The organism is Pseudoalteromonas sp. 2CM28B (genome assembly GCF_023161935.1).
This window is the reverse complement of sequence record NZ_JALNTH010000001.1, coordinates 59,655-117,325: the sequence shown is the minus strand read 5'-3', so window position 1 is coordinate 117,325 and position 57,671 is coordinate 59,655. Positions and strand designations below refer to the sequence as shown.

At 41.2% G+C, this 57,671-nt stretch carries 50 protein-coding genes and 1 tRNA gene (1 of these 51 only partly in view); 23 read left to right on the top strand and 28 right to left on the bottom strand.

Features of this window, described 5'->3' with window-relative positions; all coding sequences use genetic code 11:
• Window positions 1–115: 115 nt before the first annotated feature.
• On the bottom strand, window positions 116–2,140 hold the full coding sequence (gene ftsY, locus MTN96_RS00525) for a signal recognition particle-docking protein FtsY (RefSeq protein ID WP_248530491.1): 2,025 nt from the start codon (window positions 2,138–2,140) through the stop codon (window positions 116–118).
• 207 nt (window positions 2,141–2,347) lie between these two features.
• Between ftsY and rsmD the strand changes: the two genes are divergently transcribed.
• The 14 genes from rsmD to MTN96_RS00455 all read left to right on the top strand — a co-directional run bounded on the left by rsmD (window position 2,348) and on the right by MTN96_RS00455 (window position 18,558).
• On the top strand, window positions 2,348–2,953 hold the full coding sequence (rsmD, locus tag MTN96_RS00520; RefSeq protein ID WP_248530490.1) for a 16S rRNA (guanine(966)-N(2))-methyltransferase RsmD: 606 nt from the start codon (window positions 2,348–2,350) through the stop codon (window positions 2,951–2,953).
• A 145-nt stretch (window positions 2,954–3,098) separates the two neighbouring features.
• Window positions 3,099–3,314, top strand: coding sequence for a 30S ribosomal protein S21 (gene rpsU, locus MTN96_RS00515; RefSeq protein WP_002957797.1), 216 nt, complete (start codon window positions 3,099–3,101; stop codon window positions 3,312–3,314).
• Between the two features lie 20 nt (window positions 3,315–3,334).
• Window positions 3,335–3,781 carry a GatB/YqeY domain-containing protein gene (locus tag MTN96_RS00510; RefSeq protein WP_004588626.1) on the top strand — a complete coding sequence of 149 codons (447 nt, stop codon included), beginning with the start codon at window positions 3,335–3,337 and terminating at the stop codon, window positions 3,779–3,781.
• A 360-nt stretch (window positions 3,782–4,141) separates the two neighbouring features.
• Window positions 4,142–5,893 (top strand): DNA primase, encoded by a 1,752-nt coding sequence (gene dnaG / locus MTN96_RS00505; protein WP_024031414.1) that lies wholly within the window; start codon window positions 4,142–4,144, stop codon window positions 5,891–5,893.
• Window positions 5,894–6,017: 124 nt separating this feature from the next.
• Complete coding sequence (gene rpoD, locus MTN96_RS00500) at window positions 6,018–7,865, top strand: RNA polymerase sigma factor RpoD (protein WP_054983281.1); 1,848 nt, start codon at window positions 6,018–6,020, stop codon at window positions 7,863–7,865.
• Window positions 7,866–7,932: 67 nt separating this feature from the next.
• A complete protein-coding gene (gene prmA, locus MTN96_RS00495) occupies window positions 7,933–8,814 on the top strand; it encodes a 50S ribosomal protein L11 methyltransferase (protein WP_248530489.1) in 882 nt (293 codons plus the stop codon).
• Between the two features lie 282 nt (window positions 8,815–9,096).
• Window positions 9,097–10,068 carry a tRNA dihydrouridine synthase DusB gene (gene dusB, locus MTN96_RS00490; RefSeq protein ID WP_004588630.1) on the top strand — a complete coding sequence of 324 codons (972 nt, stop codon included), beginning with the start codon at window positions 9,097–9,099 and terminating at the stop codon, window positions 10,066–10,068.
• Between the two features lie 19 nt (window positions 10,069–10,087).
• Window positions 10,088–10,378: a DNA-binding transcriptional regulator Fis gene (gene fis, locus MTN96_RS00485; RefSeq protein WP_002957804.1), complete on the top strand. Its 291-nt coding sequence runs from the start codon at window positions 10,088–10,090 to the stop codon at window positions 10,376–10,378.
• Between the two features lie 325 nt (window positions 10,379–10,703).
• Window positions 10,704–12,290: a bifunctional phosphoribosylaminoimidazolecarboxamide formyltransferase/IMP cyclohydrolase gene (gene purH, locus MTN96_RS00480; RefSeq protein ID WP_004588631.1), complete on the top strand. Its 1,587-nt coding sequence runs from the start codon at window positions 10,704–10,706 to the stop codon at window positions 12,288–12,290.
• A 97-nt stretch (window positions 12,291–12,387) separates the two neighbouring features.
• Window positions 12,388–13,209 (top strand): class I SAM-dependent methyltransferase, encoded by an 822-nt coding sequence (locus MTN96_RS00475; RefSeq protein ID WP_024031417.1) that lies wholly within the window; start codon window positions 12,388–12,390, stop codon window positions 13,207–13,209.
• A 16-nt stretch (window positions 13,210–13,225) separates the two neighbouring features.
• Complete coding sequence (gene purD, locus MTN96_RS00470; RefSeq protein ID WP_138579962.1) at window positions 13,226–14,509, top strand: phosphoribosylamine--glycine ligase; 1,284 nt, start codon at window positions 13,226–13,228, stop codon at window positions 14,507–14,509.
• Window positions 14,510–14,883: 374 nt separating this feature from the next.
• Window positions 14,884–17,424 (top strand): EAL domain-containing protein, encoded by a 2,541-nt coding sequence (locus MTN96_RS00465; protein ID WP_248530488.1) that lies wholly within the window; start codon window positions 14,884–14,886, stop codon window positions 17,422–17,424.
• A 28-nt stretch (window positions 17,425–17,452) separates the two neighbouring features.
• Complete coding sequence (locus MTN96_RS00460; RefSeq protein WP_055252638.1) at window positions 17,453–18,262, top strand: DUF2797 domain-containing protein; 810 nt, start codon at window positions 17,453–17,455, stop codon at window positions 18,260–18,262.
• A gap of 2 nt (window positions 18,263–18,264) precedes the next feature.
• A complete protein-coding gene (locus MTN96_RS00455) occupies window positions 18,265–18,558 on the top strand; it encodes a hypothetical protein (RefSeq protein ID WP_096740211.1) in 294 nt (97 codons plus the stop codon).
• Window positions 18,559–18,606: 48 nt separating this feature from the next.
• On the opposite strand, the gene MTN96_RS00450 is transcribed toward MTN96_RS00455, so the two are convergent.
• From MTN96_RS00450 to MTN96_RS00425, 6 genes are all read right to left on the bottom strand, one after another.
• Window positions 18,607–19,524: a histone deacetylase family protein gene (locus MTN96_RS00450; RefSeq protein WP_054983278.1), complete on the bottom strand. Its 918-nt coding sequence runs from the start codon at window positions 19,522–19,524 to the stop codon at window positions 18,607–18,609.
• A gap of 77 nt (window positions 19,525–19,601) precedes the next feature.
• Entirely contained in the window at window positions 19,602–21,143 is a 1,542-nt protein-coding gene (locus MTN96_RS00445; protein ID WP_248530487.1) for a serine hydrolase, read from the bottom strand.
• A gap of 11 nt (window positions 21,144–21,154) precedes the next feature.
• Complete coding sequence (locus tag MTN96_RS00440) at window positions 21,155–21,649, bottom strand: gamma-glutamylcyclotransferase family protein (protein ID WP_029772759.1); 495 nt, start codon at window positions 21,647–21,649, stop codon at window positions 21,155–21,157.
• Window positions 21,650–21,664: 15 nt separating this feature from the next.
• Complete coding sequence (locus tag MTN96_RS00435; RefSeq protein WP_054983275.1) at window positions 21,665–22,291, bottom strand: LysE family translocator; 627 nt, start codon at window positions 22,289–22,291, stop codon at window positions 21,665–21,667.
• Window positions 22,292–22,302: 11 nt separating this feature from the next.
• Window positions 22,303–23,076, bottom strand: coding sequence for a hypothetical protein (locus MTN96_RS00430; RefSeq protein ID WP_055252632.1), 774 nt, complete (start codon window positions 23,074–23,076; stop codon window positions 22,303–22,305).
• Between the two features lie 9 nt (window positions 23,077–23,085).
• Window positions 23,086–23,568 carry a CreA family protein gene (locus MTN96_RS00425; RefSeq protein ID WP_004588642.1) on the bottom strand — a complete coding sequence of 161 codons (483 nt, stop codon included), beginning with the start codon at window positions 23,566–23,568 and terminating at the stop codon, window positions 23,086–23,088.
• 168 nt (window positions 23,569–23,736) lie between these two features.
• Here MTN96_RS00425 and MTN96_RS00420 point away from each other — a divergent pair, with 168 nt between their 5' ends.
• Window positions 23,737–24,066 carry a 5-carboxymethyl-2-hydroxymuconate Delta-isomerase gene (locus tag MTN96_RS00420; RefSeq protein ID WP_004588643.1) on the top strand — a complete coding sequence of 110 codons (330 nt, stop codon included), beginning with the start codon at window positions 23,737–23,739 and terminating at the stop codon, window positions 24,064–24,066.
• 113 nt (window positions 24,067–24,179) lie between these two features.
• Here the strand turns inward: MTN96_RS00420 and MTN96_RS00415 are convergent, their stop codons facing one another.
• A complete protein-coding gene (locus MTN96_RS00415; RefSeq protein ID WP_055252630.1) occupies window positions 24,180–26,060 on the bottom strand; it encodes a methyl-accepting chemotaxis protein in 1,881 nt (626 codons plus the stop codon).
• Between the two features lie 196 nt (window positions 26,061–26,256).
• Window positions 26,257–27,210: a LysR family transcriptional regulator gene (locus tag MTN96_RS00410; RefSeq protein WP_064387367.1), complete on the bottom strand. Its 954-nt coding sequence runs from the start codon at window positions 27,208–27,210 to the stop codon at window positions 26,257–26,259.
• Between the two features lie 144 nt (window positions 27,211–27,354).
• Here MTN96_RS00410 and MTN96_RS00405 point away from each other — a divergent pair, with 144 nt between their 5' ends.
• Window positions 27,355–28,176: a DUF4437 domain-containing protein gene (locus MTN96_RS00405; protein ID WP_248530486.1), complete on the top strand. Its 822-nt coding sequence runs from the start codon at window positions 27,355–27,357 to the stop codon at window positions 28,174–28,176.
• Window positions 28,177–28,249: 73 nt separating this feature from the next.
• Here MTN96_RS00405 and MTN96_RS00400 read toward each other — a convergent pair whose 3' ends face one another.
• The 4 genes from MTN96_RS00400 to MTN96_RS00385 form a co-directional block, all read right to left on the bottom strand.
• Window positions 28,250–28,831: an outer membrane beta-barrel protein gene (locus MTN96_RS00400; RefSeq protein WP_064387369.1), complete on the bottom strand. Its 582-nt coding sequence runs from the start codon at window positions 28,829–28,831 to the stop codon at window positions 28,250–28,252.
• A 266-nt stretch (window positions 28,832–29,097) separates the two neighbouring features.
• A tRNA-Ile gene (locus tag MTN96_RS00395) sits at window positions 29,098–29,174 on the bottom strand.
• A gap of 269 nt (window positions 29,175–29,443) precedes the next feature.
• Window positions 29,444–29,602, bottom strand: coding sequence for a YqaE/Pmp3 family membrane protein (locus tag MTN96_RS00390; protein ID WP_004587604.1), 159 nt, complete (start codon window positions 29,600–29,602; stop codon window positions 29,444–29,446).
• Between the two features lie 65 nt (window positions 29,603–29,667).
• A complete protein-coding gene (locus MTN96_RS00385) occupies window positions 29,668–30,234 on the bottom strand; it encodes a BON domain-containing protein (protein ID WP_004587605.1) in 567 nt (188 codons plus the stop codon).
• A 317-nt stretch (window positions 30,235–30,551) separates the two neighbouring features.
• Between MTN96_RS00385 and MTN96_RS00380 the strand changes: the two genes are divergently transcribed.
• Window positions 30,552–31,208: a LiaF domain-containing protein gene (locus tag MTN96_RS00380; RefSeq protein ID WP_024031434.1), complete on the top strand. Its 657-nt coding sequence runs from the start codon at window positions 30,552–30,554 to the stop codon at window positions 31,206–31,208.
• A gap of 69 nt (window positions 31,209–31,277) precedes the next feature.
• On the opposite strand, the gene MTN96_RS00375 is transcribed toward MTN96_RS00380, so the two are convergent.
• Window positions 31,278–31,694 carry a VOC family protein gene (locus MTN96_RS00375; protein WP_004587607.1) on the bottom strand — a complete coding sequence of 139 codons (417 nt, stop codon included), beginning with the start codon at window positions 31,692–31,694 and terminating at the stop codon, window positions 31,278–31,280.
• Between the two features lie 403 nt (window positions 31,695–32,097).
• Here MTN96_RS00375 and suhB point away from each other — a divergent pair, with 403 nt between their 5' ends.
• Window positions 32,098–32,901, top strand: a complete 804-nt coding sequence (gene suhB / locus MTN96_RS00370; RefSeq protein WP_004587608.1) for an inositol-1-monophosphatase — start codon at window positions 32,098–32,100, stop codon at window positions 32,899–32,901.
• Between the two features lie 53 nt (window positions 32,902–32,954).
• On the opposite strand, the gene MTN96_RS00365 is transcribed toward suhB, so the two are convergent.
• From MTN96_RS00365 to queA, 7 genes are all read right to left on the bottom strand, one after another.
• Window positions 32,955–33,764: an ABC transporter substrate-binding protein gene (locus MTN96_RS00365; RefSeq protein ID WP_004587609.1), complete on the bottom strand. Its 810-nt coding sequence runs from the start codon at window positions 33,762–33,764 to the stop codon at window positions 32,955–32,957.
• A gap of 17 nt (window positions 33,765–33,781) precedes the next feature.
• The gene (locus tag MTN96_RS00360; RefSeq protein WP_248530485.1) at window positions 33,782–35,572 is read right to left on the bottom strand and encodes a bifunctional diguanylate cyclase/phosphodiesterase; all 1,791 of its coding nucleotides are present in this window, start codon (window positions 35,570–35,572) and stop codon (window positions 33,782–33,784) included.
• 318 nt (window positions 35,573–35,890) lie between these two features.
• Window positions 35,891–36,838: a protein translocase subunit SecF gene (gene secF, locus MTN96_RS00355; protein WP_004587611.1), complete on the bottom strand. Its 948-nt coding sequence runs from the start codon at window positions 36,836–36,838 to the stop codon at window positions 35,891–35,893.
• Window positions 36,839–36,847: 9 nt separating this feature from the next.
• Window positions 36,848–38,707 carry a protein translocase subunit SecD gene (secD, locus tag MTN96_RS00350; RefSeq protein WP_004587612.1) on the bottom strand — a complete coding sequence of 620 codons (1,860 nt, stop codon included), beginning with the start codon at window positions 38,705–38,707 and terminating at the stop codon, window positions 36,848–36,850.
• Between the two features lie 19 nt (window positions 38,708–38,726).
• Window positions 38,727–39,062: a preprotein translocase subunit YajC gene (gene yajC, locus MTN96_RS00345; RefSeq protein ID WP_004587613.1), complete on the bottom strand. Its 336-nt coding sequence runs from the start codon at window positions 39,060–39,062 to the stop codon at window positions 38,727–38,729.
• A 25-nt stretch (window positions 39,063–39,087) separates the two neighbouring features.
• The gene (tgt, locus tag MTN96_RS00340; RefSeq protein ID WP_004587614.1) at window positions 39,088–40,212 is read right to left on the bottom strand and encodes a tRNA guanosine(34) transglycosylase Tgt; all 1,125 of its coding nucleotides are present in this window, start codon (window positions 40,210–40,212) and stop codon (window positions 39,088–39,090) included.
• A 175-nt stretch (window positions 40,213–40,387) separates the two neighbouring features.
• Window positions 40,388–41,419: a tRNA preQ1(34) S-adenosylmethionine ribosyltransferase-isomerase QueA gene (queA, locus tag MTN96_RS00335; RefSeq protein ID WP_004587615.1), complete on the bottom strand. Its 1,032-nt coding sequence runs from the start codon at window positions 41,417–41,419 to the stop codon at window positions 40,388–40,390.
• Window positions 41,420–41,620: 201 nt separating this feature from the next.
• On the opposite strand from queA, the gene MTN96_RS00330 reads away from it, so the two are divergent.
• Window positions 41,621–44,152 (top strand): EAL domain-containing protein, encoded by a 2,532-nt coding sequence (locus MTN96_RS00330; RefSeq protein WP_096740223.1) that lies wholly within the window; start codon window positions 41,621–41,623, stop codon window positions 44,150–44,152.
• A gap of 187 nt (window positions 44,153–44,339) precedes the next feature.
• Complete coding sequence (locus tag MTN96_RS00325) at window positions 44,340–44,552, top strand: hypothetical protein (protein WP_024031438.1); 213 nt, start codon at window positions 44,340–44,342, stop codon at window positions 44,550–44,552.
• Between the two features lie 120 nt (window positions 44,553–44,672).
• Here the strand turns inward: MTN96_RS00325 and MTN96_RS00320 are convergent, their stop codons facing one another.
• The 7 genes from MTN96_RS00320 to MTN96_RS00290 form a co-directional block, all read right to left on the bottom strand.
• On the bottom strand, window positions 44,673–45,593 hold the full coding sequence (locus tag MTN96_RS00320; RefSeq protein WP_004587618.1) for a hydrogen peroxide-inducible genes activator: 921 nt from the start codon (window positions 45,591–45,593) through the stop codon (window positions 44,673–44,675).
• Between the two features lie 82 nt (window positions 45,594–45,675).
• Window positions 45,676–46,944: an inorganic phosphate transporter gene (locus MTN96_RS00315; RefSeq protein ID WP_024031439.1), complete on the bottom strand. Its 1,269-nt coding sequence runs from the start codon at window positions 46,942–46,944 to the stop codon at window positions 45,676–45,678.
• A gap of 40 nt (window positions 46,945–46,984) precedes the next feature.
• Window positions 46,985–47,662 (bottom strand): TIGR00153 family protein, encoded by a 678-nt coding sequence (locus MTN96_RS00310; RefSeq protein WP_004587620.1) that lies wholly within the window; start codon window positions 47,660–47,662, stop codon window positions 46,985–46,987.
• A 150-nt stretch (window positions 47,663–47,812) separates the two neighbouring features.
• Window positions 47,813–48,514: a phosphate signaling complex protein PhoU gene (gene phoU / locus MTN96_RS00305; RefSeq protein ID WP_004587621.1), complete on the bottom strand. Its 702-nt coding sequence runs from the start codon at window positions 48,512–48,514 to the stop codon at window positions 47,813–47,815.
• A gap of 45 nt (window positions 48,515–48,559) precedes the next feature.
• Window positions 48,560–49,387: a phosphate ABC transporter ATP-binding protein PstB gene (pstB, locus tag MTN96_RS00300; RefSeq protein ID WP_004587622.1), complete on the bottom strand. Its 828-nt coding sequence runs from the start codon at window positions 49,385–49,387 to the stop codon at window positions 48,560–48,562.
• Between the two features lie 26 nt (window positions 49,388–49,413).
• A complete protein-coding gene (gene pstA / locus MTN96_RS00295) occupies window positions 49,414–51,063 on the bottom strand; it encodes a phosphate ABC transporter permease PstA (RefSeq protein ID WP_138579517.1) in 1,650 nt (549 codons plus the stop codon).
• A gap of 15 nt (window positions 51,064–51,078) precedes the next feature.
• On the bottom strand, window positions 51,079–53,313 hold the full coding sequence (locus tag MTN96_RS00290) for an ABC transporter permease subunit (protein WP_064386998.1): 2,235 nt from the start codon (window positions 53,311–53,313) through the stop codon (window positions 51,079–51,081).
• Window positions 53,314–53,970: 657 nt separating this feature from the next.
• Between MTN96_RS00290 and MTN96_RS00285 the strand changes: the two genes are divergently transcribed.
• From MTN96_RS00285 to ppx, 3 genes are all read left to right on the top strand, one after another.
• Window positions 53,971–54,477: a glycine cleavage system protein R gene (locus MTN96_RS00285; RefSeq protein ID WP_024031441.1), complete on the top strand. Its 507-nt coding sequence runs from the start codon at window positions 53,971–53,973 to the stop codon at window positions 54,475–54,477.
• 178 nt (window positions 54,478–54,655) lie between these two features.
• On the top strand, window positions 54,656–56,743 hold the full coding sequence (ppk1, locus tag MTN96_RS00280; protein ID WP_248530484.1) for a polyphosphate kinase 1: 2,088 nt from the start codon (window positions 54,656–54,658) through the stop codon (window positions 56,741–56,743).
• On the top strand, window positions 56,736–57,671 hold the 5' portion of the coding sequence (gene ppx / locus MTN96_RS00275; RefSeq protein ID WP_096740225.1) for an exopolyphosphatase. Its footprint extends 552 nt past the window's final position; the window shows 936 of its 1,488 coding nt (coding positions 1–936); its start codon is at window positions 56,736–56,738; its stop codon lies beyond the right edge, outside the window. The genes ppk1 and ppx overlap by 8 nt, the downstream gene beginning before the upstream one ends.

Below are 57,671 nucleotides of genomic sequence, written 5' to 3'. Positions count from 1 at the left end.
AGCCAAGAAGGCTAAGTAAAACCGAGCAATAAAAAGTAAATAGCCCAAAGGGCAGCGCATGTTTAATCTCAAAAGATAAACAGACCAAAAAAGGGAGCAAGCTCCCTTTTATGTATTAAGCGTCATCCTCATCTTGGCTAAATAAAGCGTCAATAAAGTCATCGCTTTTAAATGCGCGTAAATCATCAATACCTTCGCCAACACCAATGTAACGAATAGGAATATTAAACTTATCTGCAACCGCAAATATAACCCCACCTTTAGCAGTACCATCAAGTTTTGAAAGGGTAATACCGGTTAACCCAACGCATTGATTAAATAAGTTTACTTGGCTAATTGCATTTTGACCTGTACCCGCATCAATGGTTAGCATAACTTCATGCGGTGCATCAGGGTCAATTTTCTTCATTACGCGGGCTATTTTTTCAAGCTCTTGCATTAAGTTATCTTTATTTTGCAAGCGCCCTGCTGTATCAGCAATTAATACATCTACATTACGCGCTTTAGCGGCTTGAAATGCATCAAACACCACCGAGGCACTATCTGCACCAGTGTGCTGGGCAATAACAGGAATGCTGTTACGCTCTCCCCACACTTGCAGCTGCTCTACGGCTGCTGCACGAAAGGTATCACCTGCGGCCAACATAACCGACTTACCTTCATTTTGAAATTGCTTAGCTAACTTACCAATGGTTGTCGTTTTACCTACGCCGTTTACACCGACCATTAATATAACAAATGGTTTTTTATCAGCACGTATCTCAAGCGGTTGCTCAGCTGTTTTAAGCATTGCGGCCATTTCTTGCTTCATTAAGTCATAGAGCGCATCGCCATCTTTAAGCTGCTTGCGATCAGCTGCATCAGTAAGGCTATCAATCAGCTTCATGGTGGTATCAACACCTAAATCGGCGGTAAGAAGCTGTGTTTCTAAATCTTCAAATAAATCATCGTCTATTTTTTTACCACTAAAAATAGATGCAAAGCCAGAGCCTATATTTACACGGGTTTTTAATAACCCTTTTTTAAGACGTGAAAAAAAGCCTTCTTTTTTAGGCTTTTCGGCAAGTTTAGCTTCTTCTTTTGCAAGCTCTGCCGTAATGCGCTCTTGCTCTAAACGATCAGCTTCGGCCTCTGCTGCAATGCGTTCTTGCTCTGCACGTTCAGCTTCTGCCTGTTCTTGTGCAATACGCTCTTGTTCTAAGCGTTCAGCTTCTGCTTGCTCTGCGGCAATTCGCTGTTGCTCTAAACGCTCAGCTTCTGCTTGTTCTGCTGCAATACGCTGCTGCTCTAAACGCTCGGCCTCTGCTTGTTCTGCTGCAATACGTTCTTGCTCTAAACGTTCAGCTTCTGCTTGTTCCTGTGCAATTCGCTGTTGCTCTAAACGCTCAGCTTCCGCTTCTGCAGCAATACGCTCTTGCTCTGCACGTTCAACTTCTGCTTGCTCTGCGGCAATACGCTCTTGCTCTACACGTTCAGCTTCTGCTTGCTCTGCGGCAATACGCTCTTGCTCTACACGTTCAGCTTCTGCTTTTTCTGCTGCAATACGTTCTTGCTCTACACGTTCAACTTCTGCTTGTTCTGCTGCAATACGCTCTTGCTCTGCACGTTCAGCTTCTGCTTTTTCTGCTGCAACACGCTCTTGCTCTAAACGCATTTGCGCTTCTTGCTCTGCTAAACGAGCGGCTTGTGCTTGTTGTTGCGCCTGTGCTTCAGCTTGCTCTTTCGCAAGCAACTCTGCGTTGGCTTTTTCAATTGCTAATTTTTCATCTTGCTCAGCTTGCTCACGCTCTGTGTCTAAACGTTGTTGCTCAGCTCGCTGTGCAGCCATGCGCTCTTGCTCTAAACGCATTTGCGCTTCTTGCTCAGCTAAACGTGCAGCTTGTGCTTGTTGTTGCGCCTGTGCTTCGGCTTGCTCTTTTGCAAGCAACTCTGCATTAGCCTTTTCAATTGCTAAACGCTCTGCTTGTGCTTTTTCAGCAGCAATACGCGCTTGTTCTTCACGCTCTGCTTCGGCCTTTTCTGCCGCTAAGCGCTCAGCCTCTTGTTGCTGAGCTAATGCCTGTTGTTTATCAGCTTCTGCTTGTTTTTTATCTGACTTACCAAAACCGAGCCAAGACATGAATTTACTTTTTTTTGCCATACTTGCTAATAACCACTTATAAAAATCTGATAAACTAAAATTTGAAATAGCTTGGTGTGGCTCAGCAAAGCGTGCCGGCCAAACAACCGTTCAAAACGTAAGTGCTAAATAGTAACACTTTTAATGCGGTTGAAAAATGAAGCTAAACGTAAACTACGCACAATATTATCTGAGCTAGATCCCTTATACCATTTTTTAGTGACCTAAATGAGAAAAAAAACAACGAAAAATAAAGCAATTAGCAAATCTACTGACGGCTTTATTAGAGTAATCAGCGGGCAATTTCGTGGCCGTAAACTGCCGGTAAAAAATGTAGAAGGGCTACGCCCAACAACAGACCGCGTTAAAGAAACCGTGTTTAATTGGTTAATGCAAGATACGCGCGATGCAACAGTACTCGATTGCTTTGCAGGCTCTGGCGGGCTTGGCTTTGAAGCGCTTTCTCGGTTTGCTAAAAGCACCACGTTTATCGAACTAGATGCCTCGGCTGCTAAGCAAATTGAGCAAAATATTAGTACCTTAAAGCTTGAAAATGCACAGGTAAAACACACTAATTCACTCTCATATTTAGAGCAAAAGAATACAAATTCACCATTTAATTTAGTTTTTGTTGACCCACCATTTCGTAAAAACTTAGCGCAAAGTAGCTGTGATTTATTAGAAAATAACCAATGGCTTAGCGAAGACGCGCTCATTTATGTTGAGGTAGAAACCGAACTAAGCAGCTTTTCACAACCAGATAACTGGCTGTTAATTAAAGAAAAAAAAGCAGGGCAAGTATTCTGTAGGCTATACCAACGCCAGCCAAATTAACACTATTTAAGCCGCTGCATTTCTGTTAATATTATCCTTTACATGTGGTGTTGCTTCGGATTACAATACCGCACCATTTTTGAACCACTTGATCAATGTTTGATCAACTTGAGCAACGCTCATAATTTAGGTAGGTGAATTTTTAATGCCAGTAATTAAAGTAAGAGAGAACGAACCGTTTGACGTAGCACTTCGTCGCTTCAAGCGTTCATGTGAAAAAGCAGGTATCCTTTCAGAAGTTCGTCGTCGCGAGCACTATGAAAAGCCAACAGCTGAGCGTAAGCGTAAAAAAGCTGCAGCGGTTAAGCGTCACATGAAGAAGCTTTCTCGCGATAACGCACGTCGCGTTAAATTATACTAATAGTATTAGGTCTTGTATAAATGAGCCTTTTAATAACGCTAAAAGATGCGCAAAAAGATGCGATGAGAGCGAAAGACAAACAACGTCTTAACCCTATTCGCATGGTGCTTGCCGCAATCAAGCAACGTGAGATTGACGAGCAAATAACACTAGACGACGCAGGTATTACCTCCGTTATAGTGAAGCTTGTTAAACAACGTCGTGATTCTTACACTCAGTACAAAGATGCTGGGCGTGAAGATTTAGCCGAAATTGAAGCCAATGAGATCGCAGCACTAGAAACTTTTTTACCTCAACAATTGAGTGAAGAAGAAATAGTTGCCCTTATTGATGCGGCTATTGCTGATACTAATGCAGCAGGTATGCAAGACATGGGTAAAGTAATGGGCATAATCAAAAGCAAAGCCGAAGGACGTGCCGATATGGGCAAGCTTTCTGGTTTAATTAAGCAACGATTAACAGCCTAATACTCCCACATACACAAAGTATGATTAAAGCAAACCGAGCCTAGTGCTCGGTTTCTTCGTTTAAGTAGACAAACAAAAAGCTTTTAAGTAATGCTCGTGCATATAATTAAGTGATTTATTGTGTAGCTACAAAAGCACATCGAAGGCTAGGTAAAATGGGTTATTTAGGGCTATCACTTACTGCGCCTGCACTGCTCTACCTTCAATATCCTAGCTTTGTACGCTGTTAGCGCCAGGTTTAGCACCTAAGAATGATTAAATGGATATAATGTAGCTTTTTAGCTTACCAATACCCCTTTTATAAATGCGCGCATTGTGTTGAAATTACACCTCACCAATTGTTAGGACTACTTACAAAACATGGCTGGAAAGATCCCACGAAATTTTATTGACGATTTACTCGCCAGAACAGATATTGTAGAGCTAATAGACTCTAAAGTTGGTCTTAAAAAAGCAGGCAAAGACTACCAAGCTTGCTGCCCTTTCCATAACGAAAAATCTCCCTCGTTTACTGTTTCTCAAGATAAACAGTTTTACCACTGCTTTGGCTGTGGTGCTAATGGCAACGCTATTTCGTTTGTTATGGAATACGACAAGCTTGAATTTGTTGATGCCATAGAAGAGCTCGCAAGCCTTTTAAATTTAGACGTACCTCGCGAGAAAGGCAGTAGCTCAGCACCTGAGCGCACGGCAGCGCAAAAGCGCTCAGATTACGATTTAATGTTACACACAGCACGCTTTTACCAGCATCAATTAAAGCACCACAGTAACTCTGCTGCGGTGATTGACTATGTAAAAGGGCGTGGTTTAAGTGGCGAAACCGTTAAAAAGTTTATGATTGGTTATGCGCCGAGCGAATGGGAAGCGCTGTGCCAACAACTTGGCCGAACAAAAGAGCAAAAAGAACAGCTGGTCGAGCTTAAGCTCGCCTCAGAAAAAACACCAGGTAGGCAGTTTGATTTTTTCCGCGATCGGTTAATGTTCCCTATTCGTGATAAACGTGGCCGTGTTATCGCCTTTGGCGGGCGTGTAATGCAAGCCGACCAAGGGCCAAAATACCTCAACTCACCAGAGACCCGCATTTTTCATAAAGGTTTTGAGCTATATGGCCTTTATGAGGCAAAACAAGCACATAAAAAGCTTGAACATGTACTCATTGTAGAAGGTTACATGGATGTAGTTGCACTTGCAGAGCAAGGTATTGAATATGCCGTAGCTGCGCTTGGTACCGCAACCACAAGCGAGCATATGCATACGCTATTTAGAACCACCGACAAAGTTATTTGTTGTTACGATGGCGACAGAGCGGGCCGCGACGCTGCATGGCGAGCACTAGAAAATGCCCTGCCCTACTTAAACGATGGCAAAGCATTACACTTTGTATTTTTACCTGACGGCGAAGACCCCGATTCACTGGTTCAGCAAGAAGGTAAAACACAGTTTGAGCAACGTTTAAGCCAAGCAGATGATTTTACCAAAGTGTTATTTAATAAGCTTAGCCAAGAAGTAGACCTAACACTCGACTCAGGCAAAGCTAAGCTATTAAGTGCCGCTTTGCCGTTAATTGAAAAAATTCCGAGTGAATTTTACCAAGAAAATATTTTAGAGCAGTTAGGGCGATTAATTGGCCGTACGCGTGAGCAGCTAAATAGCCGCTTAAAAACACCAAAGCAACAACACGCTGTTGAGCGAAAATTTAAAATTACCCCAATGCGCCAAGCTATTGGTATTTTAATTCAGCACCCACAGTTAGCTAAAAGTGTGCCCCATTTGCCAGAATTGGCGCAAATGAACATAGCGGGTATTGGTTTGCTACTGCGCTTACAAGAGCGCGCACTGCAAAAAGACAATGCGAACACAGCAGTTTTACTCGAATCATTTAGAGATTCCGAGGATTACGAACCGCTAGTAAAGCTTGCCACATGGCAGCACCAAATTAGTGATGAGCGTTTAGAGACTGTTTTTCAAAATACTTTTAAATTTATTGAAGATCAGTGTTTAAATTATCGACTAGAGACCCTATTAATAAAGGACAAGACACAGGGCTTATCAAGTGATGAAAAACTAGAATGTCATTTACTTATGACAGCGCTAAAAGCGAGTAACAGCTAGTCAGACTTGATTTAAACTGTTATACTGTGCTATTCACTGCGTCACATTATTAAAGTTAGTTAAAAGGCTAACTCTATGATGACGCCTGTTGTATCAACTTATCAGAGTGGAAGAAACAATCTCTATGGATCCAACTCCTCAGTCACAATTAAAACTTCTGATTCAAAAAGGTAAAGAGCAAGGCTACTTAACTTTTGCTGAAGTAAATGATCACCTTCCACAAGACATAATCGACTCAGATCAAGTAGAAGATATCATTAGCATGATTAATGACATGGGTATCAAGGTTAGCGAAAACGCGCCTGATGCTGATGAATTAATGATGCAAGAAACCACGACAGACGAAGACGCAGCAGAAGCTGCTGCTGCAGCCCTTGCAACTGTAGAAAAAGAAATTGGCCGTACAACTGACCCAGTGCGCATGTATATGCGTGAAATGGGTACTGTTGAACTTCTTACACGTGAAGGCGAAATTGTAATCGCTAAGCGTATTGAAGAAGGTATCAACCAGGTACAAATTTCTGTTGCCGAATACCCTGAAGCGATTACTTATCTACTTGAACAGTGGGATAAGTTTGAAGCTGAAGAAATGCGCTTAAGCGACATTATTTCAGGCTTTTTCGACCCTAACGAAGACGAAGCGCAAATCTCAGCAACTCACATCGGCTCTGAATTAAGTGAAGAACAACTTGATGAAGACGATGATGAAGATGACAAAGACAGCGATGACGATGAAGACGAAGAAGAAGTTGATACAGGCCCAGATCCAGAAGAAGCCCGTATTCACTTTGAAAACTTACGTGATTTATACGTTAAAGCTCGCGCTACCTTTGATGAAAAAGGGCGTTCGCACCCAGATTCTCAAGCCGCTATTTTTGAAATTGGCGAGCTTTTCAGAACTTTTAAATTAGTACCAAAACAGTTTGATCGCATGGTTAACAACATGCGTGAAATGATGGATAGAGTGCGTATTCAAGAACGCCTTATCATGAAACAAGCGGTACAAATTGCTAAGCTACCTAAGAAAACGTTTATTAAGCACTTTGCTAATAACGAAACTGACTCAGCGTGGCTAGACCTAGAAATAAATGCTAACGAAAAACATTCAGCTAAACTTGAAGAAGTGAAGCCTGAAATTATTCGTTGCATCCAAAAGCTATGTGTAATTGAAGAAAGCACAGGCTTAAGCATTGAGCGTATTAAAGACATTAACCGTCGTATGAGCATTGGTGAAGCAAAAGCGCGCCGTGCGAAAAAAGAAATGGTTGAAGCTAACTTACGTCTTGTAATCTCAATTGCTAAAAAATACACAAACCGTGGTTTACAGTTCTTAGATTTAATCCAAGAAGGTAACATTGGCTTGATGAAAGCGGTAGATAAGTTTGAATACCGCCGTGGTTATAAGTTCTCGACTTATGCTACGTGGTGGATTCGCCAAGCGATTACCCGCTCAATTGCTGACCAAGCAAGAACAATCCGTATTCCAGTACATATGATAGAAACGATTAATAAACTTAACCGTATCTCTCGTCAAATGTTACAAGAAATGGGTCGTGAGCCAAATCCTGAAGAATTAGCAGAACGCATGATGATGCCTGAGGATAAAATCCGTAAGGTACTTAAAATTGCCAAAGAGCCAATTTCGATGGAAACACCAATCGGTGATGATGAAGATTCGCACTTAGGTGACTTTATCGAAGATACCACTATTGATTCGCCAATCGACTCGGCAACAATGGAATCTCTTCGTGGCGCAACAAACGACGTGCTAGCAGGCCTTACAGCCCGTGAAGCTAAAGTACTTCGTATGCGCTTTGGTATTGATATGAATACCGACCACACCTTAGAAGAAGTAGGTAAACAGTTTGACGTAACACGTGAGCGTATTCGTCAAATAGAAGCGAAAGCACTGCGTAAATTACGCCACCCTTCTCGCTCTGATTTACTAAAAAGCTTTTTAGACGCTAAATAATTTAGCGCTTCATATAAACTAAAAAGGCCGCTGTAGCGGCCTTTTTTCTATTTAAAGGAAACCAACCATGGCTTGGATCCAAATCCGTATCAATGCCAATGCTGCTACCGCAGATGCAGTGAGTGACTTATTAATGGAAGCAGGCAGCGCCTCTGTTACTTTTATTGACGCTAAAGACACGCCTATTTATGAGCCTAAAATTGGCACCGTTGAGTTTTGGGCCGATACCACTGTAATTGGTCTATTTGAAGCCAATCATGATATGAACGCGGTAATTGCTTTACTTAAGCGTCATGATGAAATTAAAGACACACTGGTATACAAAATTGAGCAACTAGAAGATAAAGACTGGGAACGTGAGTGGATGGATAACTTTCACCCAATCCAGTTCGGCGAAAAACTGTGGATATGCCCAAGCTGGCGCGACATTCCAGACCCAGATGCAGTCAATGTATTGCTCGACCCAGGCCTTGCGTTTGGTACGGGTACACATGCAACAACGGCACTGTGCCTTAAATGGCTAGAAAGCCAAGATTTAAGTGGTAAAACAGTGGTTGATTTTGGTTGTGGCTCGGGAATTTTAGGCATTGCAGCCATTAAACTTGGTGCAGAGCGCATGATTGGTATTGATATTGACCCGCAAGCACTAGAAGCAAGCTTAGATAACGCACAACGTAATGGCGTAGCCGATAAGCTTGAGGTATACCTACCAGAAAACCAACCTGAGTTTAGTGCTGATATTGTAGTAGCTAATATTTTAGCGCAGCCGCTGCGTGAGCTTCACAGTGTAATTTTGGGATTACTTAAACCGGGCGGCAAAATTGCTATGTCGGGTATATTAGAAGAGCAAGCCCAATCGGTTGCCGATATTTACGCACCGTTTATTGAGCTTGACGATATTGCACAAGAGGGTGATTGGACCCGTGTAAACGGTACAAAAAATAGCTAACCGCATACATTTATAAATTTAGAGTTTTAACTCAAAACTTGCATGTAAAGCCTGTATTTAACAGGCTTTACTATTTTTTTACAGTTAGAAAATTAGCTCGCATAATTTAACAAAATTATTTTTTGTTTAAATTTCAAACAAATCGACCCACTTGTCATGCGGTTATCAAAAGTCAATACGAAAAGGGCAAAAAAAAGTCACTTTTGTTCAATTTATAGCCTTTGATTTTTCCTAAAAAAACCGTAAACTTACCGCCCCTTGAAAAGAGGCCTATTGAATACAGTGCGTATCGGTTCATACCAACTTGAGAATAATGTAATAGTCGCGCCAATGGCAGGTATTACAGACAGACCATTTAGACAGCTTTGCCGCCGCTTAGGCGCAGGCTTGGCCGTGTCTGAAATGTTATCGTCAAACCCGAAGGTTTGGAAAACTGAAAAATCGATGAACCGTATGGATCACAGCGGTGAGTCGGGTATACGCGCGGTGCAAATTGCAGGAGCTGATCCTGAGCTTATGGCGCAGGCCGCACAATTCAATGTTGCTAACGGTGCACAGATCATAGATATCAATATGGGGTGCCCAGCAAAAAAAGTGAACAAGAAACTCGCAGGCTCTGCATTATTACAGTTTCCTGAACTTGTGGAAGAGATAGTTGATGCAGTGGTTAACGCTGTTGATATCCCTGTCACACTTAAAATCCGTACAGGATGGGATCAGGACAACCGTAATGGTGTAGAGATTGCGAGAATAGCTGAGCGTTATGGCATTGCGTCACTTGCCGTACATGGGCGTACACGCGCATGTATGTACAAAGGTGAAGCAGAATATGCCACGATTAGGGATATAAAACGCTCAGTGTCGATACCTGTGGTTGCTAATGGTGATATTACATCTCCAGAAAAAGCAAAGCAGGTTTTGGACTATACGGGTGCAGATGCCATCATGATTGGCCGAGCCGCCCAAGGTCGCCCTTGGATATTTAGGGAGATAGACCACTATTTGCGAACTGGAGAACACTTACCACCACCTGCTATTTCAGAGGTGCGAAGTATTTTAATGGAGCATTTAGATAACCTCCATGCGTTTTACGGCGAGCCAATGGGAGCGCGAATCGCTCGCAAACATGTATCTTGGTATTTGCAAACCCATGACAGTGACGGTCAGTTTAGGCGAGTATTTAATGCGCTCGACAACCCACAAGCACAGGTTGACGCATTAACGCAATACTTTAAAACACTAGCAGCTAACTAAGAAAGAAAGAGATTAAATAATGTTCGAACAAAACGTGACTTCTCCATTTATCACAAACCCTCATGTTCAGTCACACGAGAAACCGCAGCCATTGCGTGATGCAGTAAAAAAAGCTGTTCACCACTATTTAAAGCAGCTTAACGGTCAAGATGTGCAAGACGTTTACGACCTTGTTCTTTCAGAGCTAGAAGCGCCATTACTTGAAGAAGTAATGACATACACACGTGGTAACCAAACTCGTGCGGCAATTTTACTAGGTATCAACCGTGGTACTTTACGTAAAAAGCTTAAAAAATACGGCATGAACTAATACCAATTATATTGAAAGCGTAAGCATGCTAACGAGCTAAACAAGCCCATAACGGCGTTAAAAACTTCTTATGTAGAATAACTACACTGTAAAATTTTTGCCTTGTTATAGACTTGTTTTTCTATCGTTAGAACTGCTTACTAATCCAATACAATTGGTATCATGCAAAAAAAGCACCTTCGGGTGCTTTTTTTATGTGCACAATTTAGTAGAGATGTTGCAAAATGCTCACGCTTATTGGCGCTTTATAAGTCGTTTTTTGAGTAGTAATCAGTTAAAATGCCCGCTTCTAAGCTAGCTCATTAACTGAGGAAATTAAACTACAATGGATACTCATCGTCCTATTCGTCGCGCACTATTAAGTGTGTCTGATAAAACCGGTATTGTTGAATTTGCCCGCGCACTAGAAGCGCAAGGTGTAGATATTTTATCAACTGGCGGTACCTGCAAACTCCTTGCTGATAACGGCATAAAAGTGACTGAAGTATCAGATCACACAGGTCATCCTGAAATCATGGATGGTCGCGTAAAAACCCTTCATCCTAAAATTCACGGCGGTATTTTAGCGCGCCGCGGACAAGATGAAAGCGTAATGGCAGATAATAACATCTCTGCTATCGATATTGTTGTAGTTAACTTATACCCCTTTGCGAATACTGTCGCTCAAGAAAACTGCAGCCTTGAAGATGCTATTGAAAACATTGATATTGGCGGACCTACCATGGTTCGTGCAGCCGCTAAAAACCACAAAGACGTCACCATCGTGGTAAACGCAAACGATTACGAGCGCGTTATTAGCGAAATGCAAAGCAACAATGGCTCAACAACGTACAAAACACGTTTTGATTTAGCCATTGCCGCGTATGAGCACACAGCTCAGTACGATGGCATGATTGCTAACTACTTTGGCAAAATGGTACCTGATTACACTGAAGAAGCCGCTGAAGAGACTAAATTCCCACGCACTATCAACATGCAGTTCACTAAAAAGCAAGATATGCGTTACGGTGAAAACTCGCATCAAGATGCTGCTTTTTATGTTGAAAACAACGTAAGCGAAGCGTCTGTTGCAACAGCTACTCAGCTACAAGGTAAAGCCCTTTCGTTTAATAACATTGCAGATACCGACGCCGCACTTGAGTGTGTTAAAGAATTTGATGTACCTGCATGTGTTATTGTTAAACACGCAAACCCATGTGGCGTTTCAATTGGCGAAGATATTCTTAGTGCTTACGACCGCGCCTTTAAAACAGATCCAACCTCAGCGTTTGGTGGCATTATTGCCTTTAACCGCGAGCTTGACGCCGCAACAGCGCAAGCCATTGTTGAGCGTCAATTTGTTGAAGTAATTATTGCCCCTAGCGTTTCAAGCGAAGCAGCAAAAATTGTTGAAGCTAAAAAGAACGTACGCTTATTAGCGTGTGGTCAATGGAGTGGCAAAGCAACTGGCCACGATATTAAACGCGTTAACGGCGGTGTTTTAGTACAAGACCGCGACCTAGGCATGGTTACCCAAGGCGATTTAAAAGTCGTATCTAAGCGCCAGCCTTCTGAGCAAGAACTTAAAGATTTACTATTTTGCTGGAAAGTGGCTAAGTTTGTTAAATCAAACGCGATTGTATATGCCCGCGACGGTATGACCATTGGCGTAGGCGCAGGCCAAATGAGCCGTGTTTACTCAGCTAAAATAGCGGGTATTAAAGCCGCTGATGAAAATCTAGAAGTACCTGGCTCTGTAATGGCATCAGATGCGTTTTTCCCATTCCGTGATGGTATAGACGCAGCCGCAGCCGCTGGAATTACCGCGGTTATTCAACCGGGTGGGTCAATGCGCGATGAAGAAGTTATCGCCGCCGCTGACGAAGCTGGCATGGCGATGGTATTTACCGGCATGCGCCACTTCCGCCACTAATCACACAAAGGGTTAAACACAACGTTTAGCCCTTTGTGTTTGCAATCAATTCACGTATTCTGGTTCAACACCTATTTAAAATGTTAAGGAACAAACGATGAAATTTGCACTAAAGTCACTACTTGTTGCCTCGCTTACGCTGACCTCAACAATGGCACTTAGCCATAACCATGAGTCAAGCCTTAGCCATGCTATTCAATCAAGCGAGCGTAGCGCTAAAAATAGCGCCCGCGATGAATACCGTCACCCTGAGCAAACACTGGCATTTTTTGGTTTTAAACCAACAATGACCGTGGTTGAAATTGCCCCCGGTGGTGGTTGGTACAGCGAAATTTTAGCCCCTGCACTTAAAGAGCAAGGCTTATATTACGCAGCGCATTTTCCGAGTGATTCATCGGTAGGTTACTACCAGCGCTCTTTAGCCGGCTTTAAGAAAAAAGTGGCCGAAGATGAGCGTTTTAGCAAAGTAAAAATTTCTGAGTTTGCCCCATTAACGCACACTGATATTGCCCCAGCCGGCACTGCCGATATGGTATTAACCTTTCGCAATGTACATAACTGGTACATGGGTAAAGACACTAAAGGCGCACTCAGTGCATTTAAGTCTTTTTATAAAGCGTTAAAACCAGGTGGCGTATTAGGTGTAGTTGAACATCGCTTAGATGAAAGCCGACCTGATGAGGATCAAAAATCAACCGGCTACATGAAGCAAAGTTACGTGGTCGATTTAGCTAAAAAAGCTGGATTTGAATTAGTTGCAAGCAGTGAGATTAACGCCAATCCAAAAGATACAGCCGATCACCCTAAAGGGGTGTGGACGCTACCACCTAGCTTACGCCTTGGCGAACAAGACGCTGATAAATACAAAGCTATTGGTGAAAGCGACCGTATGACGCTGAAATTTAAAAAACCGCTTTAAATAGGAATATTTCGCCATGAATGTATTAGTCATTGGCAGCGGCGGCCGTGAACACGCACTTGCGTTTAAGGCCGCTCAAAACACGAAAGTAAACACTGTATTTGTAGCACCGGGTAATGCCGGTACTGCACTTGAGCCCAAACTAGAAAACGTTGCAATTAACGTTGAAGACCTAGATGGCCTATTAAGCTTTGCACAACAAAACAATGTAGAACTTACTATTGTTGGCCCTGAAGTACCGCTTGTATTAGGCGTAGTAGATAAGTTCCGTGAACATGGTCTCGCTATTTTTGGTCCAACAGCCGGTGCAGCGCAGCTAGAAGGCTCTAAGTCGTTTACTAAAGACTTTTTAGCTCGCCATGCCATACCAACTGCTGATTACCAAACGTTTGAACAAATTGACCCAGCCCTTGCTTATTTAAAAGAAAAAGGCGCGCCAATTGTAATAAAAGCAGATGGCCTAGCAGCTGGTAAAGGCGTTATTGTGGCAATGGATGAACGCGAAGCTGAAGACGCTATTCGCGATATGCTTGCCGGTAATGCTTTTGGCGAGGCTGGCAGCCGCGTCGTGATCGAAGAGTTTTTAGAAGGCGAAGAAGCCTCTTTTATTGTTATGGTTGATGGTAAAAACATTTTGCCATTTGCAACAAGCCAAGATCATAAGCGTGCATATAATGGCGATGAAGGTCCAAATACTGGCGGCATGGGCGCATACTCACCGGCACCTGTAGTAACCGACGAGATCCACCAGCGCATTATGAACGAAGTCATCGTTCCTACCGTTGAGGGTATGGCAAGCGAAGGCCATCCTTACACTGGCTTTTTATACGCAGGCTTAATGATTGATGCTCAAGGCACGCCTAAAGTAATTGAGTACAACTGTCGTTTTGGTGACCCAGAAACGCAACCTATGATGCTTCGTCTTAAATCAGACTTAGTTGAACTAGTTGAAGCGGCAAACCGCGAAGAACTTGATAAAACAACCATTGAGTTTGACCCGCGCGCAGCCGTAGGTGTTGTACTTGCCGCTAAAGGCTACCCAGGTGATTACCCTAAAGGTGATGCAATATCAGGCCTTAAAGTTAACTACCCTGCTGATGAAAAAGTATTTCATGCGGGTACTAAGCAAGATGGCGAAAACGTTGTCACCGCAGGTGGACGTGTATTATGTGCAACGGCACTCGGCAATACCGTTACCGAGGCACAGCAACGTGCATACGATCTTGTAAAACAAATTAGCTGGGAAGGTATGGAGTACCGCACCGATATTGCTTACAGAGCGATTGCCCGAGAGCAGTAGCCTGTAACTAAATTATTGGTTTAACTTAGGGCCTGTTTATCTTTCGAGATTAAATTTGCAGCAGTGTGTTTGGTATTTAGGCAAGGCAGAGCCTATGTAGTGTGGTTATTCCCCATAAATAGGCGATAACGCAGTATAAATACCAAACACGCGCTGCACGAAGGTTCGTCCTAGGGACGATTAACTCTTTGTTGCTCGGTTTTTACTTAGCCCACTAGGTTACAAACCTCGCGCCACGATTAAATCGTCCCTAGTTAGAACAAATTTTAATCCTGAAGGATAAGCAGGCCCTAAAAATTTAACTAAAAAAGCGCAGTTTATATGCGCTTTTTTAGTGCTACACTAATTAAAAGATTTATTACAAGTATACAACATTGGAAACGAAAACTTTACGTTATCATGCCGCGGCCATAGCCATACTGATTTTCATATTTTATATTATTAGCACACTCGCTTCTAACCTGGTTGTGCCGACTCGCTATACCATCGATAAAACCACGCCTGTATATTTAGACTTTGCCTACTACATAGATGAAAGTAAATCTCACACACTCAACGATATTATTTTAAATCCCGAGCTAATCACCCACCAGCCGTTAACCGATATTCAGTGGAGCTTTAAGCAGCAAAACTATTGGCTATTTATAGACCTTGAAAATAAAAGTTTAGATGCTCAAGACATTGTTGCCCATTTTGATAACCCGATGGTTGATCACCTCAGCGTGTATCGGTTAAACAAAAGAAATCAGCTTATAGAAAGCTATAAATTAGGTGATAAAGTAAAGTCTCTTACGCTTTTTCAATATAGCGTACCGCATATACGTTTTGCACTTGAGAGTAAAACAACAGAGCGCTTAGCCATAAAAATAGATACGACGGGGATCAGCAAAACCCCGGTTAATTTGTATCGCCATAAAGAATTTGTTGATTTAGTTCGCTCGCAAACCGGCATTTGGGGCATATTTGCCGGCGTGTTATTAATGGCTGCTCTGTATAATTTAGTGCTTTATTTTGGGATTAAAGACCGCGTTTATTTAGTTTATATAGGCTATATAATTAGTGCGCTGTGTTTAATGGGCATTGTAATGGGCTTTGGCTTTTACTTGTGGCCCCTAGAGTGGCAATTGTACTTACACGAAAAAGTGATTTTTTCAAACTACGCAATGGCCTTTTTTACGCTCGCCTTTTGCACCATGTTTTTGCGCTACCACAAGGACAAATGCTGGCGCTATAAAATGAGTAAAGCGCTACTTATTTTAATATCTTTATTATCAATCACCACTTTATTTATACCCGAGTACATTGCAGCACCCATCTTTTTTTGTGTATTAAGCTTGTTATATATTACGTGTGTTATTTTAATTTATAACAAACTACGCACGGGCTTTAGGTGGGCGAAGTTTTACGTTTTTTCGTGGGTTCCCCTCATTGTTGGCGCGGCAATACAGCCATTAGAATTAACGGGCTATTTGGATTATAGCTTTGCGATTCGTCACGCGTTTTTAGTGGCTATATTGTGTGAAGTTATTTTAATGGCTATGGCACTTGCCGATAGAGTGCGCTACCAGCGCGAGCGTGCGCTTTATCATGCTACACATACTCAGCAAACTAAATTACTTAACAGTGCCAAATTAAAACAAGCGTTTATGAGCTTACAAGCACAGGGGCGAAATACCACCTTGTGTTTAATTAAAATTCGCCATTTTAACTCGCTCAATACCATTATTACCCCATCACAGGGCTACACTTTAATAAAGCACGTGGCTAAACAAATAGAGTTAGAGCTTAGCCATGAGCGCGAATTTACCAACCTCGATACAGATTTTAATAACAGCCCCCGCTTAGCCGACTTAGGCAGCGGGGTATTTGCCTGCATATCTACTAAAAACCAAAACCAGGAGTCACTTGAAGGGGCCTTAATTAAAGTTATAAATAGCCTGCCCAAACAATACGAAATTCAAGGCTTAAACTTACAACTTACCTATAACATAGGGATTAGTAGCGCAGCCCACAGTGACGACTTTGAATACTGGACGAAACGGGGTTACTTGGCACTTAAAAAAGCTAAAAGTAATAACGATTTAGTAGTAAGCGCTTCTAACGGCAGTAATATATTAATGGATGTGGCATTGGCCGCTAAATTACAAAAAGCAATTAAAGACAACCAACTAGCGTTGTATTATCAGCCTCAAATAGGGCTGAACTTTAATCAAGTATGTGGCGCCGAAGCGCTGCTACGTTGGCCCGACCCGGCTTTTAAAGGCGTATCGATAGAAGAGCTGATCACCCTTGCTGAACACACAGGTATTATTAACGAGCTTACCTTATGGGTTATTGAGCAAGCCTGTAAAGATATCGTCAAACTAACCGAGCAGGGCTATAACGATCACCCAATTAGCGTAAATTTAAGTGCTAAAAATCTGTCGATTAAAAACCTAGCCGAAAAAGTCGAAAACGTCCTTATAAAATACCAAGTTCCGGCGCAGCTTCTTAAGTTTGAATTAACGGAGTCAGCATTAGTTGAAAGCCACGAAGCGCTTATTTCGTTGGTTAATGAGCTTTCTGATTTAGGGGTGCGCGTGGTCCTTGATGACTTTGGCACTGGCTATTCATCGCTAAGTTATTTGGTTAATTACCGCTTTACGGAGCTTAAAGTAGATAAATCGTTTGTATTTGACTTAACGAATAACACCGCCAATAAAGTGATTGTGCAAACCGCTATAGATATGGCACATAACCTAGGGCTATCTATAACCATGGAAGGCATAGAGACCCAAGATGTGCACCACTTATTAAAAGAAATGGGCGCCGACAGAGCGCAAGGTTACCTATACGCTAAACCACTTCCCTTAGATGACTATTTGTATTTCTTAAAAAGCCAATACAGTTTAAAGATGTTAAACTCCACGTTTTAATATCAACATCTTTAGGGGCCAAGTAAAGATGCAAGGCACTTTGCGTAAATTAAAATCGAGCTTAACAGAGCCGGTTCAATATCATCTTCCTGTGGGCGACAACCTAGTCGACCTAAACGCACTCATTGGTAAAGAGTTAACGCTGACGTTTAGCGGTACCATTTTATGCTCAAACTGTGGCAAAAAAACCAAAAAGAGTTACTCGCAAGGCCACTGTTTTGTGTGTATGCGTAAGCTTGCTAGCTGCGATATGTGCATTATGAAACCAGAAACCTGCCATTACGATAAAGGCACCTGTCGCGAGCCGCAATGGGGCGAAGAAAACTGCATGATCCCGCATTATGTGTATTTAGCCAACACCTCTGGGCTTAAAGTAGGCATTACTCGCCATACGCAAATACCGACACGTTGGGTTGATCAAGGCGCCACTCAAGCACTGCCTATTTTTAAAGTACAAACACGTTTGCAATCAGGCTTAGTTGAGGTGGCATTGGCCGAGTTTATTGCCGATAAAACCAATTGGCGTAACATGCTAAAGGGCCAAAACGAAGCCATTGACCTTAAAGCCGCCGCGGCAGAGCTGATCCCGCAAATTAGCGATAAATTAAACGAGCTAAGCGAGTTATTTGGTGCCACAGCCATAGAGCAACTTGATGAAGACGTGGTTGATTTAAACTTTCCGGTGACAGAGTACCCTACTAAAATTAGTTCGTTTAATTTTGATAAAAACCCTGTAGTAAGCGGCGTGCTGCAAGGTATAAAAGGTCAGTACTTAATTTTTGATACTGGCGTTATTAATGTGCGTAAATTTACCTCATACGAGGTAACCGTAGGGTAACTATGCTAAACAGCTTTCCACAGTTATTAATTGTTTATAATGAGCTTGAAATAGCGCACGATAAACAAGAACAAAAAGCCTGTTTGCACAGTGTTACGCAAAGTGAGCTTAGTAATGTGCGCGTGTTGAACAAGCAAGGTGAGTACGTTGACCTACACGGCGCTGCATGCGCCCCTCTTTCACAGGAGCAGCTAGCGCAACTGGTAACCACTTATTTATTAAATGAAGGGCAATGCTGCCTTGGCAAAATTAAAACCCTTAATACCAAGCAGGCGTTTGATTTACTGGGCTTATAACCCTTAGTTATACCAATTCGCTTAATTAAGTATTATTGCGGATTGCTATTAGTACTCACTAAGCACTTTTATATGCGCTACAGCACTTCTTCCTAATGCTGATAGCGCATAGCCCCCTTCAAGGTAAGATATAACACCTTTGCAGCCACTCTCTTTTGCAACGTCGCATAATTGCTCTGTAAGCCAGCTGTAGTCATCTTCTACAAACTTTAAACTTGCCATGTCATCTTCTAGGTGGGCATCAAACCCTGCACTGATAAATAACAGCTCTGGCTTAAAGGCTTTTAATTTTGGCAACCATTGGGTATTAAACACTTCTTTTAAATCATCGCCACTACTGGCAATTGGCAAAGGGGAATTTACTATGTGGCTGTTATTTTTTACGGCTGTGTTTGGGTAAAATGGGTATTGAAATAGCGAACAAAGTAATACGTTTTCATCGTTTATAAATATGTCTTGGGTGCCATTACCATGGTGTACGTCAAAATCAGCTATTGCTATACGCTTAATGCCTTTGCTTTGAGCATACTTAACTGCTATTGCTAAATTATTAAATACACAAAACCCAGAAGAAGCGTGTGCATTGGCATGATGCCCTGGCGGGCGTACAGCGCAAAACGCCGCATCGAGTTTATCTGCGAGAATTTCATCTACAGCCAACAACCCTGCTCCTACGGCGCGCTCTACCGCTTTAAACGAATCAGGGCAAAGCCAGGTGTCGCCATCAAGGTTATGCAGCCCCTGCTGAGGAACTAAGCGCTCCACAAGGTTAACTAATGACTCATCATGGGCTAATAAGTAATGCTCACGCTGCGCTTTAGGCGCTTGTAGATGCGTTAAGCCAATATCTACCCCACTTGCCAAAAGTCTATCGGCAATAGCGTCTAGGCGCTCTGGGCACTCTGGATGATCGTCAATCATTTTATGTTTACGGCAATGAGGATGTGAAATAACTGCAGTACGCATAAACGCTCCTTTAATGTGAGTGCTTAATATAACAAAGCCACCTTACGGTGGCTTTGCGACTTTGGTGTATAGCATCACTACTTAGCTTTTAAATTTAGGTTTCTAAAATCAAAACTAAAGTCTGTTACCGCTGTTGATACCGCGCGCATTTTGGCGCTATTTACACGGTTGTTTGCGCCCATATCAAAACGAATAAACGCATCGGCCTCGAGTAGCTTTTCATCCCACTTAACAATAAACGTATTACCTGTGTAATGCTCAAGCGTGCCTTTTAAGCGTTTGGTATGGGTAAAATCAATACGTAGTTTGCCATCTAGTTGCTCAATAATTACATCGCCGTACCAATCATCATGTAACGTGCCGGTGTAATTTATATTAGGTAACTGTGGCTGGTAATCTGCTGGGGTGTCGGGTTTTGCATTGGCGTAGGCTTTTTGTTTACTCGCAAAATGTTTTTTAGCCAACTCTTCAACCCAGTCTTTATCTTCAAGCTCAAGGGCATCTTCAAGCACTTCGTGGGTTACTGCCGAAAGTGCACTAAATGCTTGCTGATTAGATAAAATAACAATGCCGAGCTTTTTCTCAGGCAATAATGTAACTTGCGACACCATACCTAAAATGCCCCCGCCGTGGCCTAGCTTTTTAAAGCCGTGGTAATCTTCAATGCTCCAACCTAGCCCATAGCCTCTAAATTGCTGATGATAGGCCTCATACGCACTTTTAGAAGCCATAGAGGTAATATGCGGGTGCCACATTTGCGCTTGCTGTTTTTCACTAAATAGTTGCTCGCCGCTTGGCATTTTTCCGCCAGCTAACTGCGTTAGTAACCATTGGCTCATATCGTTTACGCTCGATGCAATAGCCCCTGCGCCTCTAAAGTCTTCTAGGTAGTTAACAAAAAAAGGATTGAGCTTGCCATCCATTGGTATGTGGCCAATTGCCCAGTTTTTATTGCTTTTTGGAATACGCGAAAAGCCCGCGCGCGAGTTATCCATGTGCAAAGGCTGTAATATATTTTTTTCGAGGTAATCATTCCAGCTCATTCCTGATACACGTGCCACCACTTCGCCTGCGGCTACAAACATTAAGTTGTTATAGGCATACTGGCTGCGAAAGCTGCTGGCTGGCTTTAAATACTGTAGACCGACTAAGATATCCTCTATAGATTTATCAGTACTTGGCCAAATCATTAAATCGCCCTGCCCAAGCCCTAAGCCACTGCGATGGCTTAATAAATCACGAACACGCATTTCGCGGGTGACGTAGGAATCGTACAACCTAAACTCAGGTAAGTGGTCAATTACCCTGTCATCCCAGCTTAACTTACCTTCATCAACCAACTTAGCCAGCGCTGCACTGGTAAACGCTTTTGTGTTTGAGGCAATACCAAAAAGTGTGTCTTTGTTCACTTTTGCATTTGTATTGAGGTTGCTTGTCCCAAACCCTTTAGCAAATACAACTTTATCGTCTTGCACAACCGCTACCGCCATACCCGGTACGTCAAAGCGTGCCATTGAGGTGTTAATGACCTCTTCTAAGTCCGTGGTATTAATTTGTGCCCAACTATTAAAAGTGGCACTGGCAAGCAACGCTAAACTGGCTAATTTAGTGAGTTTCATGGTTATCCTTATTATTTTTGGTGCACTGCAAATTCAATATCAGCACGCTCTTTATTTGTATCGGGCTTATGCGGCCGATTAAGTATTGCATCACTGTATTCTTTTGGTACGCCCGCCTCAAGCGCGCCGCGATGAACGTGCTGAATATACCAGTCGTATGGCAGTACATCGTTATCGTGAGTGTTAGCAATATAGCAATGGGCCTCTATTTGCTCACCATCTAACAAAGTGGGCTTAATAGCCACGCAATCGTAGCCTGGGCCTTCTATGGTATCTAAAATTGCTTTTTCGGCTTCATCAAGTTCATACACCACGCCATATACCAAGGCGTTTTTGTCATCACTTTTTTGAATACTGCACTTACCCGAGCCATCTTTAAATAGCATATTAAACGTAAGCTCGTAGCCTTTTAGTACAGCTGTGCCAACTCGCTTTGCTTTTGGTAAACGCGCAAGCAAGCGGTTAGAGGACATATTCGATCCAAACGAAAAATTATAAATAGGCATGACTTCTCCCTAAGGTTAAATTACTACACGAATGGCTAAAGCAATTAAAATAACACCTATACCCCGGTCAAACCAATAGCCGCTTTTTTGAAAAAATGCCCGTACACTGGGTTTTGACAGCACTAAAGAAAGCATAGAAAACCACACCCACGTTGCCAAAGCCATATAAACCCCATACACAATTTGCACGCTAGTTGGTGTAGTTACACTAATAACTAAGGTAAATAACGACATAAAAAAGAGAGTGGCTTTAGGATTAAGCGCGTTGGTTAAAAAGCCGCGCCTAAATGCATGCCATACGCTTTCTTGTGGGGTTGTTTTGTTTTCTATGTTGTCTGTTTTATTTACCGGTGGTTTGGCAGCCCTTAATGCTTGTACGCCTAAATAGGCTAAATACGCCCCCGCAACATACTTTAATGCCATAAATAAATTAGGCGACTGCGTTAAAATTAGCGCTACCCCTAATACGCAATATCCTACGTGTAATAAAATAGCAGCGCCCACACCAGCGCTTGTCCATAGGGCGTTACGCCTGCCCTGCTGTATACTTTGTTTGAGCACCACGGCAAAGTCGGGGCCTGGGCTGGCTACTGCAAAAAAGTGGGCGATGGCAATCAGTAAAAATTCGTCTAAGTAGTTCACAAGTATCCGGTTTAAGTTGGTGCATAGGCAAGCAATAGCGGATTAGCAGAGTTATCAACTAATGCTTTGATCTCTTTTTGGGCTTTTTTAAATTGGCTGCGCAAATGTGGCTTTAAATGTTTTTTAGAGTCACGATCGTTTTTAAAATAACTGATCAGCGCGTGCATAAATACGGTATGAGTTTCGCTTAGCTTCGCTTCACGATTAGCATAAGGGTTATAGCACGAGCCACACCCGCCTTTAAATTGATACACAGTGTTGCTCATCATTACCCCAAACCCTAAAAAACAGGCCAGCGCATCGGCCGCTTGTGGCAAGTAGTCTTTACCGCCTGGCGGTAACACCCCAACATGATGAATTAATACAGTAGCCAGCGTGCCGGCAAAGCTGGCCACTAAATCTTGCGGCTGATTAATTTGATTAGGATTAAACGAGATATTAATCGTGTGGCTTGGCGGTACAATAAGTTGGCTTTGCTCTCCGCGTAAGTGTTCAGCAAATTCAAAATGCGGAAATACTTGCGGCTGTAACTGTTGTGGCGCAACTAATTGTATTGGCCACGCACTCATACCTGCGTAATCACGTACTCGTACAAATACCTTAGTGGCCATTTCCTCAATACTCGATACCGAATCAGGAAAATGCGCCACCGTTGGCAATATTATTTGCGTGTGCTTGGTAAAAAATGCGGCATCAAAGTGCTCTACCGCCCAAATAAAGGTATCAATTAGCCACTGCTGCTCGGCTTGTTCAAGCAGCGGCTTTGATTTAAATAACGCTAACATAGTGTGCTCTTATTTTTGTTCAAGTGCCCAGTTCCAAGCTTGTGTATTGTATAAAGGCACAGTTGAAAGTGCGTGGTGGTGGCTGCCGCTCGACTCCTTAGTCGAGTACGATAAGTACAGTAATGTGCGATTTTGTGCATCGTAAATACGGCGTACTTTTAGCGATTTAAATAAAATACTTTTTGATGACTTAAACACCACTTCGCCCGACTTACTGCGATCTATTGCTTGTAACATATCGGCTGTAATTGGCCCAGTTTGGCGACACGCAATAGACATATCAGAGGGATCTGAAAAATCTAAGTCGGCCTCAATATGGCTAATATGGCACGTAACCCCTTTTACTAGCGGATCTTGCTGGGAATTTACCACTACATCTTTAGTAGTAAACAGCCCTAAGCTCACCGATGCAACATCATCTGAGCAGGCACTTAAGGTAACCACTGCACTTAATAGCACAGCTAAACGTTTAAAGCGGTGTGGTAATTTCATATTAATCCTTAATTTTGCTTTATAAGCGAAGGTTCACGTGACTGTTTTTATACTACCATCAAAAATTAATACAACTAAATTTAGGCCATTGAGGGGTTAGCGCACAGTTCAGGCTTTGGTACAATTATACGTACGCCCACGTAGTAACTCATAATAGGAAACGCGTAAATGCCGCACATTATTATTGAACACTCTGAAGATCTTCCTGTATTACCGCAAGTACTTGTTGAAAAAGTGCACAACGCGACTTTTCAAAGTGGTTTGTTTGACTTAGAAACCATTAAAACCCGCGCTATTGCTTATCAGCAATACCAGCTAGGTGAAGGAAAAGAAGGGTTTATTCATATTGCGGCGCATATCATGGCCGGGCGCTCTATTGAACAAAAACAAATGTTAAGCGAGAGCTTGCTTGAGTGTTTAAAAACTTATTGCCGAGATTCTGACAGCTTAAGCGTTAATATTTACGACATTCAACACGAAATTTACCGTAAAAATTAACCCGTTTAAAAACGCGTTGTTATTAACCTAAACTTTGGATAATAAACCTCTTAACCAAAGCTTAGATTAACTAAGTAACAACGCGTTTTTTAGCTTAATGTTGTCACTTTTTTTTAAAGCGTAAACTTACCCAGTAAGTCTTTTAATATATTCGACTCTTCATTTAGCCCATTGCATAGCTGCTCTGAGGTTTTCATATTTTGTTTTGTTTGCTCAGCAGAATCAGAAATCATCACCACATTTTGACTAATTTCTGAGGTAGCCAACGTTTGCTCGCGGGTGGCTGTTGCCACTGAGCTATTTAGCTCACTTAGCGTAACAATTTCTTGAGATATACCCGTTAAGGTACTCCCCGTTACTTTTAAACGTTCGGCGTTTTCTAGGGTATTTTTACTGCCAAGCTCTATAGCCGACACCGTACTTGAAGCCTTAGAATTTAACGTGTCTATCATTTCGTTAATTTGCTCGGTCGACTCTGCAGTACGCATAGCAAGGGTTCTTACTTCATCGGCTACAACGGCAAAACCACGGCCGTGTTCGCCTGCCCGCGCGGCTTCTATGGCAGCATTGAGCGCCAGTAAGTTAGTTTGCTCCGATATTGCTTTAATAACATCAAGCACCTGCGTAATTGACTTTATCTCTCCTGAAAGCTCAGTTACCGAGGCAACCGAGGTAGCCATGGCGTTTTCTAGCTGCTCCATTTGCTTTATCGTGCTATTTACAAACTCCACCCCTTTATGAGTCGCTTCTTCTGTTGAAGTCGCAATGTCAGAGGCGTTACTGGCACTGTTTGAAATGTCTTGTACGGTTACTTCCATTTCGTTAACGGCTGCCGCCACCGTTTGCGTGCTCGATGATTGTACCTCGGCCAAGTTAGCCGCGCCCTGTACTTGTACTAACACATTTTCTGAAATGCTTTTAACATGGTTTGCTGAGTCCGACACTTGCTTAAACATGCCATGTAACTGCTCTAAAAATAAATTAAAGTTAGCGGCAAGCTCTGATATTTCGTTGTTATCGTTAGTAGGCAGCCTTACGGTTAAATCGCCATCTTTTTTAGTTAACGCGCTCACTGCAGCAGTTATGTTTTCAATGGGTTTAAATATTTGCGACACTAAAACTCTGGCCAAGGCAAAGCCAATAATGGCAATGATCACACCAAATAATAAATTGCTATTAATGGCACTATTTATTGGCCCGTATAACTGCTGCTCGGGCACTTCTGCCACTAAATGCCAACCTAATGACTCAATAGGCGTACTCGACACAACATAATCTTCGCCTGCCATTGTTTTACTAATAATGGCGCCATTTTTAATATCGTTAATATTAATTTTTTGACCCATTTTACTTCTGTCACTGTGAAGCATTACCTCACCTTCATCAGAGACCAAATACACCACGCCGGCTTCGCCAATACGGTATTCGTTAATTAGGTTGATCATAGAATCGAGCGAGCGCCCTACGCCTGTAATGGCGGTACGCTCACCATTAATTTGCAGTGCATAGTTAATAAAAACCACCATGCTATTTGTGGTTTTATCTATATCCAGTGCTATTTCAAAGGGTCTGTTAGAGGATAAAAACTGATCAAACCATACATCTTCGCTTCTATCTATCTGTCTAGATATGCCAATATCGGTGTAATAGTTGTTGGTATTTTTGGAAATTATATAAGCAATAACTGCGTTGTTATCTTTTTTAATACTGGCTAAATAATTAATATAATCGGCTCTTGCTTGCTCACTCTCACCGTTACTTAGCCACTGTTTAACAAAGCTATTTTGCGCAATTTCTTTGGCAACAATTATAGGAGTGGCAAGTTCGAGTTCAATTTTGCTTTTTACTTCACTCAATGCGGTGGGTAAATCAACCTTTGCGAGCTTTTCATCGGTATGATTTTGAATACTATTTGAAAATAAAAATGTAGAAACCGCTAACGGCACAACAATAGCCAAAATAAGACTAATATAAACTTTTTGTTTAAGTAACATACGATACCTGTAAATGGATAAAGGACTTAACTAACACTTGCTTAGAATAAATATAGGATCGGCTGAGCAATAAGCCCAATAATTAGAAAAAATAGAACATAAAAGAAGAGCGTGTATTTTAATTTAATCCATCACAGGAAAGCGAATTAAATTTTAAAGGTGCAAGGCTAGCAACACTAACCTCGCGTAAGGTGCACTAGGGTGAATCGGGCCATTCTTGCTCGTTAATTATCCCTTGCGCAATCAGGTTTTTTCTTAATTGGCTAATAGTGTGTTTTAACTCATCACGAATAAGCCTAATTGCGGGCGTTATAAGCTGGCGGCTAGGTAGTACTAACCACATTTCAGTGAGGGGGATTTTGTAATCGGGCATTAACCTTTTTAGCCTGCCCGCTAATAAATCTTCAGCTACATCAATGGCCGATTTTTTGGCTATCCCGGTGCCATCAACACACCAACGCCTTACTATATCGCCATCGTTAACGGCGCGGTCGCTGCTCATTTTAACCTTGTATTTTTGATTATCGTTATACAGTTCCCACCCATCATGCACTACCTCGTAGAGCTTATATAAAAGGGCATTATGATTCAGTAGGTCATCTGGCGTTAACGGCTCACCGTGCTTTTTAATGTACTCAGGCGAGGCGCATAGCACATGTGCAATGTTACAAATTTTAAAGCCGTATAAATTTAGCTCCTGTGCGGCCTCTTTAGTTAAGGCGCGCAGCGCAACATCAATTCCATCACGGTAAAAATCAGCGCGGCTGTCGCTTGCTTGTAAGCGCAGCGTCACTTCGCTGTGTTTATCCATAATATTATTTAGTAATACCCGCATAAGGTTGCGCCCCATTTCCGATGACACAGCTATACGCACTTCACCACTAATGGATTGCTGCTCCTCATGAATAAGCACTTGTCCTTGTTGCAATAAATCGAGTGCCTGCTGACACAGAGGTAAATACCGTTCCCCTTCAGGCGTGAGGCGAATTTGCCTTGTTGTGCGCACAAATATTTGTGCCCCAAGCGCCTGCTCTATTCGCTTTAATGAGACACTTGCAGCCGATGAGCTCATATCTAATTGATTTGCAGCAGCTGTAATTGATTGCAGCTCAGCCACTTTGAGTAATACTTGTAAATCAGCTATTTTCATCAAACCCTCTTATTGCATAAACCAGCATGCGTAACTATAACGTTATTATCCACGTTTTTGCGAAAGTGTATTTAACTTATGCCCATTTATTGACTGAATTTTAAGCCGTACTATAGCGCTATACCAACTTAACGGAGCTTTTAAATGAAATTTTTACTAAACGCATCAACTCTTGCACTGGTTGCAACACTTATATCAACGCCAGCCTCTGCAGAGCAAAGCGCATCAAAAGTTGTTGCTGCAAGCAATATTGACTGGGGTTACTTAAACCCGCTACGTGGTGATAAAAGCCCTGGCGCTGCAGATTTATGGGGAAACCGCACAACCGACACTGCAACAGGCATGTTAGTACGCTTTAAAAAAGGCTTTGAATCTCCGCCGCACATTCACAACATTACCTACCGCGGTATCGTTATTGAAGGGCAAATGCATAATGACGACCCAACAGCCGAAAAAATGTGGATGCCAGCGGGTTCGTTTTGGACACAACCAGCAGGTGAAAACCACACTACAGCAGCCAATGCTGAAACAAATTTAATTTACTTAGAAATCGACTCAGGGCCGTACTTAGTTAAACCAACTAATGCCCAGTTTGATAATGGTGAGCGCCCGTTAAACCTACATGCAGACAACATAGTATGGCTAAACAGCAGCGATTTAAACGACATTAACGCCCAAGGCGTGCAAACCGCCTACCTTTGGGGAAGTACAGCCGATATGAACGGCTCAATGATTAAACTTCCTGCCGGCTTTAAAGGTGAAATAAAAACAGATGCAAGCGAATTTCGTGCTGTTGTTATAGCCGGCGCCGTTGAGTACAACTCAAGCGAGCAAGATAAAGCGCAAAACCTAAGCGCAGGCAGCTATGTAGAATCAACCGGTAACTTTACCCACACGATTGAGAACACTAGCGACAAAACAGCCACTATTTACATTCGTACTAACAGTAAGTACCAAGTAAATTAGAAACTACTTATAAAAAGTAAATGGCATAAAAAAAGCGCACTGTTTAGTGCGCTTATTTTTTATTTATTAATACTTAAAAGCTATAACGAGCAGTTAAGCTTACTAAATCTAGCTCGTCCAATGAGGTGTAATTAGCCCCAAGTGAAACGTTGTTATTAATGTAGTAACGTGCGCCCACACTGAAAGATGTTTCACTCTCATCTGCAATATCGACATTGCTTACTCGGCCATCTAGCTCAATATTATCACTTACCATAGAGCGAACACCTACAGATAGACTATAGCCATTTTCGTCATTCGAAGCACTACTTCCACGATACGATGCCTCTAGCTCTACGTTTTCGTAAGTTGCTAAACCATAGAAGTCAGTGTTCGCGCCAATAGCTGTGCGATAACCTATTCCAGCACTAAGCCAGTTTAAGTCGACATCAACACCATCATCTGAATTACCCAGAGTTTGGTATTGACCAGATAGGAAAAAGTTTTCGCCTAATAGCGTGCTACCATCAAATGTCCATCCATCTGCATCATCGCCATCAATATCACCGCCAAGATAACCTCCAGCAACATAGTTAAAGTTAGGTGACTCTGCAAAAGCAGCTGGACTTGTAATAACAGCAGTCACTAGCAAGATTGCAATTTTATTCTTTTTCATAATACTTCCTTTTAAATTTATTTTAACAACCTTAAATTGTCCCTAGGAAAGTACACAACTAGGTTCTTGATTGCAAATATGAATCTAGCAACCGAACCAACATATGTCGCTGTTATTAGTAAAAAAGAAAAATGATTGAAGCTGGTTTTTAAATAATAGAGGCGGTATAGGCACACAAACAACTAACCTAAATACTGTATAAAAAGTACCGTAGAAAATATTTTGTATTGGCTATAACTATTTAAAAATTGGAAAGCTTTGAAAAGTGGTGGCCCCTCCCAGACTCGAACTGGGGACCTAACGATTATGAGTCGTGTGCTCTAACCAACTGAGCTAAGGGGCCAACTTTGTATAACTACGAGGTAGTTAATTTTTGAAGCGTTTAGCCACTGAGCGACTAAAGCGGGTTGCAGTATAAAAAGTTTTTTAAGGCTTGTCACTAGCAAAAACCTTTATTTTAACAATCAGTAAGCTGACTGCTTAAATAGTAATCTTTTTGCATGCGAATAGGCAGGAAATAACAGAAAAATAAACACAGAAGTATGTAAGCCGCTTTTTTACAATTTTAATAACTATAAAAAAGTGGCCGGCTCACATTGAACACACCACACATTATTTTTTAGCGATAATGTAGATAGCGTGAATTAAACCAGGGAAGTAACCCAGTAAAGTTAGTAAAATATTTAGCCAAAAGTGCATACCTAAACCAACTTGTAAAAATACACCCAGTGGCGGTAATAAAATCGACAGTATTATACGAATGATATCCATGATATAGCTCCTTTAAAAATGACAAGCAAAAAGCCCAGCTAAGCTGGGCTTTTTAGTATAGTGTATTATTCAGCAACAATAGTTAGTTCATCTACTACGTCACGAACATCTTCAGCATTTTTAGCAATTTTTACTGCTAACTGCTTTTCAGCTTCTGTTTCAACAGAACCTTTAAGTTTTACTATACCGTTGTCGGTATCAACATCGATATCTGTACCGTCAACTTCTGAGTCAAATAAGAAACGTGTAGTAATTACTGTGGTGATTTTAGCGTCAGTTAAGTCGTTATCGTCATCATCCATAGTGTCACGATCTTTGTCGTCCATATCCATGTTTTTCACAACAGTTAGGTTGTTTTCTACATCAGATACGCCATCTAGGCTAATTACAAGTTCTTCAGCTAGCTCTTTATCAAGGTCGCTGTTTACTTTACCTGTAAGTACTACCTTGCCATTTTTTACATCAGTGTTAATGTCAAAGTTGTTTAGATTAGTGTTCATAAGAAGCACTGTTTCTGCCTTACCATCAATCCAAGCATCTTTACTTTCATTTTCCCAAGTGCCCGCTTGAGCACCCATAGCTGTAGTACCTAGAACTAAAGCCGCAATCATAGATTTGTTGAATGTTTTCATAATCTTTCTCCTTTTGATTAAAGACACTTTTATGTATGCGAGCTTTAGGCCAACTTTATTAACACTTTAAATTCATGAAGTTAGCTATTTTATTGGGTATAAATAAAAATACCTCCGAGTAAACATTTACAGGCTATTAGGTAAAACTTTCTTAAGTGGTGAAAATAACGATTATATTGCTGTTTTGGTTAATCTATCGTTAATATAATAAATTAAGCGGCGCTACTAAAATAATAAGCCATTGATATATAAATAGTTAAGTTTTGGTACACCACTTGCTATGTACAGTGGTAACTCATATAAAAAGGATTATTCCCATGTCTGTAAAAATTGAAGACCGCCCAATAGAGCAAGTTCGCGAACAAGTGATAGATCAACTTATTTATAACTACAGCCATGGCGTTATTTCAGCTGAAGCCTTTGAAAGGCGTTTAGACAGTGCAATGGAAGCAACCGATAATATCGCGTTACTTAATTTAGTAGAGGATTTAACCCTTACTACAGATACCCAGTACAGTGCTCAAAAGCAAACGCAATTTGCCCCTAATTACAGTGCCCAACAAGCGGATGAAGAAAACTTAACACTGCGAAGCATTTTAGGCTCAAGCGAGCGTAGCGGCCAATGGGTGGTGCCTAAAGATATTTACATTCAAAACTATATGGGGTCGATTGTTTTAGATTTTACTGATGCTATTTTTGCCCACCAACATGTTACCGTGCATGTAAATTGTATTTTTGGCAGCGAAGAAATTTACGTACCAGAGCACGTTAATGTAGTTTCTAAAATGTTTTGTATATTAGGTAGTTTTGAAAACAAAACGGTGTCGCTTAATAAGCGCCAAGGCCCCACAATTAACCTCGAAGGTAAAACAGTTTTAGGTTCGGTGGAGGTAAAAGTTAAACGCACCATTAAAGAAAAGTTTGTGAGTTTTGCTAATGATTTAAAGGCCCAGCTTGGGGTGAGTAATAAATAATACGGGTAAAAACACAATGGGTAGAAAAGCCATATTATGCGCTTTTCTACACCGTTATTTATGCCTATTTTATAAGTCGTTATTACGCTCGCTTGGAATGTCACTCATATACTGCACAAACTCAACCTCGAACCCGGCTGGGTCTAAGTAATATACGTTTTTTCTAAATGGGTTTTCTGCGCCCTCTTTATCAATGCTAAATCCGGCGTGTTTTAAGCGCTGTATAACAGCGTCTAGGTTGTTTGTAACGTAGGCAAAATGAGCCAGTCCGACTTGGTGCCCTGCCAAATCTCTGTTTTTATGCTCGCCATTATCGCTTATAGCAATGTAATGGTTATCGTCGCCAAAATGTACCCAGCGCTTAGGTTTACCATACCAAGTGTTATGCCCTTCACTTCTAATAGACCAATAAGGAAAGGCTGCTTGGTAAAATTTAAGCATGGCATTTATATCGTTTACTACTAAATGTACGTGTTCTAATTTCATTATTATTTACCCTAGTTGATTGCTTAAACACAAGATAAAACCTCAAGCTAACTTTAGGTAAAGCACTTTTTTACTTTTTATTATTATTGGCGAGTACTGCCCTTTTAAGATTAATTTTTACAACAGTATGTTTGCTAGCAGGACGCGGAAGCTTTGCTTCATGGAAGTTATTGAGCTCCCAAGGCTTCGCACTTCGCGCTGTGATTAAGTTGCCCTTTGGTTGAACAAATTTCAATCCATACACGCCAACATGTCTTAGATACGAATAAATTTACATGCATTTCAAGGCCGTACAAAAAACGCACAAAAGTATTTAGGGTTTATTGTTTACTTTATGGCAAAAGTCGCTAAAATACGCCGGCTTAAATATATAAACGTTCTTTTACAACCCAAAGGTAATACCATGCATCCAATGTTAAACATTGCGGTTCGCGCTGCGCGCAACGCAGGCAAAATTTTACTTCGCGCAAGTGAAGATTTATCAAAAGTTGAAATTCAACAAAAAGGCACTAACGACTTAGTGACTAACATTGATAAAGAAGCCGAAGCCGTAATTCGTGATACAATTTTAAAATCTTACCCTGATCACTGCATTGTTGGTGAAGAACTAGGTGAGCACAAAGGCAAAGATGCAGATTACCAATGGATTGTTGACCCGCTTGATGGCACAACTAACTTCATCAAGGGTATCCCTCATTTCGCGGTTTCTATCGCACTTAAAGTAAAAGGTCGTTTAGACCAAGCTGTAATTTACGATCCAATTCGTGGCGAGCTTTTCACAGCATCTCGTGGTCAAGGCGCACAGCTAAACAGCAAGCGTTTACGCGTTACTAAAACCGTAGAATTAGCTGGTTCAATTTTAGCAACAGGCTTCCCTTTCAAACAAAAACACCACTTAGATGCATACACAGACGCGTTTAAAGCATTGTTTACACAAACTGCTGATATTCGTCGTGCAGGTTCTGCAGCGCTAGATATGGCGTATGTAGCTGCGGGCCGTGTTGATGGCTTTTTTGAAATTGGTTTAAAACCGTGGGACACAGCAGCAGGCGAGTTACTTGTAAAAGAAGCTGGCGGCATGGTTGTTGATTTTGCAGGTGGCGTTAACTACAACAATAGCGGTAACATTATTTGTGGTGCACCTAAGCTTACTCAAGCAATTATCCGTGAAATTCGCCCTGTATTACCTGAAGCGTTACTTCGCTAATAAAGTGCATGTAACCCTATTATAAAAAAGGAGCCTATGGCTCCTTTTTTGTTTTAAAAGTAAGGGTTATCGAGCTTTAGCTCCGTGGTATAACCTTTTGTGAAAGGGAGAGAGTTTATGTCTTTTGCAAAATACTCATCAAATAACGCATCAAACTCTCCGCTGTTTTGCATGTTTTGCAACCCAAGCTCTATGGCTTGCGCTAAAGCTGGCTTACTACTTACAACAAAATAATAAATACCGGTGGGATAACTAATAAATAAATTAGGCACAATAACTAAGTTACTCTGCGCATTGGCAACAAGCTCAGAATTAACTTCGATAAATGAGCGAGGAAAGTAATCGATTCTGCCCCGGCTAGTAAGCGTAAACATAGCTTGATAGTTACTCAGCGGCCTTACATGTAAGCCGTTATAGGCCATTATTTTTGTATCTGGCCAATCATGCCCTTGCACTGCCGAGAGCTCACTTAATTGCGCCAAAGTGGTAATGCCTTTAAATTTCTCGACATTTTTTTTACTGGTTAATAAAACGCGCTTGCCTATAAAGCCTTTAAATAGCGGGACTTTAACGGCTATTGCCCGTGCCTCTCGTTCTGGGCTGCTCATGCTCCAATAAACATCTAACTCTGTTTTATCTAGCTCAATCAGGTCACGCTGTTGCTGTAAGCTCACTGGCTGCATTTTTATGTCTACAGGATAATTAGCCCGCTCTAGGGCTCGTGTTAATAGCTCACTTAGGTATTCTTCACGGGCATTTTGCACACTTTGCTTTTGAGCAACATTAACAATCTCTACCCCTTGCACAAAAAAACTAACCGCAAATAAAGCAAACCCACCAACAACTACTTTTAATGGCAACATAATAATTACCTATTTTTTTATACCACCTGTTTATTCTCTGGTGCTAAGCGCACTACGGCAGGCGCAGGCTTTCTGCGCTTACAAATAAACAAATAACTATGGCGATACCGCTTAGCCTCTTTTTTAGCATCTGTTGCAAGTGCTGCAACTTGATGGCTGTTTTTACATTCTTGTAAGTCGGGCTCCACAAGGCCAATTGATAACGTAAGTAAAGGTACAAATTGCTTTTCTCCCTCACGATTTGTAGCCCAATAACCTTTGCTCTTAATGTGCTCAGGCGTAAAAAAAGTGCGTGATTGCAGTTCAAACTGCTCAATTATGGTATTACAAATATACACAGCATCTGATTGGTCAAACACAACCATAAAGTCATCACCACCTATATGTCCTACAAAGTTAGCACTGTTTTCGCATGCTTGCACGGTTACATCTGCCAATAATTTAATCACACTATCGCCACTGGCATAGCCGTATAAATCATTGAACTGCTTAAAGTGATTAAGATCTATATAGGCAAGCGAAAACGCACTTTGTGAGCGTAACCTTTGCTCTATTGCCTCATTAATCGCTACATTACCAGGGAGCATAGTGAGTGGATTAGCATGCTGGGCGTGACGAATTTTTTCTTCTGTTATGTGCTTTAAAATATCACGCAAAGGGGCAAGCCCTAGGTAACGTTTATTACGGGTGATCACAATATGGCGGCGAATATCAAAGTCTTGCTCTGTAATTTGCTGACTCACGGTATCAAGAAGTTGGTTTTCATCCACCACTAAAGGTTGTTTATCCATAAAGTCAGTTACGGGGCACTTGTCGTAAAGTGCATGGCCATAGGGCGCTGCAAACACCTCAGTGAGCTGATCTTTATGTAGTAATCCAACCGGTTGGCCGGCTTTATTTAAAACCGCTAGGCTCATCACGGCTTTGTCTTTTTCGAATAGCTTGTGGGCGTCTTTGCAACGGGTTTCGCTGTCTATTGCTTCTTGTGTAACAGCAAGCCAGCCAATCGCCATTGATTGATCAAACGTATTGCTTGGCTGTTTAAAGTTCAATGCTTGTAATTGCTCTGAGCTGTAATCAAGGCTTGGATTTGAGTTTGGTTTTTCCAGTAAGAAACCTTGTACGTTTGCTATGCCTAAGCTTTCAACATAGGCAAGCTCTTCTACTCTTTCTATGCCTTCGGCTATTACGGCGGTGTTTGTTGCTTTTGCTAGTACCGTAATCGATTTTAAAAACTCTTTTTTAACTTCGCTTTCATCGCAATGATCAATAAAGTAACGGTCGATTTTTACAAAGTCGGGGCATAGTTCAGACCACTGTTTTAAGCCCGAGTAACCAGCACCTAAATCGTCAATGGCAATGGTAAAACCCAGCTCGCGGTAGTGTGCAATTGTTTTTAATAATAAAAAACCATCGTCGACCTTTTCTTGCTCTGTTACCTCAATTACCACGCGGTTTGCTACCAAACCAAACTGCTCTATTAAGTGCAAGGTTTCACCTTTTGGGTGGCAAGGGTCAAGCAAGGTTTTAGGGCTTACATTTAAAAATAACTTACCGTTTAGATTAAGCTTTACAAAGTTTTCAATTGCTTTTGAGCGGCACAATAACTCAAGCTCTGAAATTAAAGCGTGCTCACTGGCCGCTTCAAACAGACGGTTAGGCATTTCCAAAGGGCTGTTTTTAGGCCCTCGACTTAGCGCTTCGTAACCTATAATTGTTTGATTAGCTATATCAAAAATAGGCTGAAATAACGTGGTTATTTCACCGTTACTTAAAATGTACTCTAGTACTTTGCGCTGCATCGTCACTGCAAAACCTGATTGTCGTTTAATAGGGGCATTAAAGTAGCAAGCCTGTATGACAATTTTATGGCATTAGGCGCTATTGACCATTCAGGATTAAATTTGCTCAATTTAGGGGCGGTACAACCTCAGCACTAAGTTTATAGCCTAATATACTGTTAACTATTCATACGTTATTGTAATGGCTTAATTATATAATCGGCTTTAGGCTTTAAGTTCAGCCTAAAAAGCGTGTACGTTTAATCTTAAAGGCAACCAAGCTCTATAAAACAGCGCGCAATAAAAAACCGCTCAATTGAGCGGTTTTATTTAGCGTTAACTCTATTACGGCAATGCGTCTAGGTCTGCGCCTTCTTTTTCAATTACCTCTGGTATTAAATCTTCTTTACTTACACCCATGGTAATAGCTACCGAGCTTGCAACGTAAACTGAAGAATAAGTACCAATGAACACACCAAATAACAGGGCTGTAGCAAAGCCATGAATGGTTTGTCCGCCCCACACAAATAGCGCAATCAATACCAAAATAGTGGTGATTGACGTTACAAGTGTACGGTTAAGTGTTTGCGTTAACGACATGTCGATAATTTCGATAGTGTCGTCGATGCGTACTTTACGGAAGTTTTCACGAATACGGTCAGATACAACAATAGTATCGTTAAGTGAGTAACCAATTACCGCCAATATTGCCGCTAAAATAGTTAAGTCAAACTCTAACCCTAATACAGAAAACAAACCCACTGTAATAATTACATCGTGTAGTAGTGCACCTACCGCGCCCACAGCAAAACGCCACTCAAAGCGAAATGCCACGTAAATCAAAATACAAATAAGCGCAGTTAACATGGCAAGGCCACCCTGCTCTTTTAAGTCTTCCCCTACGCTTGGGCCTACAAACTCAATGCGGCGCATTACTACGCTCTCATCAGCTTGCTTTAAGGCAGTAATAACTTGGTTACCAATAACTTCGGCTTTTACTTCACTGCCACGCGGCGCTAAACGAACCAAAATATCTTGGCTAGAACCAAACAGCTGCACTGAGGCATCGGCAAACCCGTTTTCAGCTAATACTGAGCGTACTTTTTTCAAATCTGCAGGTTGCGAAAAACCAACCTCTACAGCGGTACCGCCAGTAAAATCTAAACCAAAGTTTAAACCTTTGATAAAAATTGAGGCAAACGACGCTAAAATTAATAGCGTAGAAAACCCCATAGCCACTTTACGAAGTGACATGAAACGTAGGGTTTTACCACCCAAACTTAAAATTTGCATGTCCGCTCCTTAAATTGAAAGTTTATCAATGCGCTTACCACCAATAAATAAGTTAATTACCGCACGGGTACCAACTATGGCTGTAAACATTGAAGTTAAAATACCAATTGCCAGTGTTACGGCAAAACCTGCAATAGGGCCAGTGCCCACTGCAAATAAAATAACCGCAGCAATTAAAGTGGTAATATTGGCATCAAAAATAGTACTAAAGGCGCTATCGTAACCAAAATGAACGGCTTGTTGAGGGCTGCGGCCATCGGCCAGCTCTTCACGAATACGCTCAAAAATAAGTACGTTAGCATCAACCGCCATACCCACTGTTAATACAATACCGGCAATACCTGGCAGCGTTAATGTGGCTCCTGGAATTAACGACATTACACCTACAATAAGCACTAAGTTAGCTGCTAGTGCAATGTTGGCAACTAAACCAAACCCTTTGTAGTAAATAAGCATAAAGGCAAGTACAAACGCAAAGCCAAGGGCTACAGCTGTCATACCAGCTTCAATGTTTTCTTGACCTAAGCTTGGGCCTACTGTGCGCTCTTCAACAATTTGAATTGGCGCTACTAATGCACCGGCGCGTAATAGTAAGCTTAAGTTGTGGGCTTCGGCTGGGTTATCAATACCTGTAATACGGAATGAGCGGTCAAGACGAGCCTGAATAGTCGCAACGTTAATAACCTCTTCTACCTTAATAGGTGGAAGTGCTTTACCGTCAGCATCTTTTTTACCCGATGGCTTGTATTCAATAAATACCGTTGCCATGCGTTTACCAATTGCACGCTTGGTAAAGGCATTCATTTTTGCCCCGCCTTTGCTATCTAAGGTAATGCTTACTTGTGGGCGCTGGTATTCGTCGTTTCCTGATTGTGCACCAGTGATATGGCTACCTTCAAGAATGACACGTTTTTTAAGTACCACAGGGTAGCCATCACGGCTCATGATCATTTCTGTGCCCGCAGGAATACGTCCTTGAGCAGCAGCACTTGGGTCTGCGTTTTCGTCTACTTCACGAAATTCAAGCGTGGCCGTTGCACCTAAAATTTCTTTAGCGCGTGCTGTATCTTGAACACCTGGCAGTTGCACAATAATACGCTCAGCACCTTGGCGCTGTACGTTAGGCTCTGCAACACCAATTTGGTTAATACGATTACGAATAATGGTTTCGTTTTGCTTAATAGCGTAGTCACGTATTTCTTTAAGCTTTTGCTCACTCATAGTGGCAAAAAATGCGCGATCGTTACTGCTATCATCAATGTATACGTTTAGTGGGTAGCGCGATGCTAAAAAGCGTTCAGCCGCTTCTTTATCTTCTTCGGTACGCATTTCTACACGCATACGCTCAGAGCCCGCTACGCGGCGAACACTACGGTAACGAAGTTTTTCTTCGCGTAGGTCGCTACGAAAATCTTGTTCCATTTGCTCTAGCTGATTATCTACCGCGGTTGCCATGTCGATTTCCATGGTGAAGTGAACACCACCACTTAAATCAAGACCTAGCTTCATAGGGTTACCACCCAATGATTTTAACCATGCAGGTTGCGCAGGTGCCATATTAATAGCAGAGATATAATCGTCGCTAAGAGAATTACGCAGTAAGTCTTGCGCTTTTAGCTGTTCTTCAACATTTTTAAAACGAACTAATACTTGGCCGCCTTCAAGCACGGTAGACTTAGCTGTTACATTATGTTGTTTGAGGGTTGCGTTTACTTTGTCTACTACACTGAGATCGACATCTGCGCCTTTTGCCCCCGAAACCTGAATGGCCGGATCGCGGCCATACAAGTTTGGAGAAGCATATAAAAGGCCAATGGCTACCACAGCTAAAACAAGTAAATACTTCCAAATTGGAAACTTGTTTAACACAGGCATGTCCTTTTTATTTTTATAATGACTTCATTGTGCCTTTAGGCAATACAGCAGATACTGCCGATTTTTGTACTGTTACTTCAGCTTGCTCATTTAAAGAAATCACGATGAAATCTTTATCTTCAGTAATTTTAACAATTTTACCTACTAAACCGCCTTGGGTAAGTACTTCATCACCTTTAGCCATCGCGCTCATAAGGCTTTTGTGCTCTTTAACACGCTTAGCTTGTGGGCGGTAAATTAAAAAGTAAAAAACTAAACCGAAAATAGCTAACATAATTAGCATTTCCCAGCCACCACTTGCAGCAGGTTGACCAGCAGCGGCGTGTGCGTTTGAAATAAATAAACTCATAATACTTCCTCTATATTTTTAAATTTTAATTTATATCTGCAAGCTCTGGCACGTCTTGGCCACGGCGAGCATAAAAATCACTAACAAATTCTTCTAGTTTACCTTCGCTAATTGCATTGCGTAGGCCTTCCATAACACGCTGATAGTAACGTAAGTTATGGATTGTGTTTAGTCGTGCGCCTAAAATTTCGTTACATTTATCAAGGTGATGCAAATAAGCACGCGAATAGTTTTTACAGGTATGACAATCACACTCAGGATCAAGTGGGCCAGTGTCTGTTTTATGTACTGCGTTGCGAATTTTAATTGTACCTGTGGTAATAAATAAATGACCATTACGTGCATTACGGGTAGGCATTACACAGTCAAACATGTCAATACCACGGCGTACAGACTCAACTAAGTCTTCAGGTTTACCTACACCCATTAAGTAGCGCGGTTTGTCTTCTGGCATTTTGTACGCACAATGATCAAGAATATTCATCATTTCGTTTTTAGGCTCACCAACCGATAGGCCGCCTAATGCGTAACCATCAAAGCCAATTTCTTCTAGGCCTTTTTGTGATTGTGCACGTAACTCTGGGTACATACCACCTTGAATAATACCAAATAAGGCTGATGGGTTATCGCCGTGGCCTTCTTTAGAGCGCTTAGCCCAACGAAGCGATAACTCCATTGAGTCTTTTGCTTCTTTTTCGGTGGCAGGGTATGGCGTACATTCGTCAAAAATCATGACGATGTCTGAGCCTAAATCACGCTGTACTTCCATTGATTTTTCAGGCGACATCATAATTTGGTCACCATTTACCGGCGATTGGAACAACACGCCTTCTTCGGTAATTTTACGCATAGCACCAAGGCTAAATACTTGGAAACCACCTGAGTCGGTTAAAATTGGAAAGTCCCAATTCATAAAGTCGTGTAAATCACCGTGTTGCTTAATGATTTCAGTACCTGGGCGTAGCATTAAATGAAAGGTGTTACCCAAACAAATCTGTGCCCCTGTGGCTTTAACTTCATCTGGGGTCATGCCCTTAACAGTACCGTAAGTACCTACTGGCATAAATGCAGGCGTTTCTATTACACCACGGTCAAAAATCAAGCGGCCGCGGCGCGCTTTTCCGTCGGTGCGGTCTAATTCAAATTTCATATCATCCTCAATGTCGGAAAAACAGTCCAACAAGCTATAATTTAACCGCTCGATTCTACCCTTTTTGCCCCGTTATTACTATTAGCTGCGCTAAATTCACTGCGTATTAGCGCAGGCAAATAAAAACCCAGCGTGCGAGCTGGGCTTTTAAAAACGGTACCGGATAAAAACGTGCCTATTTACGTGTTAAAAACATCGCATCGCCGTAGCTAAAAAAACGGTACTTTTGTTCTATAGCCGTGTTGTACGCGCCCATAATGTTATCTTGGCCGCTAAAGGCACTTACTAGCATTATGAGGGTTGATTCTGGCAAGTGAAAGTTAGTCACCATGGCATCAACTACATTAAACTGATAACCCGGAAAAATAAAAATATCGGTATCGCCAAAATAGCTCTCTAATTTACCGCCGTGTACTTTTGCTGCCGACTCCAGCGAGCGCACAGAAGTAGTTCCCACAGCTATAACACGCCCACCGTTAGCTTTTGTATTAGCAACAGCGTGAACCACCTCATCAGGTACTTCAATGTATTCAGAGTGCATTACATGTTCATCTACGCTTTCTACACGCACCGGCTGAAACGTACCTGCGCCAACATGTAGCGTAACAAACGCCATGTTTACGCCTTTTTGTTTTAATGCCGCCATTAGCTTATCGTCAAAATGCAGCCCTGCTGTAGGCGCTGCTACTGCACCGGGCTTTTCGCCATAAACGGTTTGATAACGCTCGCGGTCAGCTTCGGTGTCTGGGCGGTCAATGTAAGGAGGTAAAGGCATGTGGCCAATGTCGTTTAGAATATCGAGTACATTTTGGCTGCGATCAAATTCAAGCTCAAATAACGTATCGTGACGCGCGATCATTGTCGCTTTGGCTTTGCCTTCTAAAATAACTTCGTTACCAGGCTTTAACGACTTACTTGCTCTTACATGGGCAAGTACGCGGTGTTCATCAACTACACGCTCTACAAGTACTTCGACCTTACCGCCAGAGGCTTTTTGGCCAAACATACGAGCAGGAATAACGCGGGTATTATTAAATACTAATAAGTCACCTTCGTTTACTAAATCAAGTAGGTCGCTAAACACTTTGTGTTCAACATTGCCAGTCGGGCCATCTAGGGTTAGTAAACGGCTGCTGGTTCTGTCTTGTTTAGGAAAACGAGCAATTAATTCATCAGGTAAGTCAAAGCTAAAGTCAGCCACGCGCATAGTCGGTATTCCACATCATTAAAATCGCGCCAAGTGTATATCTATCCTCGGCTAAGCTCAAGATATCTACCACAGTTGAGAGGATTCACCCTATTTTAGATACATTTGAGTAACTACTTTAAATAATCTTGTTCTTATTGGTAAATATCATTATTCTTACTCACCTTAAATAATGATGTTTCTAATTTCGGGGTTAAAAAAGTGGCAGGTAAGCTGAAGTTGCTCATTCTAAACGCAAGTAGTGAAGAACGCCGCACTATTCGCGCCACTTTAGGACATTTAAAGGTATTTGAATTCATAGAAGTAGCAGATAGCCAAGATGCGCTCACTCTGTTAAAAAAGCAGCCAGTAAACATGATTATTACGGGCTTGAGCGTGGGGAAAATAGATGGCTGGCGTTTTTCTCGCATGATCCGCTCAGGCTTACTTAAAACACCTAAAAACACCCCTATTTTACTTATTCCGCCAATTTATTGTGAGCGTATAGCTGAAACCACCGCTCGTAGTTATGGCATAGATGCCGTACTGCCCTTTGAGCACCAAGACATGTTACCGCAGGTGCTGGCCAATGTTCTGTCTACGCATTTAGAAAAAAGCAGTCGCCTTAATTTACTCTTGCTTGAACCAATAGCGCAAAAAGCCGATGAAATAGCTGAGCAACTTAAGCTCAATTTTGCCATTACCCATGTCACCACAAGCCAAAGTGCTCTCAGTGCCTATAATCAACAACAGTTTGCTATTGTCCTACTTGATGCAACCGCTTCACATGCGGGCACATCCGATAAGTTAGTCGAAGAAATACTGCAACATAACCCTAAACAAGCCATTGTAACTATTATTGATAATAACGATGCCGACTATGCAGAGCAGCTGCTGCTGTCCGGTGTTACCGACTTTATAAGAGCGCCATACGACCCGTCTTTTTTAAATAAAGTATGTGACCATGCTGCGCGCCGTGAAGACTTTATGGTTAGTTATGCTGAGTTTGCCCAAAAGGTTGAGCAGTTAAGTATTAGCGAAGTACGCTACAAAGAGCTGTTTTCGGCGCACCAACGTATTTTGCTGCATTTAAATACGGTGGTTTTAGAGCTCGACCAACAAGGTAAAATTCGCTTTATCAATCCTGCTTGGGAAACACTAAGTGGCTTTGGGGTTAAATCGTCTTTGCAAAAATCATTAATCGATTATTGCTCTGATGAGTGCCAAGTAAAACTAAATACGACCATTAACGATATTCTTAATGGCGGCATGCACCAGCAGCAAGTCGAGATTCAACTTAATCATAAAAATGGCAATCAGATTTGGGTGGAATGCCGCTTACAGCTAATAAAAAACAGCCGTAATAATGCCACCATTACTGCCACAATCGACAACATACACGAGCGTAAACAAGCTGAATTAAAGCTGCGCCACTTAGCCCTGCACGATACGCTAACAGGTTTACATAATCGTTATTATTTTGATCAACAACTCAATAAAATATGCCAAACCAAGCACACCTATGGTGATGTAGAGCACGCACTTATTTACATCGATTTAGATCATTTTAAAATAATTAACGACAGCAAAGGCCACCAACAAGGCGACATTGTACTAAAAGATGTAGCTCAATTATTTGAAGCAAACATTAGCGCTAAACATTTAGTGTGTAGAATAGGTGGTGACGAATTTGCTGTTATTTTAAAAAACACCCAACTGCTTGACGCTCACCTAATTGCAGAGAGTATTTGTAGCGCGATTGAACAGCACGAGTTTAAATCTGAAGACCAAGTGTATTCAATTAGCTGCTCTATTGGCTTAACGCAAATAACGGCTAAAAATTGCGACCCGAGTGAGTGCCTTAAGCAAGCCGATATTGCCTTATATATTGCTAAAAGTTTAGGCCGTAACCTAGTGCACTGCTACTCAAAAGATGATGCGCAAAATAACACCTTGCAAACCGGGCTTGAGTGGGGGCATGAGATTCGACAAGCACTTCAGCAGGATAACGTAGAGCTGCACTATCAGCCAATATGGGACTTTAAAGCCAATAAAGTGGCTTATTTTGAAGCGTTACTGCGTTTAAAAGTAGACGATAAACTTATTTTCCCTAATCAATTTATTCCCTCTCTTGAGCTGCTAAACGACACCTTTTTAATGGACCAATGTGTTATTCGCAATGCCATTGCTAGCGTGGCTGAGCACCCAGATTTAAATCAAGTGGCTATTAACCTCTCTGCTCAATCGTTTTTAGATGAGCGCTTATTGCCACATATAGAATCGAGCCTAGAAAAATACCACGTACCGCCTTCGCGTATTATTTTTGAAATCACCGAGTCTGCCTCAGTTAACAATTTAAAAGCCACCCGTAAAATGATAGAAAAACTAAACAGTTTAGGCTGTCATTTTTCTATTGATGACTTTGGTACAGGCTTTAGCACATTTAACTATTTAAAACAGTTACCTGCACAGCATGTAAAAATAGATGGCTCGTTTGTACGCGACATGATTAACGACCCTATTGACTTAGCACTGGTTAAGGCCATTAACGATATAAGCCGCTCCCTTGATAAGCGCTCTGTGGCAGAATACGTAGAAAGCGAAGAGATATTTTTTGCACTAAAAGAGATTGGTGTTGACTACGGACAAGGCTATTTTATTGCCCGTCCTGTGCCTGTAGAAAAAGTACAATCGACGCTTAAAATTATTTACCAGAAGAAACCTTTTATCCAACAACACACTAGCGCCAGCTAAACATTTTTAAACAGTTTTAAGCATTTTATTACTATCATTATTGCACTTATTGCCTATACTTTACGTACCACTTAGTAAATGTCTTGTTATTTTGATGATTTAACAATAAAAACATGACATTACCTATAAGCATACATGACTAGCAATTACATAGAGGTTAAAGCTTGTCAGGTTTAAGGAGGAAGGTATGGCGCAGTTGATTATTTTACTTCTCGTAATACATTGTGTAATTGCGTATCAGTGCTACCGGTACGCGCAGCTAAAGGGCTACCCAGTAGGCGTATTTGCTACTTTAGGCCTACTCCCGTATTTTAATGTAGTGGTTTGGATTTACTTGCTTTTTCTACCCGAGCTAGAACCCTTTGAAAGCCAAACACATAGCAAACAGCAGCCCTTGTAGGCTGCTGTTTTGTTTAATGCTACGCGAGTGCTTAATAGTGGCCAATAACCACACTGCACAAACCCTGTTTACCTAAAACAGCATATTACTGCTGCACTTTAACCTTAAAGGTAAATAAGCTTAACTCTCAAAATCTAAGCTACATTGGCGAGCTAAAAACACTTCTAGCTGTTGGCTGAATAACTTAAAGTCGCGAATTCTTCCTGTGGTTTTACGCCACAGTATGCCTATATCTCTGTAGGCATCACCTTGCGATGGGGTTGCTATCATGTTTTTATCTTTAAGAATACCCGCATTAATCGCCATTTGCGGTAAAAATGTAACCCCTAACTGATGCTCTACCATGCTTAATAAGGTATGTAAGCTTGCAGCTTCAAAAGGGTTAATACAGCTTGAGCGGTTTAGATGACACGCACTCAATGCATGCCCCGTCATACAATGCTCTCGCTCTAATAAAAACACACTAGCATCGGGTAACAAGTTAAAGTCTTCAACGCCTTTAGCAGGGCTGTAATCTTTATGGTGCACTAAACTAAAGTGATCTTTAGCCAATACTTGAGTATGAAACTTCTCCGTTTGGTACGGTAAGGCTAATAAGGCTAAATCAATATGGCCGTGTTCAAGCTTATCTAATAACTTGTCGCTGGTATCTTCAACAAGTACCAACTCTAAATCACAAAAGGTTTGCTTACAAAAGTGATACAAAGGCGCTGCTATGAAGCTGGCGATAGTGGGTATAACCCCTACCACTAACTTACCACTGAGTGGCGTTAAAAAGCTTTTGGTTAGCTCTTTTAAACTAATTGTATCGTTAATAATTTTACGAGAGCGCTCAACGACCTCTTCACCAATACTGGTAAACATAAGGCTGCGATTTTCTCGCTCAATTAGCTGACAACCGAGTGTTTCTTCAAGGTTTTGAATTGCACTGCTTAAAGTAGATTGCCCAATAAAGCACGCACTTGCTGCACGGCCAAAATGCTGGTGCTGATGTACAGCTAATAAATACTGTAGCTGTTTAATACTTGGTAGGTTGGTCATTTTTTCTTTCCACAAATAAAAAGACCCCAACACCTAGGGCGTTGAGATCTTTTCAAGCTAAAAGTCTTTGAGTACTTTTTTGTTAAACCCCAAACGCGGTTCTTAGTACGTAGAAAATAACAATAGCAAGGGCAGCGCCAACTGGCAATGTAATTACCCAAGAAACTACAATGTTTCTGATAACACCCATGTTAAGTGCAGCAATACCACGTGCCATACCTACACCTAATACCGCACCAACTAAGGTTTGTGTAGTAGAAATTGGCATACCTGTACCTGATGCAATAACAACGGTAGACGCAGCAGCTAATTCGGCAGCAAAACCACGGCTAGGCGTTAAGTGAGTAATACCTTCACCTATCGTTTTAATTACCTTTTTACCTAAAATAGCAAGACCGGCAACAATACCAAAACCACCTAGTGGTAAAATCCACCAAGCAATAGCCGCTTTTTTAGCAATTTCACCGTTACTTTCAACAATGTTCACAACCGCAGCAAGTGGACCAATTGCATTCGCTACATCGTTTGAGCCATGCGCAAACGCCATACAACACGCTGTTAATACCATTAATACCGCAAATACTTTTTCTACGTTATTAAATTGCATTTGTTTATCGGCTTTAGGGTCGATATTTAAACGTGAAATCGCAATTTTACCAATAATAGCTACAATCACAGCAATCGCTATTGCAATTAAATAACCTTCAGTAGCGCCTAGGTTAATACCTATATGCTTTAAGCCTTTTTTGATTGTTACTAGCGCCATAATAAAGCCCGCTAAACCCATGTACAAAGGTACAAAGCGTTTTGCGTTTTTAAGTGGTGCATCAGTATCAAAAATCAGCTTTTGCGCACTCATAAAGATTAAGTAAGCAATAAAGCCCGAAATAGCAGGTGTAATAATCCAGCTACCTACAATACCACCTACTTTATTCCATTGAATAGCCTCTGTACCCACTGCAACTAATGCAAAACCAATGATTGCACCAATAATTGAGTGAGTTGTTGAAACAGGCCAACCTAAAAATGAGGCAATTAATAGCCAAGTACCCGCTGCAAAAAGTGCAGAGATCATACCTAAAACCATTAAATCAGGGAGAGCAGCAAAAGGCGCAGCATCAATAATACCTTTACGGATTGTTGACGTAACCTCACCACCTGCTAAGTAAGCACCAGCAAATTCAAAAATCATAGCAATAATAATTGCTTGTTTAATTGTTAACGCTTTTGAACCTACCGAAGTACCCATCGCATTAGCAACGTCGTTCGCGCCAATACCATAAGCCATAAAAAAGCCGACTGCTGCGGCAATTAAAACTAATACCGTGCCGTAAGATGCAATGATATCCATTGTGTAACCTTAATCTTTCGTTTGAACTGATTTTTATAAATTAACGAGCTAGCATCAGCTCAAGACGTGATCCTACGCGCTCTGCAATATCTGCAAGTTCGCCAACCCATTCAATTATTTTGTATAAAAACATAACATCAATTGGGTTTAGCTCGCTTTCTACATCGCGTAGTTGGCGGCGTACTTTAATTTGCATTTCATCCGTGTCTTGTTCTATGGCATCCAATTCTACGAGCATTTTTTCTACTAAAGTCACCTCGCGACCTTTAAAGCCCGTTTCTAACAATTCTTCTAACTCATTAATTGCTTTTGATGCTTGTTTAGTCGCATCAACACAACGTGTTAGATAAGCTAAAAAGTCTGCTTGCATAGCACTAGGAATTGTCATTTCACGGCCAATTACGCGCCCTGCAATGTCTTTAGCCTTATTTGCTATTTTATCTTGTTGAGTTACGAGTTCGAGCAGATCTGTACGCTCTACCGGCATGAATAAACCACGCGGTAATTGTAAGCGTATATCTCTTTTCATATCATCAGCTTCACGCTCTAAATTACGAATAGTTAAGCGAAGCTCTTCTGCTTGCTGCCACTCTTCTTTAAATACGTGATTAAAAAAAGGTATCAAGGCTTTACTTGCTTGATGAACCTTCTTGATGTGTTCTTCCATTGGTTTGATAGGAGATTTTGCAAATACTCCTAAAAACGCGTTTGTAGGCATAACTGACCCTTTAATCAAATTGATATGCTTTGCAGCATGAATTTTACAGTATTAGCCGCGATTGTGAACGCTTTTTATTATTTCATCATGGCTAACAATGCATAAAGCGGCACTAAGCCGCTTTAACAAAAAAGAATGATAGATAAAAACCTACAACGATTTTTCTATATCTTCTTGAGATGTATGACGAATATCTTTACCGTTAACAAAATAAATAATGTATTCCGCAATATTTTGGCAACGGTCGCCAATACGCTCTAATGAACGTACAGACCATACTAAATCCATAATTTTAGGAATTGAACGTGGGTCTTCCATCATGTAAGTCATAATTTGACGTGTGATTGCTTCATATTCACGGTCAACTTTTGCATCTTCTTTATGTACTTCAAAGGCGCGTTGTACATCCATGCGTGCAAATGCATCAAGTACATCGTGTAGCATTTTTAAAACTTGGCGACCCATGTTTTCAATATTCACTAATAAATCTTGCTGATCTTTAGTAAATGAATCAAGTGCCACTTTAGCAATGCGCTCTGCTTCATCGCCAATGCGCTCTAAATCGGCAATCGTTTTTGCAATGGCTATTACTAAGCGTAAATCGCTCGCTGCAGGCTGACGACGCGCAATGATGCGCGTACATTCATCATCAATGCTAACTTCCATCGCATTTACTTTGTAATCGTTCTGGCGTACTTTTTGTGCCAGTTCAGCATCATTGCGACTTACTGCATCTAATGCACTGCTTAGCTGCTGCTCAACTAGGCCACCCATGTTAAGTACATGGTTACGAACATTTTCTAGCTCTTGGTTAAAGCGTCCAGAAATATGCTTATTTATATTATGTTCCATAATTACCTTCTCTTAAATTCGTTTACAACACTAAAACGTATACGACTAGCCGTAACGGCCTGTAATGTAGTCTTCCGTTTTCTTTTTGCTTGGCGTTGTAAATAAGGTATTTGTGTCTGAGTATTCAATCAACTCGCCCATGTACATAAAGGCCGTTTGATCAGATACACGCGCTGCTTGTTGCATGTTATGTGTCACAATAACAACGGTAAATTTGTTCTTTAAATCGTTAATTAGCTCTTCAATAACCAAAGTAGAAATTGGATCAAGTGCCGATGTTGGTTCATCAAGTAATAGTACTTCAGGTTCAATCGCAATTGAACGGGCAATAACTAAACGCTGTTGCTGACCACCTGATAGGCCAAATGCACTATCGTGTAGTCTGTCTTTTACTTCATCCCATAAAGCCGCACCGCGAAGTGATTGTTCTACCACTTCATCTAGCTTACGCTTTTCTTTAATACCTTGTAAGCGTAGGCCATAAACCACATTTTCATAAATTGATTTAGGAAATGGGTTAGGACGCTGAAACACCATACCCACGTTACGACGAAGCGCGGCTACATCTACACTTTTATCGTAAATGTTTTGGCCGTGAAGTAATATTTCACCTTCAATACGACACACATCAACTAAATCGTTCATGCGGTTAATACAACGCAATAGCGTTGATTTACCACAACCCGACGGGCCGATAAACGCCGTAACTTGGCCTTTCGGGATATTCATATTTACTTTGCTAAGCGCTTGCTTTTCACCATAGTAAAGATCAAGGTCCTTAATCTCTAACGCTTTTTGGTCATCAGTTAAGTTTTCTAAGTCTAACTTCAAGCTTTTGTTAGCTTGGTTTACTTGTGGAGCGACTGTAATCATGTTTGTTACCTATAATTCTTTACTAATTAGTGTTCAAGCGATCTGAATTTTTCACGTAAATGGTTACGTATGCCTATCGCTGTTATGTTGAGGGTAATAATCACCGACACTAATAAGAAGGCCGTTGCGTATACCAGCGGGCGTGCCGCTTCAACATTCGGGCTTTGAAAGCCCACATCATAAATATGAAAGCCTAAGTGCATGAACTTTCTATCTAAGTGAAAATAAGGGAAGTTGCCATCAAGTGGTAACGTAGGGGCCATTTTTACCACACCTACGAGCATTAACGGCGCAACTTCACCGGCCGCTCGAGCAACAGCAAGTATTAAACCCGTCATAATTGCTGGGCTTGCCATAGGAATAATAATACGCCATAAGGTTTCAACTTTGGTTGCACCAAGCGCTAATGAACCATCACGCACTGTACTTGGAATACGCGATAAACCTTCCTCGGTTGATACAATAACAACCGGTAATGTAAGAATAGCTAATGTAAGCGCAGACCACATAACACCCGGCGTGCCAAATACTGGCGTAGGCGCAGCTTCTGGGTAAAACAGTTGGTCAAGGCTACCACCTAACATGTAAACAAAAAAGCCTAAGCCGAATACACCGTAAACAATAGACGGTACACCGGCAAGGTTAATTACCGCAATACGAATCATCTTAGTTACTGCATTTTTAGCTGCGTACTCATGTAAGTAAATTGCAGCAACAACACCAAATGGGGTCACAATAACGGCCATCAGCATAACCATAAATACTGTACCAAATATAGCAGGGAATACGCCGCCTTCGGTGTTTGCTTCACGTGGGTCGTCTGATACAAACTTACCCAGTTGCACAAAGTAATGACCTAATTTTGAGAAAAAGCCCATGTCGTTAGGCAACCAAACATCAAGCACTTGATACAGTGGAATGGTGACTACTTCACCACGCATGTCCTTAACTAAAACTTGGTCACGTTTGGCTTTTTTACGCAGTGCAAATAACTCTTTTTCAAGTACTGCATATTCGTTACGTAACTCGGCACGTGCTTGAGCAAGCTCGGCAACACGCTCATCGGTTAGTTCGTCATCAAGTAGGTACGCCTTTTCTTGTAAGCGAAGACGCTCTAATTCGTAGTTGATATGACCAATGTCGCCATTTTGTAAATCAAGCGCTTCGTCGTTTAAATCAACCGCACGCTCTACTAGCTCATGTAAGGTTTCGATTTTATCGCTAGTAACCGGCTTTCCATCTTTAATTACACCTTCTATGTAGCCATAAAAGTTACCGTTTTTACTGCGCTCAAATACAGCAAGCGTAGCCGGTGTACTTTGCTCAGTAATATCGGTTTCTAATATCCAACGAAAATCTAAATCTACATATTCGCGGTTACCTGTTTTTATAAGTAAACGCTCAACTTCGTCTTTATTAAAATCTGATACATCAATACCTGTTGCAGCTAAACGCGCTGTAGGCACAAGTTCTCGGTCGTAAACTTCACCAATGATGGTTTGTTTTGAAATAGACCCTTCTAGCTCAAATTGAACTACCTCTGATGGCCAGAAAAAGCTTAATCCCTTCCAAGCTATCATTGCTAATAAACCGAGAACTGAAATTAAGCTGATGCTTACCGCACCACCTGTCATCCAAATCCAAGGAGAACCAGACTTAAACCACTGCTTTACCATGTCGTGTCTCTCCACTTACATTGAGCTGTATTTTTCACGCAGTTGCTGACGAACAAACTCAGCCACTGTGTTGAAAATAAAGGTGAATATGAATAGTACAAATGCTGCTAAGAATAATATTCTATAGTGCGAGCTGCCTACTTCTGATTCAGGCATTTCTACCGCAATGTTTGCTGCAAGCGTACGCATACCTTGGAAAATACTCCAATCCATAATTGGCGTATTACCTGTTGCCATTAATACAATCATGGTTTCGCCTACTGCACGACCAAGTCCCATCATCACGGCAGAGAAAATACCTGGGCTTGCTGTAAGTAGTACAACACGTACTAGCGTTTGCCACTGCGTAGCACCAAGTGCTAGTGAGCCATTTGATAAGTGTTTAGGAACACTAAATACGGCATCTTCTGCAATCGAGAATATAGTAGGAATAACGGCAAAGCCCATCGCAATACCAACAACTAATGAATTACGTTGGTCAAACGTCATACCAAGCTCATTTGTTAAGTATTGACGTACATTGCCATCAAACATCCAAAGCTCTACTGTTTCGCTCATCGCGAACGAGAACCAACCAATTAATAGAACAACCGGAATAAGTAAAATAGAGTGCGACCCTTCAGGGATTTTATGGCGAATACTCACTGGTAACTTAGTCCAACCTAGTGCTGTTGCTAGCACACCTAACGGTAATAAAATCAATAAGCCGACAATAGCAGGTAGGTGCTCTTCTATAAGTGGCGCTAACCACAGGCCTGCTAAAAAGCCTAATATTACAGTCGGGAGGGCTTCCATAATTTCTACCGTTGGCTTTACCACTTTACGCAGCTCGCTCGACATAAAGTAAGCGGTGTAAATAGCGGCAGAAAGCGCAATGGGTACTGCAAATAGCATGGCGTAAAGCGCTGCTTTTAACGTACCAAACGAAATTGGAACCAAAGAAAATTTAGACTCAAAGTCATCACTTGCTGATGTAGATTGCCAAATATAACCAGGCTCAGGGTAACCTTCGTACCACACTTCTTGCCAAAGCGCAGACCAGGTAACCTCTGGGTGCTCATTATGAATTTCTAATACGGTTAGTTGGTTATCGGCTAAAATAAGGGCAGCATTTGAGCGCGGAGCTATAGCAAAGTTTTTAATCTCGCCATCACTTACTTTACCTTGCCAAAGTTTTGCCTCACTTGTGGTGTAATACACACCTAGCTCACCATTACTGCTTGTAGTGAAGAAAGTTCGACGATAAAACTCGGTAAAAATGTTCAGCTTGCTTTGTTTAGTTGTTTCAAACGAGCGAATTTTTTGATACTCACGGCCGCTGTCTGTATTTACTTCAAACCACTGCGATACTTCACCGTTATCGTTTGCAAGCATGAGTGAGTTAGCACCAGCAAGTAGCTGCGCAGACACTAAGTTAGCACTTTCTTCGTTAGCCGAAAGCAGCTGAATTTGCTCTACTTCGCTTGGGTAGCGTGTATCGTAAACATAAATTTGATTCGCCGAACGTACAAATGTGCGGGTGGTATCTGGCGAAATTAAAAGCTCATCAACACGGCCTTCAATATTAAGCTCAGTGCGCTCAACTACCCATTCTACTTCACCGGTAAACATGTTTTCTTCAGCAACAAAGCTGCTAAATAAAACGCGTTTGTCTTCGGTTAAAGCAACCACAGCTGTTTTATCTTCGTAATGACTAAATGCAAAACGCTTAATGGCAGCACCTTGCTCGTCAACTTCTAATGCCATTTTGCCAAGTGGGTAATCTAGACGTGGCGTTAGCTTTCTTTCGTTGTTAGGAAAAGTAACTAAAAACTTAGGTGCTACCAGCACCACTGAGCCATTTTCTAAACCAAACGCATAATGCCCCTGAAACGGCGCACTGTTTGCAAAGCTTGATGCATCACTAGGTAGCTCGGCGCTTAATGTTTTAAGCTTTTTACCAAAGCTGCCATCTTGCACACTATAAAAATCTACCTTTCCTTGCTGAGAGAGTAAAAAAGCAACCTCAGTTTGCTCCTCAACACCTAAGCCCACAATTTGTTCAGCATTAGCAACGTTAAAACTGTTACGTTTTTCTACTTTTGCTGATTCAAAAATTGGTTGTACTACATAAAGAAGGTAAAAGAATATTAATAACAATGCTATTAATACCATTACTCCGCCTGCGGAAATACCCCACTTTGCAAACCGGTCTTTAAATAGACGGCTTCGATCCGTATTTAAAGTCGGCTTATTCGGATTGGAAGTCATCAAAACACCCTTTAATTCTGTCGTTGTACAAATTATATTTCATCAAGATGACAGTAATGTTACAGATGTAATAAATACCCGCCTAAACGCTTTAAAATCAGTCCTTTTTTCTAATGACAGCCCTTGCTTAATTGTTACTCACTGATATGACACAACATAAATCGATACAAAAAAGGGGAAATATTTAATATAAATGCCCTAAATTAGTGCCTATTTAGCTATTTAATAACGCGTTTTACTGCCCTGCTGGAGATGACTAAATTTATGCTTTTATGGCGCATTAGTTGTTAACACTTTTATGGTTAAATAAAGTGCATAGCGCTCAAAGCATGGAAAAAATAAATGTTATGGTTCATAAATGACACTTATTATCAAAAGTGCTATAAAATTGTTAATAAATTCAGTGTGAGTTTATCTTCTTATGGGAACTAATTTGTGCTTTTATTGGACAAACAATTTAACGCAGACAATACTAAATCTATGTATAACGAAACAAGACCGCAGCGCTAAAGTTAAAAAATTCAACGATAAAGACACAAATAAGTAATAATAAACAATTAGTTTTTTATGGGTTTATATTACCCACTACAATGATAGAAACGTTATAAACACTTAATGCCTACGCATTTACATTTTCAGGCTTAGAGAGAGCTATTTATGAAGCAGTTGGTGATCACCATTTTAGGGCAAGACCGGCCCGGATTAGTAGAAAGTATTTCATCGGTTATCTTGCAAAATAAGGGTAACTGGCTGAGCAGTAATTTAAGCCACTTACTAGGCCACTTTGCCGGTATTATTCAGGTAGAAGTAGCGCAAGAGCACTTTGAAGCATTGCAAAACGCATTAAATGCCTTACCTAAACTCGACGTGCGGATTGAAACTGGCAACACAGAAGTAGAGCCAAGTAGCAAAGAACAAATAAATTTTGTCATTACTGGCAATGACCGCCCGGGCATTGTTCAGGAGCTGGCAAGTGTAATACGCCACAAAGGCGCTAGCATTACTCACTTAAACTCAAGGCAACAAAGTGCGCCAAATTGGGGAGTGCCTATTTTTAGTGCCGTAGCTACAGTCACCTTACCCAGTGGTATGAATAAAGAAGAAGTTATTGATGCACTTGAATCGATTACCAGTGATTTAATTGTAGATATTGAAGAGGCATAGCCCAAACGCCGTTGACATAAAAATGACATGGTAGTCATTTTTATGTCATCTAACTGGCGTATGTTTGAGTAAAAAGGGCTGATTATTACTACTTTTATCGTTTTTTACATTGTAAACCTCATAAGCGCACGCACAGCCCCAAATTAAATTTGAAACATATCCTGATAACGGAATAGATATGAATGCCCATATAGAGCCCCCTCAAACAACTGAATATTTTGCAAAAGAATTAAGCTGGCTGTCATTCAACGAGCGTGTACTACAAGAGGCTAAAGATAAAAATAACCCGATTATTGAGCGCATGCGTTTTTTGGGCATTTTCTCTAAAAATTTAGATGAATTTTTTAGAGTGCGCGTTGCTGATGTAAAGCGCCGAATTTTATTAAATAAACTCCCCGATGCTAATTTTGAAGAAGACGAAATACTGCTTAGTGAGATACAAAAAAAGGTACTGCAGTTAGGTAAAAAATTTAACCACATACATCAGCAGGTATTAACCGACTTAAACCATCATAACATTCATGTTAGTCGCCCTGATGAGCTCAGTGAGTTTCATTTAAACTGGTTAAAAAATTACTTTCATGATCACGTTCTGCAACATACCTCTCCTATTTTGCTAAACGAGAACAAAGACTTCTCTACCTATATAAACGACACCATGACCTACTTATTTGTAGAAATGAGTGATGAAAAAAGTTATTACGCAATGCTTGAGGTACCCACCGACAGGGTTGATCGCTTTATAAACCTGCCTCCAGAAAAAACCCGCCGCCATAAAACCATTGTAATGCTTGATGATGTCATCACTTACTTTTTAAACGATGTATTTAGTAGCTTTTTTTCTTATAAAAGCATTGCCGGTTATGCAATAAAATTAACTCGCGATGCAGAGTACAACCTAGACGACGAGCTAGAGGCTGGCTTACTTGATAAAATGTCTAAAGGGTTAAAACAACGTATTTATGCTGAGCCAGTAAGATTGGTTTACGATCAAGCCATGCCTGAAAACATGCTAAAAGTGATGAAAAAGCGCCTCGGTGTCACGCATCATGATGCGTTAATTCCTGGGGGGCGTTATCGTAATTTTAGAGACTTTATATCGTTTCCTAATGTAGGGCGCCAATATTTAGAAAACAAACCCCTCCCAGCATTGCAAAGTAGTGCGTTTAATAAACATGCCAGTGTATTTGACGCTATTAGCGAGCAAGATATTTTACTGTATTACCCCTATCATACTTTTAATCATGTGCTTGAATATGTGCGCCAAGCGGCCTTCGACCCTAAGGTTACGCAAATAAAGGTTAATATTTATCGTGTAGCGAGCAAATCTAGGCTGATTTCATCGTTAATTAATGCCGCTCAAAACGGTAAATTAGTAACCGTTATGGTTGAGCTAAAAGCACGTTTTGATGAGCAAAATAATATTGAATGGGCAAAGGTGCTAAGCAGTGCAGGTATTAAAGTAATTTTTGGTATACCCGCACTAAAAGTGCACAGTAAATTATGTGTGGTACACCGTAAAGAAAAAGGCCAAATAGTAAAATATGCTCATATTGGAACAGGCAATTTCCATGAAAAAACAGCCAAAATTTACACTGACTTTAGCCTATTTACTCGCCACACTGGTATTTGTGAAGAAAGCGACAGCGTATTTAGATTTATAGAAAGCAGTTATAAACCGTTCAAATTTGACTACTTAATGCTTTCGCCAATTAATGCCCGTGAAACGCTGCTTAATTTAATCAATAACGAAATTGACCATGTTAAAAACAACAAACCAGGCAAAATAACGGTAAAAATAAATAACCTCGTCGATAAAGAGCTGGTAGACAGGCTTTACCTAGCTGGTCAAATCGGCGTTAAAATTAGAATTATTGTACGTGGCATGTGCTCGCTCATCCCTGGCGTGCCTAAACTTAGCGATAATATTAAGGTAATTAGTATTGTTGATCGCTTTTTAGAGCATCCTCGCGTAATGGTATTTGGTAACAATGGCGATGAAAAAGTATTTATATCTTCAGCTGATTGGATGACACGTAACCTAGATCATCGTGTTGAAGTAGGCGTTCCTATTTTGGATGTTAAGCTAAAACGCCTTATAGTTGATATATTAGAGCTACAATTTAAAGACCGCACCAAAGCACGCATTATTGATAGCGAGCAAAAAAACGCTTATGTAAGAAGGGGTAACCGTAAAAAAATTCGCTCTCAGATAGCAATTTACGATTATCTAAAAAAATGGGAACACACTTATTATAATGAATGATCACCCTTCAATAGCCGCAGTTGATTTAGGCTCCAACAGCTTTCATTTAGTGGTTGCCCGAGAAGTAAACGGCACTTTGCAAATTTTGCACAAAGAAAAACAACGCGTTTATTTAGCCGATGGGCTAGATGATAAATTTCGCTTAAGCCAAGCTGCAATAGACCGCGCCCTCGTGGTACTAAAGCAATTTGCAAAAACCTTACATGAGTTCCCCGCAAGTAATGTAAAGGTAGCTGCCACTTACACTTTTAGGCGCGCTAAAAATATTAACGCCTTTTTAGCCCAAGCTAGCGCTGTGTTTCCTTTTCATATTGATGTAATTGCAGGTCAAGAAGAAGCGCGCCTTATTTATCAGGGCGTTGCGCATTATGTTCATAATGAAGAAAACCGTTTAGTGATCGATATTGGCGGTGGCAGTACCGAGCTTATAATAGGTAAACATTTTAAGCATAAGCTTTTATCTAGCCGTAATATGGGCTGTGTTAGCTTTACAAAGCAGTTTTTTAGCGATGGAAAAATAACGGCCAAACGCTTTAACAAAGCGCAAATAAGAGCCGAGCAAGAGCTTGAAGCCATTTTTTCTAATTATGTAAGCGAAAATTGGCAATCGGTAATTGGCACCTCGGGCACTATAAAGTCAATTTTAGCGATGATAAGCGCCACAAATCCGCAACAACCTAACATCACTTACGACGATTTACTCTCGTTAAAACAACAGTTTATTAGTGCTAAACATATTGATAACTTAGCTATTGCAGGGCTTACACCCGAGCGCCAACAAAGCATATGTGGTGGTTTAGCAATTTTAATTGCGATATTTACAGAGTTTGCCATTAAAGAGCTGACCTATAGCGATTTTTCGTTGCGCGAAGGGTTGCTGCACGAAATGCAGCAAAAGCTGGCCGATAAAGATATTCGCTCAAACACC

Bases quoted from the DNA above. Each gene is read 5' to 3' on its own strand.
- fis (WP_002957804.1), top strand. From the start codon at position 10,088: ATGTTCGAACAAAACGTGACTTCTCCATTTATCACAAACCCTCATGTT.
- MTN96_RS00385 (WP_004587605.1), bottom strand. From the start codon at position 30,234: ATGAAAACATTCAACAAATCTATGATTGCGGCTTTAGTTCTAGGTACT.
- MTN96_RS00390 (WP_004587604.1), bottom strand. From the start codon at position 29,602: ATGGATATCATTCGTATAATACTGTCGATTTTATTACCGCCACTGGGT.
- MTN96_RS00290 (WP_064386998.1), bottom strand. From the start codon at position 53,313: ATGACTTCCAATCCGAATAAGCCGACTTTAAATACGGATCGAAGCCGT.
- MTN96_RS00510 (WP_004588626.1), top strand. From the start codon at position 3,335: ATGAGCCTTTTAATAACGCTAAAAGATGCGCAAAAAGATGCGATGAGA.
- phoU (WP_004587621.1), bottom strand. From the start codon at position 48,514: ATGGAACATAATATAAATAAGCATATTTCTGGACGCTTTAACCAAGAG.
- MTN96_RS00475 (WP_024031417.1), top strand. From the start codon at position 12,388: ATGAAATTTGCACTAAAGTCACTACTTGTTGCCTCGCTTACGCTGACC.
- MTN96_RS00415 (WP_055252630.1), bottom strand. From the start codon at position 26,060: ATGTTACTTAAACAAAAAGTTTATATTAGTCTTATTTTGGCTATTGTT.
- dnaG (WP_024031414.1), top strand. From the start codon at position 4,142: ATGGCTGGAAAGATCCCACGAAATTTTATTGACGATTTACTCGCCAGA.
- queA (WP_004587615.1), bottom strand. From the start codon at position 41,419: ATGCGCGTGGCTGACTTTAGCTTTGACTTACCTGATGAATTAATTGCT.
- MTN96_RS00425 (WP_004588642.1), bottom strand. From the start codon at position 23,568: ATGAAATTACCACACCGCTTTAAACGTTTAGCTGTGCTATTAAGTGCA.
- yajC (WP_004587613.1), bottom strand. From the start codon at position 39,062: ATGAGTTTATTTATTTCAAACGCACACGCCGCTGCTGGTCAACCTGCT.
- MTN96_RS00450 (WP_054983278.1), bottom strand. From the start codon at position 19,524: ATGCGTACTGCAGTTATTTCACATCCTCATTGCCGTAAACATAAAATG.
- suhB (WP_004587608.1), top strand. From the start codon at position 32,098: ATGCATCCAATGTTAAACATTGCGGTTCGCGCTGCGCGCAACGCAGGC.
- MTN96_RS00455 (WP_096740211.1), top strand. From the start codon at position 18,265: ATGCTAAACAGCTTTCCACAGTTATTAATTGTTTATAATGAGCTTGAA.
- rsmD (WP_248530490.1), top strand. From the start codon at position 2,348: ATGAGAAAAAAAACAACGAAAAATAAAGCAATTAGCAAATCTACTGAC.
- purH (WP_004588631.1), top strand. From the start codon at position 10,704: ATGGATACTCATCGTCCTATTCGTCGCGCACTATTAAGTGTGTCTGAT.
- prmA (WP_248530489.1), top strand. From the start codon at position 7,933: ATGGCTTGGATCCAAATCCGTATCAATGCCAATGCTGCTACCGCAGAT.
- ftsY (WP_248530491.1), bottom strand. From the start codon at position 2,140: ATGGCAAAAAAAAGTAAATTCATGTCTTGGCTCGGTTTTGGTAAGTCA.
- MTN96_RS00320 (WP_004587618.1), bottom strand. From the start codon at position 45,593: ATGACCAACCTACCAAGTATTAAACAGCTACAGTATTTATTAGCTGTA.
- ppk1 (WP_248530484.1), top strand. From the start codon at position 54,656: ATGAATGCCCATATAGAGCCCCCTCAAACAACTGAATATTTTGCAAAA.
- MTN96_RS00310 (WP_004587620.1), bottom strand. From the start codon at position 47,662: ATGCCTACAAACGCGTTTTTAGGAGTATTTGCAAAATCTCCTATCAAA.
- MTN96_RS00405 (WP_248530486.1), top strand. From the start codon at position 27,355: ATGAAATTTTTACTAAACGCATCAACTCTTGCACTGGTTGCAACACTT.
- pstB (WP_004587622.1), bottom strand. From the start codon at position 49,387: ATGATTACAGTCGCTCCACAAGTAAACCAAGCTAACAAAAGCTTGAAG.
- pstA (WP_138579517.1), bottom strand. From the start codon at position 51,063: ATGGTAAAGCAGTGGTTTAAGTCTGGTTCTCCTTGGATTTGGATGACA.
- purD (WP_138579962.1), top strand. From the start codon at position 13,226: ATGAATGTATTAGTCATTGGCAGCGGCGGCCGTGAACACGCACTTGCG.
- MTN96_RS00430 (WP_055252632.1), bottom strand. From the start codon at position 23,076: ATGTTAGCGTTATTTAAATCAAAGCCGCTGCTTGAACAAGCCGAGCAG.
- rpoD (WP_054983281.1), top strand. From the start codon at position 6,018: ATGGATCCAACTCCTCAGTCACAATTAAAACTTCTGATTCAAAAAGGT.
- MTN96_RS00460 (WP_055252638.1), top strand. From the start codon at position 17,453: ATGCAAGGCACTTTGCGTAAATTAAAATCGAGCTTAACAGAGCCGGTT.
- MTN96_RS00400 (WP_064387369.1), bottom strand. From the start codon at position 28,831: ATGAAAAAGAATAAAATTGCAATCTTGCTAGTGACTGCTGTTATTACA.
- MTN96_RS00375 (WP_004587607.1), bottom strand. From the start codon at position 31,694: ATGAAATTAGAACACGTACATTTAGTAGTAAACGATATAAATGCCATG.
- rpsU (WP_002957797.1), top strand. From the start codon at position 3,099: ATGCCAGTAATTAAAGTAAGAGAGAACGAACCGTTTGACGTAGCACTT.
- MTN96_RS00440 (WP_029772759.1), bottom strand. From the start codon at position 21,649: ATGCCTATTTATAATTTTTCGTTTGGATCGAATATGTCCTCTAACCGC.
- secF (WP_004587611.1), bottom strand. From the start codon at position 36,838: ATGCAAATTTTAAGTTTGGGTGGTAAAACCCTACGTTTCATGTCACTT.
- MTN96_RS00420 (WP_004588643.1), top strand. From the start codon at position 23,737: ATGCCGCACATTATTATTGAACACTCTGAAGATCTTCCTGTATTACCG.
- MTN96_RS00325 (WP_024031438.1), top strand. From the start codon at position 44,340: ATGGCGCAGTTGATTATTTTACTTCTCGTAATACATTGTGTAATTGCG.
- MTN96_RS00410 (WP_064387367.1), bottom strand. From the start codon at position 27,210: ATGAAAATAGCTGATTTACAAGTATTACTCAAAGTGGCTGAGCTGCAA.
- MTN96_RS00315 (WP_024031439.1), bottom strand. From the start codon at position 46,944: ATGGATATCATTGCATCTTACGGCACGGTATTAGTTTTAATTGCCGCA.
- MTN96_RS00445 (WP_248530487.1), bottom strand. From the start codon at position 21,143: ATGAAACTCACTAAATTAGCCAGTTTAGCGTTGCTTGCCAGTGCCACT.
- MTN96_RS00285 (WP_024031441.1), top strand. From the start codon at position 53,971: ATGAAGCAGTTGGTGATCACCATTTTAGGGCAAGACCGGCCCGGATTA.
- MTN96_RS00365 (WP_004587609.1), bottom strand. From the start codon at position 33,764: ATGTTGCCATTAAAAGTAGTTGTTGGTGGGTTTGCTTTATTTGCGGTT.
- tgt (WP_004587614.1), bottom strand. From the start codon at position 40,212: ATGAAATTTGAATTAGACCGCACCGACGGAAAAGCGCGCCGCGGCCGC.
- MTN96_RS00380 (WP_024031434.1), top strand. From the start codon at position 30,552: ATGTCTGTAAAAATTGAAGACCGCCCAATAGAGCAAGTTCGCGAACAA.